A 56,667-nucleotide genomic window follows, 5' to 3' on the forward strand; every position below is an offset into this window, starting at 1 on the left:
AGCCCCCAGGCCGCGAGCGCGGCGTAGGCCTCCGACTGCCGCTGCGGCGTGAACCCCTCGCGGTGGCCGATGCCGTGGCAGACCATCGACAGCGCGCGGGTCGCGGTGACCCGCGGGTCCTTCTGCCGCAACGACCCGGCTGCGGAGTTCCGCGGGTTGGCGAACGGCGCCTTGCCGGCCGCGACGAGCGACTCGTTGAGCGCCACGAACGCCTCGACCGGGAGGAACACCTCGCCCCGGACCTCCATCACCTTGGGCACCGGGAACTCGGTGTCCCGCGCCAGCCGGTGCGGGATGGAGTTGATCGTGCGGACGTTGTTGGTCACGTCCTCACCCGTGCGGCCGTCGCCGCGGGTCAGCGCGCGGACGAGCCGCCCGTCCTCGTAGAGCAGATTGATCGCGAGCCCGTCGACCTTGAGCTCGCAGAGGTACTCCGCGCCCTCCAGCCCGTCGCGGCGGAGCCGCTGCTCCCACGCCGCGAGCTCCTCGAGCGAGAACGCGTTGTCCAGGCTCATCATCCGCTCGAGGTGGTCCACCGCGGTGAACTCCGTCGAGACCGCGCCGCCGATCTTCTGCGTCGGGGAGTCCGGCGTGCGGAGCTCGGCGTGCTGCTCCTCGAGCTCCTCGAGCCGGCGCATCGCCTTGTCGAACTCGGCGTCGGAGATCGTCGGGGAGTCGAGCACGTAGTAGCGCCACCGAGCGTCGTCGACCAGCTCGGACAGCCGCCGGTGCTCCTCGCGCGCCTCGGGAGGCACCGGGCTCTCGAGCGGCTCGACGGGCCCTTCGTCTGCTCGGGGTGGGGTCGCCATGCGCTCATCCTGCCCTGCCCCGCCGACAGTCGGTGACCGTGCCGACCGGGCGTCGGGCAGGATCTCCTGGTGAGCGACCCGCACCTGACCCGCAGCCGGCTCCGTGACCCGCGAGGGCTCGTCCTGATGCTCCACGGCGGTGCGGAGGCGAACCTCGCACCCGTCGGCAACCGAAGCCGGCCGTGGCTCCGGTCGTTGCTGATGATGCGGCAGCTCCGCCGTCCGTTCCACGCCGCCGGCCTCGAGGTCTGGCTGCTCCGCTACCGGATCACCGGCTGGAACCACGGCCAGGCGGAGCTCCCCTCCCCGGTCCCCGACGCGCGGTGGGCACTCGACCGGGTCCGCCGCGAGCACGGGGAGCTGCCCGTCGCGCTCCTCGGCCACTCGATGGGCGCCCGCACGGCGGCGACCGTCGCCGACGACGACCTGGTGCGCGGGGTCGTCGGGCTCGCCCCGTGGTTCCCGCCCGACGAGCCGGTCGAGCCGTTGCGCGGCAAGCACCTGGTGGCGGTGCACGGCCGCGGCGACCGGATCACGTCGTACGCCGCCACCGCCGCGTTCGTACGCCGGGCCGCCACCGTGGCCGCGTCGGCAGAGCTGGTCGACATGGGTCCGCTGGACCACCCGATGCTCCGCGGGATCGGCCGGTGGAACGAGCAGGCCCGGGAGCGGACGCTCGAGCTCATGGACCCGGTGCGCGCCACGAAGGGCGGCTGAACGCGCGCCACGAGGGGCGGTTCAACACTCAGGAGGCGCGCCACGAGGGGCGGTTCGACACTCTGACGGGTTGGCTGGTCCACCGGGAAAAGGGGTGGTCATCCGGCAGGCGCGGGCGTACCTTCTCGATGGAACGAAACCGTTCCGTTCTATCCGAGCCCGCCAGGAGCGCCCATGACCCCGTCCCCCCGCCCCCGCGTCGCCGGGGACCGCGAGGGCGAGATCCTCGAGGCCTGCGTCGAGGAGCTCCTCGAGGTCGGCTACGACCGGCTCACGATGGACGGCGTCGCCCAGCGGGCACGGGCGTCGAAGGCGACCCTCTACCGCCGGTGGAGCTCCAAGCAGGCCCTCGTCGTCGACGCGGTGATCCGCCGCAAGCAGGTGGTCCCCCAGGACCCGCCCGACACCGGCACCCTGCGCGGTGACCTGCTGGCGGTCTTCTGCAGCCCCACCGGGTTGCGCGACCAGCAGGGCATGCGGGTGCTGGGCAGCGTGCTCACCGCCCTCCAGACCGACCCGGAGTTCGCCACGACCTTCCGGGAGAAGCACATCGACCCGCGGCGGGCCGGCGTCGTCGACGTGTTCCGCCGCGCCGAAGCCCGGGGCGAGCTCGCCCCCGGCGTCGACCCCACCCTCCTCGGCCCCGCCCTGGTCGGGATCCTCCTGCACCGCGCGTTCGTGCTCGGGGACCCGGTCACCTCCGACCTCATCGAGCGGGTCGTCGACCAGATCATCCTCCCGGCCGCGACCAGCGGCCCCCGCCAGCCCCAGGAGTCCTCGTGACCGCCACCGACGTCCCCACCGCCGCACCACGCGCCCGCCACGCCGGCTGGGCACTGGCCCTGATCTGCGTGGCGCAGCTGATGGTGATCCTCGACGCGACGATCGCCAACATCGCGCTGCCCTACATCCAGGCCGACCTCGAGGTCTCCGACCATGCCCTGACGTGGGTGATCACGGCGTACGCCCTCACCTTCGGCGGCTTCCTCCTGCTCGGCGGGCGCTGCGGCGACCTGTTCGGGCGGCGCCGCGCCTTCACGTTCGGGCTCGTGCTCTTCGCGGTGGCCTCGCTCGTCGGCGGCTTCGCACAGAACGAGGCGATGCTGCTCGGCTCCCGGGCCGCGCAAGGGCTCGGCGCCGCGTTCGCCTCTCCCAACGCGCTCGCGCTGATCACCACGACGTTCGAGCCGGGACCCAGGCGGAGCAGGGCGTTCGCCGTCTACGGGATGATGTCCGGCCTCGGCGCGGCCGTCGGGCTGCTGCTCGGCGGCTGGCTCACCGGCCTCGACCCCACGTGGTTCGGCATCGACGTCGCCGGCTGGCGGCTGACGTTCCTGATCAACGTGCCCATCGGCATCGCCGGCGCCCTCGCGGCCCCGCGGCTCCTCGCCGAGAGCGACACCCACGCCGGCCGGCTCGACGTCCCCGGCGCACTCACCGCGACCAGCGGCCTGCTCGCCCTCGTCTACGGGATCACCCGGGCCGGTGACGAGTCGCACGGCTGGGGCGAGCGGTGGACGGTCGTCTCGCTGGTCACCGGGGTCGCGCTGCTCGTCGTGTTCGCCCTGGTCGAGCGCGGCGTCCGCGCGCCGATGCTCCCCGGACGGATCCTCGCGAGCCGGGACCGGATGGCCAGCTACGCCGTGATGGCCCTGATCCCGGCCGCCATGTTCACGATGTTCTTCTTCCTCACGCTCGTCCTGCAGAACGTCCTCGGCGAGACGCCGATGCGCACGGGGCTGATGTTCCTGCCGTTCAGCATCGTGATCATCTCCGCCGCGATGGTGGTCTCCCGGCTCGTCCAGCGGGTCGACCCCGGCCGCCTCTCGGCGCTCGGCGCGACGATCGCCGCGGTCGCGGTCTTCGGCTTCAGCCGGCTCCCGTACGACGACCGGGCCGGCCAGGTCGCGGTGGAGATCAGCTACTGGACCGACGTGTTCCCCTACATCGTGCTGATGCCGATCGGGATGTCGCTGGTGTTCATCCCGATGACGATGTCGGTCGTCCACGGGGTCGCGCCCGCCGACTCCGGCATCGCCTCCGGGGTGCTCAACACGATGCAGCAGGTCGGCGGCGCGCTCGGGCTGGCGACCCTCAGCACCATCGCGCTCAACGCGGCGACGTCGAAGGGCGAGGAGCTGTGCCGGGAGGCCGTCACCGCCGGCGGCAGCTGCGCCGACCCCGCCTTCGGGGCGGTCGCGTTCACCCACGGCGCGAACGTCGGGTTCCTGTGGTGCTCGGCGATGCTGCTGGCGGGCGGGGTGATCGCGCTGCTCTTCAACCGGCTCCGCCACCAGGACCTCGCGGTCGGTGGCCCGGGAGCCCCGGCGGCGGCACCCGCCCCGGCGGCGCACTGAGCCGATCTGCGGGATCGTCGTCCCGGCGGGCCGCGGACGACGATCTCGCAGATCGACGCGTCAGCCCGTCAGGTCGGCGGCGGCGGTGCGGCACAGCTCGAGCGCCCTGCGCGCCCACGCCGCGTCGGCGCCGGCCAACCCGCACGCCGGTGTGAGGACGAGCTCCGCGGTGGGCTCGAGCCCCACCAGCTCGAGGAACCGCTCCACCTGGCCGACGACGGCCCCGGCGGGCGGGGTCGACGCGGGCGTGGTGGTCGGCACCACGCCGAGCCAGACGCGCCGGCCGGCCTCGAGCGCCGCGGCCACACCGTCGTGGCCGCTCGCGTCGAGGAGCCCGAGGTCGACGCCCACCCCGGGCGCGCCCACCTTCTCCAGCAGGTCGAAGGGGACGTCGGGCGCGCAGCAGTGCACCAGCGGGTCGGCGCCCGCCTCGCGCACCGCGCCGAGCACCGCCTCGAGCGCCGGGGCCGCACCCTGGGCGTCGACCGAACGGTGCCGGCCGAAGCCGGAGGCGGTCGGGACCTTGCCGGCGAGGACGGCAGGGAGCGCCGGCTCGTCGAGCTGGACGACGAGGGTGGCGCCGGGGACCCGCCGGCGGAGCTCGGCCACGTGGTCGGCCACCCCCTCGGCGAGCGACTCGGCCAGCTCGCGCCGGGCACCGTGGTCGGCGAGGACCCGGTCGCCGCGGGGCCGCTCGACGGTGGCGGCCAGCGTCCACGGGCCGGTGACCTGGACCTTGAGGAGGCCGGCGTAACCCTGGGTCTGCTCCTCGAGCGCGTCGAGGTCCTGGCCCAGCAGCGACGCGGCCCGGCGCTGGTCGAGCCCCGGGGTGCTCGACGACGTCAGCCGCCACCCGGCCGGCTGCAGGTCGACGGTCAACCCGCTGAGCAGCGCCACGGTTCGGCCGGTCATCGTGGCCGCGGCGCCGCGTCCCGGGACCTCGGGGAGGTAGGGGAGGTCGGGCAGCTCGCCGAGCACGGTGCGCAGCGCCTCGTCGAAGGCGTGCTGGTCGTCACCCGGGTGCGACCCGACGCCACTGGCGAGCGTCACGGCGCCGTCGACCCGACGCAGACCCGCGCGGTCGACGCGATCGTGCAGGAGCCGACCACCCGCGTGCCGTCGTAGACCACCGCCGACTGGCCGGGCGCGATGCCTCGCGCGGGGTCGTGGAGCTCGACGGTGACCTGCTCCCCCACCACGCTGACCCGGGCGCGGTGCTCCTCGCCGTGCGCCCGCAGCTGCACCGTCCCCTCGAGCGGCTCCTCCGGCGCGTTGCCGCACCACCGAGGGCGGATCCCCTCGAGCCGGTCGACGGTGAGCTCCTCCCGCGGACCGACGGTGACCGTCTGCGACACCGGCTCGATGGAGAGCACGTAGCGGGGGCGGCCGTCGGGCGCGGGCCGGTCGATCCGCAGCCCCCTGCGCTGGCCGACGGTGAAGGCGAACGAGCCGTCGTGGGTGCCGAGCACCTCACCGCTGGCGTGGTCGACGAACGTGCCGGACCCGGCCCCCAGCTTGTCCTTGAGCCAGCCACCGGTGTCGCCGTCGGCGACGAAGCAGATGTCGTGGCTGTCGGGCTTGTCCGCGACCAGCAGCCCCCGCTCCGCGGCCTCGCGGCGCACCTCCGGCTTCGGGGTGTCACCGAGCGGGAACAGCGCGTGGCGCAGCTGCTCCTGGGTGAGGACCCCGAGGACGTAGGACTGGTCCTTGCCGTGGTCGACCGCCCGGTGCAGCTCGACCGAGCCGTCGGGAGCCTCGCGCAGGGTCGCGTAGTGGCCGGTCGCGAGGGCGTCGAACCCGAGGCCGAGCGCGCGGTCGAGCATCGCGGCGAACTTGATCTTCTCGTTGCAGCGCAGGCACGGGTTGGGGGTGCGGCCGGCGAGGTACTCCCCCTTGAAGTCCTCGACGACGTCGTCGTGGAACCGCGCGCTCAGGTCCCAGACGTAGAAGGGGATCCCGAGCACGTCGGCTGCGCGCCGCGCGTCGTTGGCGTCCTCGATCGTGCAGCAGCCGCGCGAGCCGCTGCGGTAGGTGCCGGGGTTGCGTGAGAGCGCCAGGTGCACCCCGGTGACGTCGTGGCCGGCGTCGACCGCCCGGGCGGCGGCCACGGCGGAGTCCACGCCGCCGGACATCGCGACGACGACCCGCTGCCGGCTCACCGGTTCGCCGCCCTCGCCCGCTCGACGGCCGGGCCGATCGCGGTGACCAGGGCGTCGATGTCGGAGGGGTCCGTGGTGCGCCCCAAGGTGAACCGGAGGCTGCTGCGTGCCTCGGCCTCGTCGCGCCCCATCGCGAGCAGGACGTGGCTCGGCTGGGGCACGCCGGCCGAGCACGCCGACCCGGTCGAGCACTCGATGCCCTGGTGGTCGAGCAGCATCAGCAACGAGTCGCCCTCGCAGCCGGGGAAGCTCAGGTGGGCGTAGCCCGGCAGCCTGCGTTCAGGGTCGCCGTTGACCCGGGCGTCGGGGACCAGCTCGAGGACCCGGGTCACGAGGTCGTCCCGGAGCTCCGAGAGCCGGGCGGCGTGGTCCGCCTGCTCCTTCACCGCGTGCTCGACCGCGGCCGCGAACGCCGCGACCGCCGGGACGTCGAGGGTGCCGGACCGGACCTGCCGCTCCTGACCGCCCCCGTGGAGCAGCGGGACGAGGGCGAGGTCGCGGCGGACGACGAGCGCGCCGACGCCGTACGGCCCGCCGAGCTTGTGGGCGGTCAGGCTGAGGGCGTCGAGCCCGCTGGCCCCGAAGTCGACGGGCACCGCGCCGACCGCCTGCACGGCGTCGGAGTGCACCGGGATGCCGTGGGCGGAGGCGATCGCAACGACCTCGTCGACCGGCTGCACCGTGCCGACCTCGTTGTTGGCCCACATCACCGAGACGAGCGCGACCGACCCGGGGTCGGCCTCGATGCGGGCGCGCAGCTCGTCGACGTCGAGCCGGCCGCGGGCGTCCACCCCGATGAGCTCGACCTTCGCGCCCTCCCGCTCGGCGAGCCACTCGAGCGCGTCGAGCACCGCGTGGTGCTCGACGGCGGACGCGAGGATCCGGACCCGGCCGGGGTCCTGGTCGCGGCGGCACCAGAAGAGCCCCTTGACCGCGAGGTTGTCGGCCTCGGTCCCGCCGGAGGTGAGCACCACCTCGCCGGGGCGGGCGCCGAGCGCCCGGGCGATGCGCTCGCGCGACTCCTCGACCACCCGCCGGGCGTCACGCCCGGAGCCGTGCAGGGAGCTCGCGTTGCCGACCACCCGCAGCCTCGCGGTGAGCGCCTCGAACGCGACGTCGACCATCGGCGTGGTCGCGGCGTGGTCGAGGTAGACGGTCGGGTGGTCGCTCATCCCCTCAAGCGTACGGCGTGGCGGTGGGCGGCTACTCCCGGATGCCGAGCTCCTGGGACCGGACCATCACCAGGTCGAACTCGATGACCCGGAGCGTCTTGCCGTCACGGGCCACCGGGTAGATCCCGATCGTCTCGAAGCCGGCCTCCTCGTAGACCCGCAGCTGGTCGGTGAGGAGCGGCGCCCCGTCGTACAACGGGAGGCTGGAGAGCTCGCTCTGCAACGCGACGACGCGGTCGAGGATCTTGCCCGCACCGGCGAAGACGTGGTGGTCGAACCCCTGGGTGTCCATCTTCAGGAAGGCGCGGACCGGGTCCAGCCCGTCGGCCAGCTCGTCGAGCATCGAGCCGAGGGTGCGCACCTGCACGGTCTCGGTGGTGGCGGCGGCGATCTTGCTCGACCACTGCTTGCCGAACTCGCTCGCCTCCTGCAGGGAGCTGAGCGGGCCGTCGGTGAGGTGGAGCTCGGCCTCGCCCTCCTCGGCGCCGAGCGCGCAGTGGTGGACGCTCCACAGCGGGTCGCCCTCGGCGGCCTCGGCGAGCCTCGCGAAGTGGCGGGAGCCCGGCTCGAAGGAGGCGATCCGACCGCGGTACCCCGCGTTCCGCAGCCGGCGGGCGAACTGCCCGTGGTTCGCACCCACGTCGAGCACGAGGTTGATCCCGGAGCTCTGCAGCAGCCACGTCACCTGCTCGGCGGAGAAGAACTCCCACAGCTGCTTCTGCACCGGCGCCCAGCCGCGTCGGGTCGCCTTGGGGTGCACCAGCAGGTTGACGGTCCGTCGGCCGTCACCGACGGTCACTCTCCTGAGTCGGTCACGGCCGCGCTGGACGACGTAGCTCCCCGGCTGGATGCGGTCGACGGTGAACCCGAGCCGCCTCGCGACGTCGGCCCACCCGGACTTCCTCGGGCTGCGCACCCGGGGAGCGTAACCCGAGCCCCCGGAGCGTGCCGGGGGCTGACACTCCGCCGCACAAAACGGGTTGAGCGCGAGATCCGCGTCCCGCACACTGGGTGCGCCATGGAGATGTGACCGCGTCCGACCTGCGCCCGAGGCCTCGTGCCCGGCAGGTCCGCCTCCCCCACCGGGGCCCACCCGCGGAGCACCACCATGTCTTCCTCCCTCCCCGTCCTGCCCGTCTTCCGGACCGGGCCGCGGTCGCTGGTCGCCACCGGACTGACCCGTTCGTACGCCGGCCGCACCGTGCTCGACTGCGTCGACGTCACCGCCTCGCCGGGGACGGTGCTCGCCGTCGTCGGGGAGAACGGCACGGGCAAGTCGACGCTGCTCCGGCTCCTCGCCGGGCTCGAGCAGCCCGACGGCGGGACGGTCAGCCGCCCCGCTGACGTCGGCCACCTCGGTCAGGAGCTCGTCGTCCCGCCCGGCACCACGGTGGGCGACGTGCTCGACGACGCGCTCGCCGCGCAGCACGCCGCCGTGGCCCGGCTCGAGGAGCTCGCCGACCGGCTCGGTGACGCAGGGGCCGACCACGAGTACGCCGGGCTCCTCGACTGGGCGGTGCTCCACGACGCTTGGGACGCCGACCGGCGGGCGGAGGAGGCGGCCTCGCGGCTCGGCCTGGCCCGGGTCGACCGGGGCCGGCCGGTGGCCGCGCTCTCCGGCGGGGAGCGGGCCCGGCTCGCCCTCGCCGCCCTGCTGACCCGCCGCCCCGACTGCCTGCTGCTCGACGAGCCGACGAACCACCTCGACGACGCCGCGGTGGAGTACGTCGAGGAGGTGGTCCGGCAGCTGCCGGGCGTGGTCGTGGTCGCCAGCCACGACCGGGTGCTCCTCGACCGGGTCGCCGACGCGGTGCTCGACCTCGACCCGACGCACTTCGGTGCCGACGGGCGTGGCGGCCGGCTCCGCGGCGGCGGGTGGAGCGCGTTCCTCGCCGAACGCGAGCGCGAGCGGCGCCGGTGGGAGCAGAGCTACGCCGAGCAGCAGGAGGAGATCGAGCGGGTGCGGGAGGCCGCCGCGACGACCGCCCGCCGGGTCGCACCGGGGCGCGGGCCGCGCGACAACGACAAGTTCATCCACCACTTCAAGGGCGCCAACGTGCAGCGCACGGTGGCGCGGCGGGTCCGTGACGCAGAGCGCCGGCTCGCGGTCCTCCAGCGTGACCAGGTGCCCAAGCCCCCGGCCCCGTTGACCTTCACCGGCACGTTGGCCACCGGCTCCGGCGCGGCGGTGCAGGTGCGTGACCTCGACGTGCCCGGGCGGCTCCACCTCGACCGGCTCGACGTGGCCGCGGGCGAGCGGCTGCTGGTCACGGGCGCGAACGGCTCTGGCAAGTCGACGTTGCTCAGGGTGCTCGCCGGGCGGCTCGCCCCGGCGGCCGGCGAGGTGCACGTCACCGCCCGGCGCACCGGCTACCTCCCGCAGGACGTCCGGTTCTCACGCCCCGAACGGAGCGCCGCCGTCGTCTACTCCGCGGCGGTCGGCGACGGCAGCGAGGACCCGGCCGTCCCGCGGTTGGAGTCGCTCGGGCTGGTGCACCCGCGGGACGTGGGGCGTCCCGTGGGCGAGCTCAGCACCGGGCAGCAGCGGCGGCTCGCGCTCGCCGTGCTGGTCGCACGCCGTCCCGACCTGGTGCTCCTCGACGAACCGACCAACCACCTGTCGCTGGCGCTCGCCGAGGAGCTCGAGGAGGCGCTGGGGCGCTCACCGGGCACCGTCGTCGTCGCCAGCCACGACAGGTGGCTGCGGCGTCGCTGGGAGGGGTCGAGCCTGGGGCTCAGCCCTTGCGCTGGTTGACCTGCTCGGTGACGGCGGGCAGGACGGTGTGCAGGTCGCCGACGACGCCGAAGTCGACGAGCTCGAAGATCGGCGCCTCCTCGTCCTTGTTGACCGCGACGATCGTCTTGGAGGTCTGCATGCCGGCCCGGTGCTGGATCGCGCCGGAGATGCCGTTGGCCATGTAGAGCTGCGGCGAGACGACCTTGCCGGTCTGGCCGACCTGGAACGAGTGCGGGTACCACCCCGAGTCCACCGCAGCGCGCGAGGCACCCACCGCAGCACCGAGGGCGTCGGCGAGCTGCTCGACCGGCTCGAAGTTCCCGCCGGTGCCACGACCACCGGAGACCACGATCGCGGCCTCGGTCAGCTCGGGGCGACCCGAGGCCTTCTTCGGCTCCACCCCGGTCAGCTTCGCACCCTTGCCCGCCTCGGAGGTCGCGACCTCCACCGCCTGCACCGCACCGGCGCCGTCGACCTGCTCGGGCTGGGCGGAGTTCGGCTTGACCGCGATGATCGGGGTGCCCTTGGTGACCTTCGAGGTCACCGTGAAGTTGCCCGCGAACACCGACTGGGTCGCCACCGGACCCCCGTCACCAGCAGCGACGTCCACGGCGTCGGTGATCACCCCGGAGTCGGTCTTGATCGCCAGCCGCGCCGCGATCTCCTTGCCCTCCGCGGAGGAGGACAGCAGCACCGCCGCCGGCGAAGCCTGCTCGACCAGGGTGGCCAGCACCTCGGCCTTCGGGGTCACCAGGTAGGGGCCCAGCGGACGCGGGTCGATCGTGTAGATCTTCTCCGCACCGAACCTGCTCAGCGCCGCCTTGGCGTCCTCGGACAGGTCGCCGATGAACACCGCCGACGGCTCACCGAGGCGGCGCGCCAGGGTCAGCATCTCGTTGGTGGTCTTGCGCACGGTGCCGCCGACGTGGTCGACGAGGACCAGGACCTCGCTCATGATCAGTTTCCTCTGCTGTTGAAGATGGCCGGGTCGGCGGGCTCAGACGAACTTCTTCGAGACCAGGAAGTCCACCAGCGCCTTGGCGCCCGAACCGTCCTCGTCCTTCACGATCTCCCCCGCGGTACGCGGCGGCCGGGCCTGGGTCTCCTCCACCGCGGTGTACGACGCCTCCAGCCCCACCTGCCCCGCGTCCACGCCGAGGTCGGCCAGCGACCAGGTCTCCACCGGCTTCTTCTTCGCCGCCATGATCCCCTTGAACGAGGGGTACCGGGCCTCACCGGACTGGTCGGTCACCGACAGCACCGCCGGCAACGTGGCCTCGACCGTGACCGTCGCGGTGTCGCCGTCACGGCGGATCTTCAGCGTCTGCCCGTCCAGCTCGATCGAGGAGCCCAGCGTCGCACCGGGCAGCCCGAGCCGCTCCGAGAGCATCGCCGGCACCACACCCATCCCGCCGTCGGTCGAGGCCATCCCGCACACGACCAGGTCGTGGGGAAGCTTCTTGACCGCCTCGGCCAGCACCAGCGAGGTCGCGAACGCGTCCGAACCCGCGATCGCGTCGTCCTGCACGTGCACACCCTTGTCGGCACCCATCTGCAGCGCCTTGCGGATCGCGTCCACCGCACCGGCCGGGCCGATCGTCAGCACCGTGACCTCGGAGTCCCCGCCGTCACTGCCCAGCTTCTCCTTCAGCTGCAGCGACTGCTCCACCGCGTACTCGTCCAGCTCCGACAACAGCCCGTCCACACCCTCACGGTCCACCGTGTTGTCCGACTCGAACTTGCGGTCACCGGTCGCGTCCGGCACGTACTTCACACACACGACAATGTTCATGGCAGTGTCGGCCCGCAGAGGGGCCCCTCCTGTGCACTCGGGTTGACCGGAAGGTTACCTGCGAGTCCCGGACCGGACACCCGGTCCCGAGGTTGCGTTCGTCACGGCAGGGAGGGGTTGTCGCGGCTCCGCGGAGCCCCTCGTCAGGGGCGGATCAGCTTGTCGAGGATCTTGCCGCCGACCAGGTAGGCGACCGCGCAGATCCCCCAGTTGACCAGCACTTCCTTGGTGCGCGCGTCCTGCACGGCGTCGCGCGAGCGACCCTCGGGCTCGAAGGTCTTCAGCTCGCCGAGCAGGTTGATCCGGTCGGCGGTCTCGGTGAGGAACTCCACCACGCCGTTGCGGGCGTTGAAGTCCAGCGCCACGACGAGGGCACCGGCCGCGAGCACCAGGGCCGCCAGGACGGCGACGACCCAGACGACGGTCGCGACAGCGCTGCGGACGGTGTCGAACGACTGCTTCGCCGACCTCGCCGGCTTCCCCTGCTTCGCGGACCTCTCCTGCTTCGCCGCCTGCTTCGCGGGCTTCTCCGGCGGCCTCCCCGACGCCCCGCTGCCGGGGTCAGGCTCGGTCGCCCCCTGGGCGGAGCCCGTGGCTCCGTGGTCGTCCGGTTTCGCCTCCGCCATCGTCTCGCCCCTCGTCCGGTGACTCTCGGTTACACCCGGTGGGCCACCGTAGCCGAACCGAGGCGAACGAGGCAGCGGGCGAGCGACGGTTGCCGGTCAGCGCCCCTCGAAGACCGCCTTGCCGGGGCCGTTCTCGACGAACGAGCGCATCCCGGTCGTGCGGTCCGCGGTGGCGAAGAGCCCGGCGAACTGGAGCCGCTCGATCTCGAGCCCGGTCTCGAGGTCGACCTCGAGTCCGCGGTCGACGCTCTCCTTGGCGGCGCGCAGCGCGAGCGCGGCGGCGGAGGAGAACTGGCGCGCCCAGGCGACGGCCTCCTCGTAGACCCGCCCGGGCTCCACGAGCCGGTCGACGAGCCCGATCTCGAGCGCCTCGGCCGCCTTGACGAAACGGCCGGTGAAGATCAGGTCCTTGGCCTTGCTCGGGCCGACGAGCCGGGTGAGCCGCTGGGTGCCCCCGGCCCCCGGGATGATGCCGAGCAGGATCTCGGGCTGGCCGAGCGTGGCGTCCTCGGCGGCGAACCGGACGTCGGCGCAGAGCGCGAGCTCGCAGCCGCCGCCGAGGGCGTAGCCGGTGACCGCGGCGACGACCGGCTTCGGGATCCGGGCGACGGCGTTGAACGCGGACTGCAGGTCGCCGGAGCGGCGGACCATGTCCTGGTAGGACATGTCAGCCATCTCCTTGACGTCGGCGCCGGCGGCGAACACCCGCTCGCCGCCGTACAGCACGACGGCGCGCACGTCGTCGCGCTCGGTCGCCTCCTGGGCGGCGACCCGGAGCTCCTCCTGCACCTGCACGCTCAGCGCGTTCATCTTCGGCCGGTCGAGCCGGATGGTGCCGACACCGTCCTCGACCTCGAGCCTGACGAACTCGTTCCGACCGGTCCCTGCACTGCTCACGGCTACTCCTCCGGATTGCTCCTGACGACCGGGCGGCACAATACCCACCGTGAGCCACCACGCATGGCGCTGGCAGCGCCTCGGCGAGACCACGCCCGTCTGGCCCGGGGAGCACTCACCGCTCGGCGCGACGTGGGGGCCGGACGCGACGAACTTCGCGGTCTTCTCCCCCGAGGCGACCGTGATGTGGGTCTGCCTCTTCGACGAGGACGGGCACGAGACGCGCCACCAGCTGACCGAGCACACCCTCGGCGTCTGGCACGGCGCCGTCCCGGGAGTCCCGGTCGGCCAGCTCTACGGGTTCCGGGCCGACGGTCCGTGGGAACCGGCCCGGGGGCTGAGGTTCAACCCCGGCAAGCTCCTGCTCGACCCGTACGCCAAGGCGATCGCCGGAAGCGCGGACCCGACGAGCCCCGCGGTGCTCGGCCACGACCCGGCCGACCCGGCGCACCGCAACGAGCTGGACTCGGCGCCGGTGGTCCCGCGGTGCGTGGTGACCCGCGACGACTTCGACTGGGGCGACGACCGGCGCCCGGGGTGGCGGTGGCACGAGACGGTCGTCTACGAGCTGCACGTCAAGGGGTTCACCCACCTCCACGACCGGGTCCCCGAGGAGCTCCGCGGCACCTACGCCGGGCTCGCGTCTCCCCCGGTGATCGACTACCTGCGGGACCTCGGGGTCACCGCGGTCGAGCTGCTGCCGGTGCACCACTTCCTCAGCGAGCCCGAGGTGACCGCACGGGGGCTCTGCAACTACTGGGGCTACAACTCGATCGGTTTCTTCGCCCCGCACGGTCCCTACAGCGCGAGCGGCGACCGGGGCCAGCAGGTGACCGAGTTCAAGCAGATGGTCCGGCAGTTCCACGAGGCCGGTATCGAGGTGCTGCTCGACGTCGTCTACAACCACACCGCCGAGGGCGGGCCGACCGGTCCGACGTACTCCTTCCGCGGGCTCGACGACGTCGGCTTCTACAAGCGGTCCAGCGGCGCGCGCGACGCCTACTGGGACGTGACCGGCTGCGGCAACACGGTCAGCTCGTCGAACCTCGGGGCGCTCCGGCTGATCCTCGACTCGCTGCGCTACTGGGTCACCGAGATGCACGTCGACGGGTTCCGCTTCGACCTCGCGTCCGCGCTCGCGCGCGACGACTTCGAGTTCACCCAGCGCAGCTCGTTCCTCTCGGCGGTCAGCCAGGACCCCGTGCTGCGCCACGTGAAGCTGATCGCCGAGCCTTGGGACGCGAGCATGGACGGCTACCGGGTGGGGTCGTTCCCGCCGCCGTGGGTGGAGTGGAACGACCGCTACCGCGACGCGGTCCGCGACTTCTGGCGCGCGGGCTCGGGCGGGAGCCGCGAGATGGCCTCGCGGCTCGCCGGCTCCTCCGACATGTACGCCGACGACGCCCGCTCGCCCTACGCCTCCCTCAACTTCGTCACCGCCCATGACGGGTTCACCCTGCGCGACCTGGTCTCCTACAACCACAAGCACAACGAGGCCAACGGCGAGGACAACCGCGACGGGACCGACAACAACCGGTCGTGGAACCACGGCGTCGAGGGCGAGACCGACGACGAGGCGGTGGTCGCGGTCCGTCGGCGGCAGGCGGCCAACCTGATGGCCACGCTGTGCCTCTCGAGCGGCGTCCCGATGATCACCGCCGGCGACGAGCGGGGGCGGACGCAACGCGGCAACAACAACGCCTACTGCCAGGACAACGAGGTCTCCTGGGTCGACTGGCGTCCCGACGACGCGTGGCTCGACCTCCACGCAGTCACCAAGCAGGCCCTGCGGCTCCGCCGCGAGCACCCGACGCTGCGCCAGCGGCACCACTTCGTGGGCAGCCCCACGATCCCGGGCGGGCCGAAGGACCTCGCGTGGATCCACCCCGAGGGCCGAGAGATGACCGAGTCCGACTGGTACGACGAGTCGCTGCACCTGATCGGGATGTTCCTCTCGGGCAACCCGCTCCGCTCCCCGGGGCCACGGGGCGAGCAGCTCAGCGACGCGTCGTTCCTGCTCTGGCTCAACGCCCAGGACGGCGACTGCGAGGTGCAGCTCCCCGCGAACGACTGGGTCGCCGAGGGCGAGGTGGTGCTGTCCACCGACCCGGGCCACTGCGTCGGCGACCGCGTGGCGGCGGGGAGCAGGTTCCTGCTCCGCGCGCAGTCGCTGGTCCTCCTGCGGGGCGCGTGACGATCGTCCCTGGCCCGGGAGACCGGTGCTCCCTAGCGTGCGGGCCATGACCCGGTCGCCGCGTCGGTCCCGTGCCCTGCCGGCCGTGGCCGCGCTCGCGCTGGCGCTGCTGCCCTGGGCGGGCAGCGCCAGGGCGGCGGAGGCTTCCTGGAGCCGGGTGGGGACCGGCATCCTCCAAGGGGTGAGCGGGCTCGCCCCGCACTCGGCCGGCGGCTGGGTGATGGTCCGCGACAACAAGTCGTCCGGGCAGAACCGGGTCGCGCTCCTCGGCACCAACGGCTCGGTCCGCGAGCTCAGCTGGCCGGGGTCGGCGCCGCAGGATCTGGAGGCCATCGACGACGTCCCCGGGCAGCCGGGCCGCTACGCCGTGGTGACCAGCTCGGGTGCCGGCCGGATCATCGCCATCGAGGGCACGACGCTGCGGGTCGTCCGCTCCTTCACCCTGCCGGCCGGCCGCACCGAGAACGAGGCGTTCGTCCTGGTGCGGTTCGGGACCACGAACGTCGCCCTCTGGGGCAACCGGGGCTCCTCCAGCACCCCGGGCCGGCTCTTCGCGTCGGTGTTCAACGTCGGCAAGGGCACCTTCGGGACGGTGGTCAACGCCAACGTCCGGGTCCCCTACCCGACGGCGAGCGTCCGGCACGTCTCCGACGCCGAGGTGGTCGGCGGGCGGATCATCGTGTCGTCGGCCTCCGACCGCGGGAACAACGGCCCGTTCGAGTCCGCGCTGTACGACGTCGGCGGGCTCACCTTCTCCTCCGGCCGGCCCAGGCTGGCGATGCGCACGCCGCTCTCCCTCGCGACCTACGCCGGCCACAAGATCGAAGGCATCACCTGCTCCGGCTCGACCGGGCTGATGGGCACCGACGACGAGAACCTCGGCGGGTTCACGGCGCCGGCGCCCTTCTGCTGAGCCGCGCCCGAGCGCGTCAGGCAGGGGGCAGCGCCACCAGCCCGAGCTCGGCGACCGACGCGAGGTGCGCGTTGCGGGGCACCACGCGGACGGTGTAGCCGAACGGGCCCGTGGTGGCCAGCGTGACGCTCCCGTCGAACCGGTGCCGGTTCGACTCATAGCTCTCGACCGGCTTCAGCGACGTCGTCTGCACCTCGCCGAGCGTGTCCTCGTCACGGACCCGCCCGTGCAGCACCTGCACGTCGACGTCGTCGGGCGACAGCTCGCCGAGCGTGACGAAAGCGTGCACCGACATCGTCGCGCCGACCTCGGGCATGTCGCCGACGCCGGCCGACTCGACGTGGTCGATGCGGACGTCGCGCCAGCCGGACACGATCCGCTTCTTCCAGGAGGCGAGCTCCTTGGCGCCGACGTACGAGCCGTTGAGGGTCCGCGAAGCCTCGGCCGCCGGGCAGTAGAGCTGGTCGACGTAGTCGCCCACCATCCGGTCGGCGAGCACCTTGGGGCCGAGCGACTTCAGCGTGTGGCGGACCATCTCGAGCCAGCGGCCCGGGAGCCCGTCGTCGCCGCGGTCGTAGAACCGCGCGGCGACCTCGTTCTCGATCAGGTCGTAGAGCGCCTCGGACTCGAGGTCGTCACGACGGTCCGGGTCCTCGACGCCGTCGGCCGAAGGGATCGCCCAGCCGTTGTCGCCGTCGAACCACTCGTCCCACCAGCCGTCGAGGATCGACAGGTTGAGCCCGCCGTTCAGCGCGGCCTTCATGCCGGAGGTGCCGCACGCCTCGTAGGGGCGCAGCGGGTTGTTCAGCCAGACGTCGCAGCCGGGGTAGAGCGGCTGCGCCATCTCGATGTCGTAGTTCGGCAGGAAGACGATGCGGTGGCGCACGGCCGGGTCGTCGGAGAACCGGACGATCTCCTGGATCAGCCGCTTGCCGCCCTCGTCGGCGGGGTGCGACTTGCCGGCGATGATCAGCTGGATCGGCCGCTCCGGGTGGAGCAGGAGCGACTTCAGCCGCTCGGGGTCGCGCAGCATCAGCGTCAACCGCTTGTACGACGGGACGCGGCGGGCGAACCCGATGGTGAGCACGTCGGGGTCGAGCGCCTTGTCGATCCACTTCAGCTCCGCCGGGCTGGCGCCGCGCGCGATCCAGGAGTCGCGGAGCCGGCGGCGGGCGTCGAGCACGAGCCGCTCGCGGAGCTGCCGCTTGACCGACCAGATCTTGTCGCCGGGCACCTCGTCGACGACGTCGAAGACGGCGGGCGACGGCGAGGTGCTGGCGCCGGGCTCGGTGTTCATCCCCTGCTCGCGGGCGAGCTCGAAGACCTCGCGGGCGACCCAGGTGGGCGCGTGCACGCCATTGGTGATCGAGCTGATCGGCCGCTCGTCGGCGTCGAAGGCCGGCCAGAGCCCGCCGAACATGCCGCGGCTGACCTGGCCGTGGAGCTGGGAGACGCCGTTGGCGCGCTGCGCGAGCCGGAGCCCCATCACCGCCATGTTGAAGACGCCGGGGTCACCGCCGTCGAAGCTCTCGGCACCGAGCGCGAGCACCTTCTCGACCGGGACGCCGGCGCTCTCGTTGTCGCCGCCGAAGTACTGCTCGACGAGGTCCCTGGGGAACCGGTCGATGCCGGCCGGGACGGGCGTGTGCGTGGTGAAGACGGTGCCCGCGCGGGACACCTCGACGGCGGCGTCGAACTCGAGCCCGCGGTCCTCGACGAGCTCGCGGATCCGCTCGAGGCCGAGGAAGCCGGCGTGGCCCTCGTTGGTGTGGAAGACCTCCGGCGCCGGGGCGCCGGTGATCTCGCAGTAGGCGCGGATCGCCCGGACGCCGCCGATGCCGAGCATCATCTCCTGGCGGAGCCGGTGCTCGGTGTTGCCGCCGTAGAGCCGGTCGGTGATGTCGCGGAGCACCCCGGTGTTCTCCTCCACGTCGGTGTCGAGGAGGAGGAGCGGGACGCGGCCGACCTGGGCGACCCAGATGCGGGCGACCGCCGTGCCGCCGTCGGGCATCCCGATGCTGATCTTCGCCGCGGCGCCGTCCGCGCCCCGGAGGAGCGAGATCGGCAGCTCGTCGGGGTCGAGCACCGGGTAGCGCTCCTGCTGCCACCCGTCACGCGAGAGCGACTGGCGGAAGTAGCCGTGGCGGTAGAGCAGCCCGACGCCGACGATCGGGACGCCGAGGTCGCTTGCCGACTTCAGGTGGTCGCCGGCGAGGATGCCGAGTCCGCCGGAGTACTGCGGGAGGACGGCGGTGATGCCGAACTCCGGGGAGAAGTAGGCGATCGAGCGGGGCGCACCGCCGCCGAGCGACTGGTACCACCGGTCGCCGGTCATGTAGGTCCGGAGGTCGGAGTGGACCGACTCGAGCCGGGTCAGGAACGCCCGGTCGGCCGCGAGCTCCTCGTACCGGGAGGCGGGCACGGTGCCGAGCATCGTCACCGGGTCGTGGCCGCTGCGGTCCCACAGCTCGGCGTCGACCGAGGCGAAGAGGTCCTGCGTCGGCGGGTGCCACGACCAACGGAGGTTGCCCGCCAGCTCGCCGAGGGCGCTCAGGGTCTCCGGAAGGACGGGGCGGACGGTGAATCGTCGGATGGCTCGCACCCGCGAACCGTAACGCAGGTGGATCGTTCCAATCCACGCAAGGGACCGGAAATGGCACAGGACACAGGTCCTGTCTGGGGCCCTCACAGGGGATGGTTCAGACGAAGGTCCCTGGGTAGTTTCGGGCCATGGTTGGACGGATCCCGATCCTGGACGTCACCCCACAGCTCGAAGGAGGCAGCCACCCCGCCAAGGCAGCCGTCGGCGAGCCCTTCGAGGTCTCGGCCCTGGTGATCCGCGAAGGCCACGACGCGCACGCCGCAGAGGTCGTCCTCATCGACCCCGACGGCACCAGGCGCCCCCCTCAGCTCATGCGCCGCGACCCCACCGAGGCCGACCGCTACCGCGCGACGGTCGTCGGCGACACCGTGGGGCCGTGGGGGTTCGAGATCCACGGCTGGAGCGACCCCTTCGGGACCTGGCGCCACCACGCGGAGATCAAGATCCCCGCCGAGATCGACGTCGAGCTCGTCTTCACCGAGGGTGCGCTCCTCCTCGAGCGCGCCGCCGAGGACGTGCCCTCCTCCCAGGCGACGGTGCTCCGCGACGCCGCCACGGCGCTGCGCGACACGGGCCGGCCCAACCAGGTGCGGCTCGCCGCCGGGCTCGCCCCCGAGGTCGCCGAGGTCCTCGCCGTCCACCCGGTCCGTGAGCTGGTGACCGTCGCCGGCCCCTTCCCCTTCTACGTCGACCGTGAGCGGGCGCTCTACGGCGCGTGGTACGAGTTCTTCCCGCGCTCCGAGGGCGCCACCGTCGCCGACGACGGCAAGGTCGTCAGCGGCACCTTCCGCACCGCGGCCGAGCGGCTCCCCGCCGTCCGCGAGATGGGGTTCGACGTCATCTACCTGCCGCCGATCCACCCGATCGGCAAGGTCAACCGCAAGGGGCGCAACAACACCCTCAACCCCGGGCCCGACGACGTCGGCTCTCCGTGGGCCATCGGCTCCGACGAGGGCGGCCACGACGCCGTCCACCCCGACCTCGGCACGATCGACGACTTCGACGCGTTCGTCGCCCGGGCCCGCGAGCTCGGCCTCGAGGTCGCGCTCGACCTCGCGCTCCAGGCGGCGCCCGACCACCCCTGGGTCACGGAGCACCCGGAGTTCTTCACCACCCGCGCCGACGGGACGATCGCCTACGCCGAGAACCCGCCGAAGAAGTACCAGGACATCTACCCGATCAACTTCGACAACGACGCCGAGGGGATCTACGCCGAGGTGCTGCGGGTCGTGCGCCACTGGATGGACCACGGCGTCCGGATCTTCCGGGTCGACAACCCGCACACCAAGCCGGTGGCGTTCTGGGAGCGGCTGCTCGGCGAGATCCGGCGCACCGATCCGGACGTGGTGTTCCTCTCCGAGGCGTTCACCCGGCCGTCGATGCTCCAGGCGCTCGGGATGATCGGCTTCCACCAGAGCTACACCTACTTCACCTGGCGCACGACGAAGGAGGAGATCGAGTCCTACTTCCAGGAGGTCTCCCGCGAGACCGCCCACCGGGTGCGGCCGAACTTCTTCGTCAACACCCCCGACATCCTCCACGAGTACCTCCAGTACGGCGGGCCGCCGGCGTTCAAGATCCGCGCCGCCCTCGCCGCGCTCGGCTCCCCCAGCTGGGGGATGTACGCCGGCTACGAGCTGTTCGAGCACGTGGCCGTGCGTCCCGGGTCGGAGGAGTACCTCGACTCGGAGAAGTACCAGATCCGGATCAGGGACTGGAAGGACGCCGAGGCGTCGGGACGGTCGCTGGCGCCGTACATCACGATGCTGAACCACACGCGCGAGCGGCACCCGGCGCTGCACCAGCTGCGCAACCTCCACGTCCACTCCTCGGAGGACGACGCGATCGTCGTCTTCTCCAAGGCGACCTTCCACGCCGACGGCCGGCCCGACGACGTCGTCATCGCCGTCGTCAACGTCGACCCGCACACCACCCGTGAGACCACCGTCCACCTCGACCTCGAGGCGCTCGGCATGGGGTGGGACGACCGCTTCGTCGTCCGCGACGAGGTGACGGGGCAGGACTGGACGTGGGGCGCGCACAACTACGTCCGGCTCGACCCCTTCTACGAACCCGCCCACATCCTGAGCGTGAGGAGCGCGACCGCCTGATGACGACCGAGATGGAGACGCAGCCAGACTGGTTCAAGACCGCCGTCTTCTACGAGGTCCTCGTCCGCTCCTTCCGCGACAGCGACGGTGACGGCGTGGGTGACTTCAAGGGGCTGACGGAGAAGCTCGACTACCTGCAGTGGCTCGGCGTCGACTGCCTGTGGGTGCCGCCGTTCTTCACTTCCCCCCTGCGGGACGGCGGCTACGACGTCGCCGACTACACCGGCGTGCTGCCGGAGGTCGGCACGATCGACGACTTCCACGAGTTCCTCGACGAGGCCCACAAGCGCGACATCCGCGTGATCATCGACTTCGTCATGAACCACACCAGCGACCAGCACCCGTGGTTCCAGGAGTCCCGGCAGAATCCGGACGGGCCGTACGGCGACTTCTACGTCTGGTCCGACACCGACGAGCTCTACCAGGAAGCCCGCATCATCTTCGTCGACACCGAGAGCTCCAACTGGACCTGGGACCCGGTGCGCCAGCAGTACTTCTGGCACCGCTTCTACAGCCACCAGCCGGACCTCAACTTCGACAACCCCCGGGTCCACGAGGCGATGCTCGAGGCGCTGTCCTTCTGGCTCGACATGGGCATCGACGGGTTCCGGCTGGACGCCGTGCCCTACCTCTACGAACGGCCGGGCACCAACGGCGAGAACCTCCCGGAGACCCACGACTTCCTCAAGAAGGTCCGCAAGTACGTCGACGACAACTACCCCGGCCGCGTGCTGCTCGCCGAGGCCAACCAGTGGCCTGCCGACGTGGTCGACTACTTCGGCGACTTCGAGTCCGGTGGCGACGAGTGCCACATGTGCTTCCACTTCCCGGTGATGCCCCGCATCTTCATGTCGGTCCGACGAGAAAGCCGGTTCCCGATCTCCGAGATCATGGAGCAGACGCCGGAGATCCCGTCCGGCTGCCAGTGGGGCATCTTCCTCCGCAACCACGACGAGCTGACGCTCGAGATGGTGACCGACGAGGACCGCGACTACATGTGGGGCGAGTACGCCAAGGACCCACGGATGAAGGCGAACATCGGCATCCGGCGCCGGCTCGCCCCGCTGCTCGACAACGACACCAACCAGATGGAGCTGTTCACCGCGCTCCTCCTCTCGCTGCCCGGCTCGCCGGTCCTCTACTACGGCGACGAGATCGGGATGGGCGACAACATCTGGCTCGGTGACCGCGACGGCGTCCGCACCCCCATGCAGTGGACCGCCGACCGCAACGCCGGCTTCTCCTCGGTGACTCCCGGCAAGCTGCACCTGCCGGTCATCCAGGACCCGGTCTTCGGCTACCAGCGCGTGAACGTCGAGACCGAGCTGGAGAACACCTCCTCGCTGCTGCACTGGACCCGGCGGATGATCCACGTCCGCAAGAACCACCCCGCCTTCGGGCTCGGCAGCTTCACCGACCTCGGCGGCTCGAACCCGTCGGTGCTCTCCTACACCCGCGAGCACGACGGCGACACCGTGCTGTGCGTCAACAACCTCTCGCGGTTCCCGCAGCCGGTCGAGCTCGACCTGCGCCGGTGGGAGGGCGTGACCCCGGTCGAGCTGCTCGGCGGCACGCGGTTCCCGCAGATCGGCGAGCTGCCCTACCTGCTGACCCTCAGCGGTTACGGCTTCTACTGGTTCCGGATGCCCGCGACCGCCCAGCTCGAGACGGTGATGGCCCCGTGACCACGCACCCCCTGGCGGAGCGCGACGACCAGCTCCGGACCTTCATCGAGAACGCCCGCTGGTTCGGCGGCAAGGGCCGCCGCTTCCGGGTCGCCGGCGTCCGGCGCCTCGCCGTGCCCGGCCGCTCCGACGCCGCGACGACCGCCCCCCTCGGGCTGGTCGCCGTGGAGCTGGTCACCCTCGAGTACGACGACGGCGGGACCGACGTCTACCAGGTCCCGACCTCGTACTACCTCGGTGAGCGGCAGCCGCTCGCGCACGCCCTGATCGGCACCTGGGAGGACGAGCAGTTCGGCCAGGTCTGGGCCTACGACGCGCTGCACGACCACGCGGCCACTCCCCTGTGGCTGCACGCGTTCGCCGACGGCACCACGACCGACGAGCTGGAGTTCCACCGGGTGGGCGACGAGCCGCTCGACCGTGATGCGCGATCGACGCTGCTCAGCGGCGAGCAGAGCAACTCCTCGGTGATGTTCGGCGAGACCGCGCTGATGAAGCTCTTCCGGCGGATCACTCCGGGGACCAACCCCGACATCGAGATCCTCGCTGCGCTCACGGAAGCCGGCAACGAGCACGTCGCCTCGCTCTTCGGGTGGGTCGACGCCCGCACCGAGGACGGCGAGCTGCTCCAGCTCGGCATCCTCCAGCAGTTCCTCCGCACCGCGAGCGACGGCTGGGAGCTGGCGCTGGCGAGCCTGCGCAACCTCTACACGACGGGCGACATCCCGGCCCGCGAGTCGGGCGGCGACCTCGCCTCCGAGGCCTACCGGCTCGGCGAGGCGGTCGCGCACATGCACCTCTCGCTGGCCGGGGCATTCCCCGTCGAGCAGTGGGACCGCGACGACCTCGCCCGGCTCGCCGAGACGATGTCGGGCCGGCTCGAACGGGCCGTCCGGGTGGTGCCGGAGCTGGAGGAGCACGCGGCTGCCCTCCACGCGATCTTCGACTCGGTGCGCCACGTCCCGGCGCCGGTGACCGTCCAACGCGTGCACGGCGACCTGCACCTGGGTCAGACGCTGCGGACGGTGAAGAACTGGAAGATCATCGACTTCGAGGGCGAGCCGGCGAAGCCGCTCGACGAGCGCCGGCGGCCCGACTCCCCGTGGCGGGACGTCGCCGGGATGCTCCGCTCCTTCGACTACGCCGCGGAGGTGTCCCGCCGCGACCACGAGCAGGCGACCGGTGACACCGACTCCCACGCGCAGGAACGCGCCCGCGAGTGGGCGGCCCGCAACACCACCGCGTTCCTCGCCGGGTACCGCGACGCCACGAGCGCCGACGTCGACCAGGTGCTGCTCACGGCGTACGCCACCGACAAGGCGGTCTACGAGGCCGTCTACGAGGCACGCAACCGACCCGGCTGGCTGAGCATCCCGCTCGCCGCCCTCGCCCGGCTCTCGAGCCAGGCCTGACCCCCACGACAGCAGGAGGCTCACGTGGCCCGATCGAAGCCCCGCACGACCAAGCTGCCGGATCCCCGGCCCGTCTCCCACGACCAGCTCGCGCAGCTCGCCGAGGGACGGCACGGTGACCCACACTCCATCCTCGGCGCGCACCCCCACGAGGGCGCCACGACCGTGCGCACCCTCAAGCCGCTCGCCGAGTCGGTCGTCGTGGTCGCGGGCGACAGCCGCACCGAGCTGAGCCACGAGGCGCACGGCGTCTGGGTCGGCGTCCTGCCGACCGAGCAGCCGCCGGACTACCGGCTCGAGGTGACCTACGGCGACGGGGTCCCGCACACCGTCGACGACGCCTACCGCTACCTCCCCACGCTCGGCGAGATGGACCTGCACCTGATCAACGAGGGGCGCCACGAGAACCTCTGGAAGGTGCTCGGCGCCCACGTGCAGCGTTACGAGGGCGCGTTCTCCACGGTCACCGGCACCGCGTTCGCGGTCTGGGCGCCGCACGCGAAGGCGGTCCGGGTGAAGGGCGACTTCAACAGCTGGGACGGCCGGGAGCACCCGATGCGGCAGATGGGCGTCTCCGGGGTCTGGGAGCTCTTCGTCCCCGACGTCGGCGACGGCACCCGCTACAAGTACGACGTGCTCGGCGCCGACGACGTGTGGCGCGACAAGGCCGACCCGATGGCCACCCGCACCGAGGAGCCTCCCGCGACGAGCAGCGTCGTCCACGAGTCCGACTACGCCTGGGGCGACGAACAGTGGCTGGCCCAGCGCGCGGAGAAGCACGCGGCCGACGGCCCGATGTCGATCTACGAGGTGCACCTCGGGTCCTGGCGGCGCGGCCGCTCCTACCGCGACCTGGCGACCGAGCTGGTCGACTACGTCCGCGACAACGGCTTCACCCACGTCGAGCTGCTCCCGGTGATGGAGCATCCGTTCGGCGGCTCCTGGGGCTACCAGGTGACGTCGTACTTCGCCCCCACGGCGCGGTTCGGCGACCCCGACGACCTCCGCTTCCTCATCGACTCGCTCCACCAGGCCGGCATCGGCGTGATCCTCGACTGGGTCCCGGCGCACTTCCCGAAGGACACCTTCGCGCTCGCCAACTTCGACGGGACCCCGCTCTACGAGGACCCGAACCCGCTCCGCGGCGAGCACCCCGAGTGGGGCACGCTGATCTTCAACTTCGGCCGCAAGGAGGTCCGCAACTTCCTGGTCGCGAGCGCGTTGTACTGGCTCGAGGAGTTCCACGCCGACGGGCTCCGCGTCGACGCGGTGGCGAGCATGCTCTACCTCGACTACGGCCGCGGCGAGGGGCAGTGGCAGCCCAACGTGTACGGCGGTCGGGAGAACCTCGAGGCCGTGCAGTTCCTCCAGGAGATGAACGCGACCTGCCAGAAGCGGGTCCCCGGCGTCGTGACGATCGCCGAGGAGTCCACCTCCTGGCCGGGGGTCACCCGCGCCACGCACCTCGGCGGGCTCGGGTTCGACCTGAAGTGGAACATGGGTTGGATGCACGACACGCTCAACTACCTGGCCAACGAGCCCGTGCACCGCAGCTACCACCACGGCGAGATGACCTTCTCGATGGTCTACGCCTACTCCGAGCGCTACGTGCTCCCGCTCAGCCACGACGAGGTCGTGCACGGCAAGGGGTCGCTGCTGCGCAAGATGCCGGGCGACCGCTGGCAGCAGCTGGCGAACCTGCGGGCGTACTTCGCCTTCCAGTGGGCGCACCCTGGCAAGCAGCTGCTCTTCATGGGGTGCGAGTTCGCCCAGGACGCCGAGTGGGCCGAGGCGCGCGAGCTCGACTGGTGGCTGCTCGACTCGCCCTGGCACGACGGGCTGCGGCGGCTGGTCCGCGACCTCAACGCGATCTACACCTCGACACCGGCGCTGCACGCGAAGGACGACGACCCCGAGGGGTTCCGCTGGATCGACGCCAACGACGCGAGCGGCAACGTGCTCTCGTTCGTCCGCAGCGACGGCCAGGGGTCGCTGGTGGCCTGCGTCGTGAACTTCGCCGGCGTCCCCCACCACGACTACCGCATCGGGCTGCCGGAGGCCGGCACCTGGACCGAGGTCGTCAACACCGACGCGGAGACCTACGCGGGCTCCGGCGTCGGGAACATGGGCACCGTGACCGCGGTCGAGCAGGAGTCCCACGGGATGCCGGCGTCGGCGTCGATCTCCGTGCCGCCGCTCGGCGCGATCTGGCTGCGGTACGACGGCGTGGGGTGACCCGGCTAGGGTCGACGGCGTGAACGCCGAGGACGCCCGGGACACCTCGCTGGAGGGGCGGCTGAGCCGTCCCGGCGTGCGGCTGGAGTCGGTCGGCAACGGCATCGCCCGGGTCAGCTGGTCCGCGGAGCTGCAGGCCCAGGGGTTCGAGGCCGCGAGCGCCGCGGTGCGCGACGAGGTGGCGGCCGCCCTCGACGAGCTCAAGCAGGCCCGGGTCGAGGCGCTCGTCGACCCCGACGACCTCCTCGGCACCCGCATCGCCACCTGGGCCGGCCTGCAGCGCGAGGGGGTCATGCGCGGCGCCCTCGAGCAGGACGGCGAGCTGCGTGACCGGGTCGTCTTCGCGCGGCTCCGCACCGACGCGCCGATCCACAAGTCACGCGGGTTCCGGGCGCTCCTCAACAGCTTCCTGCCCCGCAAGCGGGCCATCGCGCAGATGCTCGTCCGCGACGCCGAGGGGCGGGTGCTGCTCTGCAACCTGACCTACAAGCAGGACTGGGACCTCCCTGGCGGGGTCGTCGAGGTCAACGAGGCCCCTCACGTCGCGGTCGCCCGCGAGGTCGAGGAGGAGCTCGGGCTCGACCTCACGCCCGGCGGGCTCGTCCTCACCGACTGGCTCCCCCCGTGGAGCGGCTGGGACGACGCGGTCTGCCTCGTCTTCGACGGCGGCGTGCACGAGGCCTCGCTCGCCGAGCGGATCGTCCCGCAGGCCCGGGAGATCAGGACCGCGCGGTTCTGCACCCTCCAGGAGGTCCACTCGCTCTGCGCGGACTTCACCGCCCGGCGGATCGACTCCGCGCTCGCCAACCTCGACAGCGGCGGCTCGTCGTACAGCGAGTCCGGCCGTCCCCGCTGACCCCGCCGACCCGGCTCGCTCAGAAGAGCGCGGAGGCGAGGTTCTGGCGGCCCTTGAGGACGCGAGGGTCGTCGTTGCCGACGACCGAGAACAGCTCGATGAGGTGCAGCCGGGCCTTGTCGCGCTCGTCCCCGGAGGTACGCCGGACCAGGCCGACGAGCCGGTCGAACGCGTCGGAGACGTGGCCCCCGAGCAGGTCGAGGTCGGCGACCATGATCTGGGCGTCGACGTCGTCGGGAGCCTCCGCGGCCCGCTTCCGGGCGGTGTTGAGGTCGACCCCCTGGGTGCGCTGCATCAGCTTCGCGCGCGCGAGCCCGAGCGCGGCCTCGGTGTCGGCGGGGTTGGCGTCGACGAGCTTCTGGTACTCCTCCACCGCCCGCTGCACGTCGCCTGAGACCAGCGCCTCCTCGGCGGGGGCGTAGCGCGGGTCGGTCTGCTCCTCGTCCGCCCCGGCCTCGGCCGCGGGTCCCCCGCCGAACGGCTGGTGCCGCCCGGTCATCCCCTGGCTGGTGAGCTGCTGGAGGAGCTGTTGCATCAGGGTCCGCAGCTCGTCGATCGGGGGCGCGTCCTGGAAGAGCGGCGCGAGCCGGCCCTGCAGCACCATCGCCACGAACGGCACCGACTGCACCTGCATCGCCTGCACGATCCCGGGCTGGGTGTCCGCGTCCACGCGCCCGATCGCGATGCGCCCTTCGAGCTCCCCGGCCACCGTGGCCAGGTCGTCGGCGAGCTGGGCGCTGGCCGGCATCCGGCTGGGCGAGTACACGACCAGCGCGACGGGAGCCGTCATCGACGCCTCGAGCAGCGCCTGGAAGTTCTGCTCGTCCACCTCCACGGCGTACGACGAGCCGCCACCGGAGGAGCCGGCAGGAACCGCCCCACCGGGACCCGTCGCGGGGCCCGCGGGGCCGGCCGCGGGGGCGGGACGCTTGAGGGCGGACAGGTCGATCGCACCGGGACGCGAGAACGGCATGTTCATGCCGCCCATCTTCCCAGGTTCAGCCACCCCGCTGTCGCGGGCCCCGGAGCCCGGCCCGCTGCACGACGCCCTGGATGGTGAGGTCGCGCTCGTCCACCCGGGGCACGGAGCGGATCTCCCGCAGCCCCTGCTCCTGCGCGGCCGACTCGAAGGTGAAGTGGCCGTACCCCAGCAGCCGGCCGAGCAGCGGCTTGTGCACGGTGATGTCGAGGATCCGGCTGAGCGGCATGGTGGCCTGGGTCTGGGAGAGCACCCCGGTCATCCGGAACACCCGCATGTTGGTGACCACGAAGACGTCCATCCGCACCTCTGCGGCCTTGTAGGCGCCCCAGGCCGCGAGCAGCGCCCCGGGCAGCAGCAGGAACAGCGTGGCCTGGGGGTGGACGAAGAGGCTGGCGACCATGAGCGCGAGCCCGGCGAGCACCACCAGCACCGGCTTCAGGTAGCAGATCCAGTGGTGGGTGACCTCGTCGATGATCACCTCGTCCTCGGACCGCAGCAGGTGGCTGCCGATCTCGGGGGTCGGGAGCAGCCACATCCGGGTGGCGGCGGAGCGCCGCCGACGAGGCGTCCTCGTCCCGCTCACTCGAAGAGGGCGCCGACGAAGTCGATGACCGACGACATGACGGTCTGGGTGCCCTCCCACAGCCAGGCGGCGCTGTCCTGGGTGACGTCCGCGAGCTGCTGCGGCGACTGCACCATCCAGTAGCCCACGAAGAGGACCACCAGGGCGGCGACAGCTACCTTCATGGGTCGAGCTCCGTCCGGTGAGGGGAAGTTCCGGGCCGCGTGCCTGCGGGGGCGTGCACAGTCATTGCCCTTGCTACCAGAACAGTGCTCCCCGGGACAGGAGGCGCGCGGCTCGGTCCCGCGGTCAGCGGTTCTCCTCCGGTGGTCAGCCCGCGGCGAGCACGTAGCCCCGCTTCACCACCGTGCGGACCAGCCGCGAGTCGCCCACCGCCTCGCGGAGCGACTCGCGGAGCCGCGCGACCGCGACCTCGGCGGCGTGCGGGTCGGAGGAGACCCCGGGGAGGGCCTCGAGGAGCTCCTCCCGGGTCACGACGTGGCCGGGCGTCGCCGCCAGCCGGCGGAGGACGGCGGTGCCGCTCGGGGAGACCGCGATGGGGCGGTGGTCGAGCGTGACGGCCCCGGCCCGGATGCGCAGCCGGCCATGGACGGTGCGGATCGCCTGACGGTCCCCGCCGAGCTCGGTGATGACCAGCCGGGCGAGCGCCCCCCACCACGGCCGGCACGGCAGCTGCGCCAGCATCCCGGCGAAGGCGAGCGGGGCGGCGGTGACCGGGCCCACGGCCGCCAGCAGCAGCCGCCCGTCGGAGACGCGGTCGCGCACCTGGTCGGTCGCGCCGGCCCGGTCCAGCGCCTCGAGCCACGCGGCCGCGCCCGGCGCGCTGGTGAGCACCACGCCGTCGAACCGCCCCGCGCCGCAGCCGGCCGCGGCGCGGTCCACGGACGCCCGGTCGGCGGGCGGGCCCCACCGGTACACGTCCAGAGGTACGACGGACGCGCCCGCGCGCTCGAGGGCGTCGTCGCTCCCGGTGGTTCCCGCGCCGCCGTGGAGCACCGCGACCCGGAGCCCGCGCACGCCCTCCCCCACCAGGAAGTCGACCAGCTCCTGCGAGGTCTCGCACTCCGCCACCCGGTCGGCGACCAGCCCCGCCGCACGCAGGGACCGGCTCGCCCCCGGTCCGCGTGCGGCGAGCCGCGCGCCTCCCAACGCGCGCACCAGCCCCTCGGCGAGCCCGGCCCGCCCGGCGACGTCGAGCCACCTCTCGAACGCTGTTCCTGTCGTGACGACAAGAACGTCCGGTGGGCGGGCGACGAGGGTCCGCGTCCGGCGTACGAGCTGCTGCTGGTCCTCCGGCACGAACCCCAGCAACGGCACGAGCTCCACCTCCGCGCCGCGCTCCTCCAGCGCCGCACGGAGCTCCGCCCCGCGCCGCTGCGCGGTGACGAGGACGCGACACCCGGTGAGCACGGGCGCGGGAGCCGGACACATGCGGTCCACCTTCGACCGCGGATGTTGACGCGAGGAGTTCGCGTTGTTACGCCCGTGCTACGAGGCCGGCCCCTCGAGCAGCCGGTCGGCCGCAGCATAGGGGTCCAGCTCCCCCGCGATGACCTGCGCCGCGAGCCCGTCGAGCCGGCCGCGGTCGGAGACCCCGCCCCAGCGCTTGCGCAGCTCGGTCACGGCGATCGTCTCCACCTCGTCGCGGGCGCGGGTCAGCCGGCGCCGGCGCAACGTCCCCTCGGCCTCCGCCCAGGCCAGGTGCTCCTCGAGCGCGTCCGCCACTGTCGGGACGCCCTCGCCGTCGTTCGCCGTGGTCATCAGCACCGGTGGCCGCCACGCGCCCTCGGGACGCTCGGCGAGCGAGAGCATGCCGCGCAGGTCCCTGCGGACGGTGCGCGCACCCTCGCGGTCGGCCTTGTTGACGACGTAGACGTCGCCGATCTCGAGGATCCCCGCCTTGGCCGCCTGGATCCCGTCGCCCATCCCGGGCGCGAGGAGCACGACGGTGGTGTCCGCGGTCCCGGCGACCTCGACCTCCGACTGCCCCACGCCGACCGTCTCGACGAGCACGACGTCGAACCCGGCCGCGTCCAGGACGCGCAGGGCCTGCGGCGCCGACCAGGCGAGGCCGCCGAGGTGGCCGCGGGCCGCCATCGACCGGATGAAGACGTCGGGGTCGGTGGCGTGCTCCGACATCCGCACACGGTCGCCGAGCAGCGCGCCTCCGGAGAACGGGGAGGAGGGGTCCACCGCGAGGACCCCGACCCGTTTGCCCCGCCTCCGCAGCTCGGTGACGAGCGCCGAGGTCGAGGTCGACTTCCCGACCCCGGGGGCACCGGTGATCCCGACGACGTGCGCGTGGCCGGTGTGCGGCGCCAGCGCCGCCATCACCTCGCGCAGCGCCGGCGACTCGTCCTCGACGAGCGAGATCAGCCGGCCGACCGCTCGCTGCCGGCCGGCGCGGGCCTGCTCGACCAGCTCGGCAGGGTTCACCTCAGGCGGAGGGGACCTTGACGATGAGCGCGTCACCCTGGCCACCGCCACCGCAGAGGGCCGCGGCGCCGACGCCACCGCCGCGCCGCTTCAGCTCGAGGGCGAGGTGGAGGACGATGCGGGCGCCGGACATCCCGACGGGGTGGCCGAGCGCGATGGCGCCGCCGTTGACGTTGACCTTGGCGTTGTCGAGGCCGAGCTCGCGGGCCGAGGAGATGCCGACCGCGGCGAACGCCTCGTTGAACTCCACGAGGTCGAGGTCGGTGGGGGCGATCCCTTCCTTCTCGCACGCCTTCGCGGTCGCCGCGGAGGGCTGCAGCTGCAGGGTCGAGTCCGGGCCGGCGACCTGGCCGTGCGCGCCGATCTCGGCGAGCCAGGTGAGCCCGAGCTCCTCGGCCTTCGCCTTGCTCATCACCACGACGGCTGCGGCGCCGTCGGAGATCTGCGAGGAGGAGCCGGCGGTGATCGTGCCCTCCTTGCTGAAGGCGGGGCGCAGCTTCGCCAGGCTCTCCGCGGTGGTGTCGCCCCGGACGCCCTCGTCCGTGGACACCACGATCGGGTCGCCCTTGCGCTGCGGGATCGAGACCGGCACGACCTCCTCGTCGAAGACGCCGTTCTTCCAGGCCACCGCGGCCTTCTGGTGCGACTGGGCCGCGAACTCGTCCTGCTCCTCGCGGGTCAGGTTGGCGCTCGCCGCGTTGCACTCCTCGGTGAGCAGCCCCATCGCCTGGGAGGTGAACTGGTCGAACAGCGCGTCGTAGGCCATCGAGTCGACGAGCGTCGCGTCGCCGAACTTCGTGCCCTCGCGCGACTTCGGCAGGAAGTGCGGGGCGTTGGTCATCGACTCCATGCCGCCGGCGACGACGATGTCGTGCTCACCGGCGCGGATCAGCTGGTCGGCGAGGGCGATCGCGTTGATGCCCGAGAGGCAGACCTTGTTGATGGTGATCGAGGGGACCGACATCGGGACGCCCGCGTTGACCGCCGCCATCCGAGCCGGGTTCTGGCCCGCCCCGGCGAGGATGACCTGGCCCATGATCACGTAGTCGACCTGGTCGCCGGAGACACCGGCCTTCTCCAGGGCGCCCTTGATGGCGAACCCACCGAGGTCGGCTGCGGAGAAGCTTTTGAGCCCGCCGAGCAGGCGGCCGATCGGGGTGCGCGCCCCCGCGACGATGACGGATCCGGTGCTGTCGGACATGCGACGCCTCCTGGTCGGTTTTGCTGGTCGGAACGGCCGGCCGAGCGGTACCTACGACCTTGGGGACGATACCGGGGTCCCGCCCACCGTGGAGGTGTCGGACCGGTCACAGTCCCTCGCCGCCCGCTGCGGCGTCGTACACCATGTGGCGCATGACTGGAGCGCCTCTCACGGACCTGCCCGAGCCGCTGTTCCTCGCCATCGACCACGTGGGGATAGCCGTGCGCGACCTCGACGAGGCGATCGCGTTCTACCGCGACACCTTCGGCATGCAGGTTCTCCACGAGGAGACGAACGAGGAGCAGAAGGTGCGCGAGGCGATGGTCGGCGTCGGCGACCCGGCCGCCCCGCACTCCTGCCTCCAGCTGCTCGCGCCGCTCGACGAGAGCTCGACGATCGCGAGGTTCCTGGACCGCAACGGCCCCGGCATGCAGCAGCTCGCCTACCGGGTCGCCGACGTGGAGAAGGCCTCGCAGGTGCTCCGGGACCGCGGCGTCCGCACGCTGTACGACGAGCCGAGGCGCGGGACCGCCGGGAGCCGGATCAACTTCCTCCACCCGAAGGACGCGGGCGGGGTGCTCGTCGAGCTGGTCCAGCCCGCCGAGGACCACTAGGCCACCGGGCGTCGTACCCCTTCCGCGCTTCCCCCACGCCTGGGTATGACGTCCTCCACATCCACCTTCCCACGCTGGTTACCCGCCGGTAGATTCCGCGCCACGCCGCCCGGCGACCACGACCACCACGACTTCCACCACCGACCCAGGAGCTGACGTGCAGCACATCCTCGACGCGATCATGGCCGGCGACACCTCCCCCGAGGAGTTCGCCGGCCTCGAGCTGCCGGAGTCCTACCGGGCGGTGACCGTGCACAAGGACGAGGTCGACATGTTCGAGGGGGTCCCGAGCAAGGAGAAGGACCCGCGCAAGTCGCTCCACGTCGACGACGTTCCGGTCCCCGAGCTCGGTCCGGGCGAGGCGCTCGTGGCGGTGATGGCGAGCGCGATCAATTACAACACCGTCTGGACCTCGATCTTCGAGCCGGTCTCCACCTTCGGCTTCCTGGAGCGCTACGGCCGGATCTCCCCGCTCGCGAAGCGCCACGACCTGCCCTACCACGTCGTCGGCTCCGACCTGGCCGGTGTGGTGCTCAAGACCGGCGTCGGCGTGCACAACTGGAAGCCGGGCGACCGGGTCGTCGCCCACTGCCTCAGCGTCGAGCTGGAGCACCCCGACGGCCACAACGACACGATGCTCGACCCCGAGCAGCGGATCTGGGGGTTCGAGACCAACTTCGGCGGGCTCGCCGAGGTCGCCCTGGTCAAGGCCAACCAGCTGATGCCGAAGCCCGAGCACCTCACCTGGGAGGAGGCCGCCTCCCCCGGGCTGGTGAACTCCACCGCCTATCGGCAGCTGGTCAGCGCCAACGGCGGCAACATGAAGCAGGGCGACAACGTCCTGATCTGGGGCGCCTCCGGCGGGCTCGGCGGCTTCGCCACCCAGTATGCCCTCAACGGCGGCGCCACCCCGATCTGCGTGGTCTCCAACGAGGAGAAGGCGCAGATCTGCCGGGCGATGGGCGCGGAGCTGATCATCAACCGCTCCGAGGAGGGCTACAAGTTCTGGAACGACGAGGGCACCGAGCAGGACCCGAAGGAGTGGCGCCGCTTCGGCAAGCGGATCCGTGAGCTCACCGGCGGCGAGGACATCGACATCGTCTTCGAGCACCCGGGCCGGGAGACCTTCGGCGCCAGCGTCTTCGTGACCCGCAAGGGCGGGGTGATCACCACCTGCGCCTCGACCAGCGGCTACATGCACGAGTACGACAACCGCTACCTGTGGATGAACCTCAAGCGGATCATCAGCTCGCACTTCGCCAACTACCGCGAGTCGTGGGAGGCCAACCGTCTGATCGCCAAGGGGATGATCCACCCCACGGTCTCGCGCACCTACCGGCTCGAGGAGACCGGCCAGGCCGCGCTCGACGTCCACCACAACAAGCACCAGGGCAAGGTGGGCGTCCTCGCCCTCGCCCCCGAGGAGGGGCTCGGCGTCCTCGACGACGAGCTGCGCGCCCGGCACCTCGACAAGATCAACCTCTTCCGGGGCCAGTGAGACCCCTGTGACCAGGGCCGGCGGAGCCGGCCACGCGGCGGTGGACCAATCGTGAGACACGACGGGTCCACCGCCTGCTTTTCCCCGTGCATCGGTGACACTAGGAGCCACTAGGAGCACAGCACGCCCGCTCCACCGAGGACACTGAGCAGATTCGAGGGACCCGCCGATGACCGAGCGCTCCGGCCTTTCCATCTTCGACGACACCACCGCCACCGAGAGCACTCCGGTCGCCGCCCCGCCCAAGTCGGGCGGCCCGGCCTTCCCCGTCGCCCGCCGCGGCTACGACACCGCGAGCGTGGACCGCAAGCTCGCCGCGATGACCGCCGAGCGCAGCAAGCTGGCCACCAGCCTCGAGCAGGCGATGCAGCGCACCTCCGAGCTCGAGGCGGAGGTCGAGCGGCTCCGCGAGCTCACCGACGAGAACTACACCCCCAGCTACGCCCAGCTCGGCGGCCGGGCCAGCGAGCTGCTCCGCCTCGCCGAGGAGCAGGCCGACGAGGTCATCGCCTCCGCGCGCACCCGCGCGGACGAGATCGTCCGCGCCGCGAACGCCGAGGCCAGCGCCCTCAAGTCGCACGCGGCACGGGACGCCGAGGACATGCGGATGGTCCAGCTCAAGGAGCTCGACGAGGCCCGCGCCACCGCGATGAGCGAGGTCGAGCGGATCCGCACCCTCGCCCGCTCGGAGGCCGACGACCTGCTCGGGTCGGCCCAGCGCGAGGCGTCGCAGCGCCGGCTGGTCGCGGAGCAGGAGGCCAACGCGCTGCTCACCTCCGCGCGCCGTGAGGCCGAGCAGACCCTCGCGGCCGCCGAGCGGCAGGTCCAGGAGATGCAGCGGACGCTGGCCGTCGAGAAGGAGCGGCTGACCCGCGAGGCCGCCGAGCACCACAGCAACGCCGTCGCCGAGACCAACGCCCTGGTCCAGGAGGCCGAGGCCCGTGCCGACGCCGCCGAGGAGCGGGCGCGCGAGGCGATCGCCCTGGCCACCAGCCACCGGCAGCAGGCCGAGCAGGAGGCCGAGCGGGTCCTCACCCGGGCCCGTCGCGAGGCCGAGCAGGTCGTGGCGACCGCGCAGACCCAGGCGGAGAACTTCGTGGCGGCCGGCCACGCGGAGGCCGAGCGGCAGCTCGCCGAGCTGATGGCCGAGGTCGACCGCTACACCAAGCGGCGCGACGCCGTCGTCGCCCAGCTCGGCGCCCTCCGCGACGTCGTGGCCGGGTTCGCCGACGCCCCGGAGCCGCAGGCCCAGAAGGGTCAGGAGGACGACGCCTCCTGACCTCCGGTCAGCGCGGCTGGTCCTTGAAGACCGCCGTGGTGCGGTCGGCGTAGGCGCTCGGGTCGGCGGTCTCCATCGGTCCCTCCCACTCGGTCGGGAGCGGAACGGAGGCCGCCGGGTTGAGCGCCGCGACCACCTCGTCGAGCACCCGCTCGGCGTCGCCGACCCAGAGGTGCTTCGCACCGTCCACCGCGACCAGCTCGGCCTGCGGCACCACCGAGAACCGCTCCTTCGCCTCCGGCGGCTGCAGGTAGTCGTCGTGCTCCGGCACGACCACCTTCAGCGGCTTGCCGGACTCCGCCCACTGCTCCAGGTGGCGCTCCTCGCTGAACCGCAGCGGCGGGCTGAGCAGCACCGCGCCGACCACCGCGGGGTCGTTGCCGTACATCAGCGCGAGGTCGGTGCCGAACGACCAGCCGACCAGCCAGATCGACGGCAGGTCGTGGAACTCCGCGTACTCCACGGCCGCCGCGACGTCGTACCGCTCTCCCACGGCGCGGTCGAACGACCCCTGGCTGGTCCCCTGGACGCTGCTGGTCCCGCGGGTGTTGAACCGCAGGACGGCGAGGTCGGCGAGCGCCGGGAGCCGGTAGGACGCCTTCCGGAAGACCTGGCTGTCCATCATCCCGCCGTGGGTCGGCAGCGGGTGCAGGCAGACCATCGTCGCCACCGGGTCCGACTCGGGCGGCAGCGCGAGCTCGCCGACGAGCTCGAGCCCGTCGGCGGTGTGCAGCGTGATCGGCTCACGCCGGGCGGGCAGGATCGAGTTGCCGCGGATCTTCGACATGCGTCCATCCTCCCCCGACGGGTCAGCACCAGTCGCGGACGCCCTTCGGGGACAGCGCCCGGTCCCGGCGTACGACGGACAACGACCCCCACTCCGCGCAGGCCACCCGGAAGTCACGCCGGCGGTACTCGACGACCAGCACCTGGTCGCCGTACACCCGGGTGTAGCCGCCGCACTCCCGGTAGCGGGCGCACTCCTCGGCGAGCGCGAAGTCGAAGCCGATCCGGCGCCCGGCCTTCCCGAGCTCGACCCAGTTCTTCTGGCCGACCGCGAGCCCGGCCTCGTGGGCGCGGGCGACGAGCAGCCGGGCGTAGGCCTTGGCGTGCGCCGGGCGCAGGAGCCCGCGGCTGCGGCCGAACGAGTCGAGGTTGTCCAGGTCGACACCCTGGAAGCCGGCGGCTGCGCAGCCGTCGAGCCACCGGCCGACGATGCGGGTGAGCCGCTTGCGCTTCGCGGCGGTGCGGATGTCGAGCAGCCACTCGCCCCAGTCGGTGTCGACCACCGGCTTCCCGGCCTTCTTCAGCACCAGCCGCCACCGGGCGGCCGACTGCTTCCAGAAGCGACGCTCGTCCGGCTGGGTCTGGAACCCGTTGACGTAGCAGATGTTGTACTTCCCGGGCAGCGGCGCGGCCTCGCGGTCCCGGGCCACGACGCCGACGTGGTCGGCCACCGCGGCCGGGCCGCCGAGCTGGTAGTCCCAGTCGGCGTCAGCCGGGGGTGGGGCCGGCGCGGCCGACGCCGCGGGCGCCAGGATCAGCGCAAGGGTCGTGGCGAGCAGCAGGGTGGCCAGCGGGGTCCCGAGACGGTGCAGCACCCCCGGATTGTCTCGCGGACCGGGCGAGCCTGTCCGCGAGTTCGGCGACCGCGGTGGCCAGCGCCGGCGGCTCGAGGACCTCGAACGTCGCACCGACCCAGCCCAGCTGCACGGCCAGGGCGTCGGCCCGTTCGGCCCCGGTCTCGAGCAGGCAGCTGTCGTCGTCGACCGGCGTGACCGTCGCGGCGGCGGCCGGCACCACCGCGCGCACCCGCTCCGCCGGCGCGTGCACCCGCACCCGCGCCCGGACCGGGTAGGCGGAGGTCGAGACCGCGCGCTGCACGTGGCCCGCGGGGTCCGGGTGGTGCCGTGCGCGGAACCGCCACGTCGTCGTCGCGACGTCGGCCATCCGGTCCAGGCGGAAGACCCGCCAGTCGTTGCGGTCCACGTCCCAGGCGAGGAGGTACCACCGCCGCCCGGTGGCCACCAGCCGCTCCGGCTCGACCGTGCGGCTGGTCGGGGCGGCGCCGGGAGCGGCGTACTCGAAGCGCACCCGGACCGAGTCGCGGCAGGCTCGGGCGAGCCGCTGGAGCACCTCGCCGTCGATCTCGACCGCCGCCCCGGGCAGCAGCTCGGTCGCGTCCTGGATCGCCCGGACCTCCGCCCGCAACCGTGGCGGCATCACCTGGTCGAGCTTGGCGAGGGTCCGGAGGGCGGCCTCGCTCGCGCCCGCGACCGTGCCGCCGGCGGCGAGGCGGAGCGACACCGCGACGGCCACCGCCTCCTCGTCGTCCAGGAGGAGCGGCGGCAGGGCACGGCCCGCGCCGAGCTGGTAGCCGCCGCCCGCTCCCTGGGTCGCGTTCACCGGGTAGCCGAGCGCCCGGAGCCGCTCGACGTCGCGGCGCACCGATCGGGTGGTGACCCCGAGCCGCTCGGCGAGCTCAGGGCCGGTCCACACCGCGCGGGCCTGCAACAGGGTCAGCAGCCGGAGCACCCGCTCCGTCGTCGACTCGGTCATGGGGAGATCATCGCCGACCTAGCGGACCGATCCTGTCCTCTTCCACCACCAGCATGGTCGTCATGCAGACGACATGGAACGACCGGCTCCTCGAGCAGGTCGAGTGGCACTGGACCCACCAGCTGCGCCCCCGGTTCGAGGGGCTCGACGACGAGGAGTACTTCTGGGAGCCCGTGCCGGGGTGGAACGTCCGCCCCCGCGGCACCGGGACCGCCCCCGTGCAGGCCGGTTCGGGCGAGTTCACCATCGACTTCGCCTTCCCGCCGCCCGAGCCGGAGCCGTTCACCACGATCGCGTGGCGGCTGGGCCACGTGATCGTGGGCGTGCTCGGCGTGCGGAACGCCGCGCACTTCGGCGGACCGCCGGTCGACTACCCCAGCCACGCCTACGCGGGGACCGCGGCGGAGGCGCTCGCCCAGCTCGACGACCAGTACTCCGCCTGGACGGCCGGCGTGCGGTCGCTCGGCGACGAGGGGCTCGCGCGGCCCTGCGGCCCGAGCGAGGGTGACTACGCGGAGTGGCCGATGGCCGCGCTCGTGCTGCACATCAACCGCGAGCTGCTCCACCACGGCGCCGAGATCGCGCTGCTCCGCGACCTCTACCTCCACACCCGCGGCAGGACCCTCTGACCCCGGCCCGGCTCAGCTGGCGGAGAGCGTCCCCTCGTCGGTGAGGTAGACGAGGCCGTCGGCGACGGCGAGGGCCAGCGCCCGGTCGAACCGGTTCGCCTCCCAGTACGCCGCGCCCAGGACCTCGGCGAGGCGCTCCTTGGTGAGCGGACCGTTGGCCTCGAGGGCCCGCACGATCTGGCCCATCTCGTGGAACACCTGGCGGTCGCGGGGCCCTTCGGTGCTGGCCTTGGGCGGGGGCATCGGCATGGTCGTGACCCTCCTGGTCAGACGGGTTCCGGGGTGCGCTGGTGGTCCTGGCCGGGGCCTCCGGCCGGCGGCGCGTCGTCCTCGGCGGTCAGCGGCTGGGCGATCGACTCCAGCGACTTGCCCTCCGCCTTCACGCCGAGGAAGGCCTCGACGATCCCACCGGCCACCATCAGCGCGGCACCGATGAAGTAGCCGATCGCGATGCCGGTGATGTCGCCGCTGCCCGACGCGTCGTCGATCAGCTTGCCGAAGAGCAGCGGCCCGGAGATACCGCCCGCTGCGGTGCCGATCGCGTAGAAGAACGCGATGCAGAGCGCGCGGGTCTCCATCGGGAAGACCTCGCTCGCGGTGAGGTACGCCGCGCTCGCGCCCGCGGAGGCGAAGAAGAAGATGATCGCGCCCATCAGCGTCAGGGTCGTCGCGTTCACGTCGCCGAGGAAGAGCCCCGTCCCGGCGAGCAGCAGCCCCGAGAAGATGTAGGTGAACGAGATCATCCGGACCCGGCCGATCGTGTCGAACAGGTGGCTCAGGGTCAGCGCGCCGGCGAAGTTGCTGGCGGCGAAGATCGCGAGGTACCACCCGGTCTGCTCGACGTCGAGGAAGGTCGTGAGGGTGTCGCCGTACGTGAAGAAGAAGGCGTTGTAGAGGAACGCCTGGCCGACGAAGAGCGAGAAGCAGAGGATCGTCCGCTTCGGGTACATCGTGAAGACGGTCTTCGCGATCAGGGTCAGCGGGATCGTCTTGCGCTGCCGGATGGTGATCTTGTCGCTGACCGGGCGCAGCTCCTTGCCGCTCTCCTCTCGGACCGTGCGCTCGATGTCGCGCACGATCGCCTCGCCCTCGTCCTCGCGGCCGTGGATGAAGAGCCAGCGCGGGCTCTCCGGCACGTTCTTGCGGACGATGAGGATGCCGACGGCCAGGATTGCGCCGAGGCCGAAGGCGATCCGCCAGCCCCAGGCCTGGTCGACGACGGTGGGGTCGAGCAGCGGGATGGTGAGCAGCGAGCCGAGCGCGGCGCCGACCCAGAACGAGCCGTTGATCGCGACGTCGACGCGGCCGCGGTACTTCGCGGGGATCAGCTCGTCGATCGCGGAGTTGATCGCGGCGTACTCACCGCCGATGCCGGTGCCGGTCAGGAAGCGGCAGACGAAGTACCACGTCGGGTTCATCGAGAACGCGGTGAGCACGGTGGCGACGGTGTAGACCGCGAGCGTGAGGAGGAACAGCTTCTTGCGGCCGAAGCGGTCGGTGAGCTGGCCGAAGAACAGCGCACCGAGGCACGCCCCTGCGACGTACGCGGCGCCGGCGAAGCCCACGTCGAAGCTGCTCAGCGCGAGGCCGGTCTCCTCCTCCTGGAGCGCCGCCGACATCGAGCCGACGATGGTGACCTCGAGCCCGTCGAGGATCCACACCGTGCCCAGCCCGATGACCACCAGCCAGTGCCAGCGTGCCCAGGGCAACCGGTCCATCCGCGCCGGGATGTCAGTCGTGATCCGGCCCGTCTCCACGGACATGACGTCGTCCTTCCGCGTCGGACGCCGCCCCTGCCCGGTGCAGTGGGCGCTACGGCCGACAGGATTCCGTCAACCGTTATGCCCGCCGGACAAGAAATCCAACCGCCGGTCAGGTCAGCGGGAGGAGTAGTCGCGGAAGCCGCGCCCCGTCTTGCGGCCCAGGTAGCCCGCGGTGACCAGGTGCTCGAGCAGCGGCGCAGGTGCGAAGCCGGGCTCGCGGAACTCGAGGTAGAGCTCGCGCTGGATCGCCAGCGAGACGTCGTTGCCGACGACGTCGAGCAGCTCGAAGGGACCCATCGGGAGGGCGCAGCCGTACTTCATCGCGGTGTCGATGTCGTCGGCCGTGGCGTAGTGGGCCTGCAGCATCTTGACCGCGTCGTTGAGGTAGGGGAACAGCAGCGCGTTGACGATGAACCCGGCCCGGTCGCCGCAGGAGACCGCGACCTTGCCGACGTCGGCGCAGAGCGCTCGGGTGGTCTCCGCGACCTTGTCGTCGGTGGCGACGGTCGAGACCACCTCGACGAGCTTCATGATCGGTGCGGGGTTGAAGAAGTGCATCCCCACGACGTCCTGCGGCCGGTTCGTCGCCTTCGCCAGCGCGATGATCGGCAGGCTGGAGGTCGTGGTCGCGAGGATCGCGCCGGGCTTGCAGATCTCGTCGAGGTTCTCGAAGAGGACCGACTTGATCTGGAGGTCCTCCGCGATCGCCTCGACGACGACGTCCACGTCGGCGAGGTCGTCGAGCGAGGTGGTGCCGGTCAGTCGACCGAGCACCTGCTCCTTGGCGGACTCCTCGAGCTTCCCGCGCTGGATCGCCTTGTCGAGCGACTTCTCGATCCCGGCCCGCACGCCGGCCACCTTCGCGGCGGAGCGGCCGACGTACTTCACGTCGTAGCCGGCCTTCGCGAAGACCTCGACGATGCCGCTCGCCATCGTGCCGGTCCCGACGACACCCACGAGCTTGACGTCGTGGTGCATCCGGGGCTTGTCGTCGGCGGACGGGGTCTGGTCGTCGGGAACGATCTTCGGGCTGTCGGGCGCCTCGTAGGTGTAGAAGCCCCGGCCGGTCTTCCGGCCGAGGAGCCCGGCGGTCACCATCTGCTTGAGGATCGGGCTGGGCGCGTGGAGCCGGTCGCGCCCCTGCTTGTACATCGTGTCGAGGATCTCGTACGCCGTGTCGAGGCCGATGAGGTCGAGCAGCGCCAGCGGGCCCATCGGGTAGCCGCAGCCGTAGCGCATCGCCGCGTCGATGTCCTCGCGGGAGGCGTAGCGCCCTTCGTACATCGACACCGCGTGGTTGAGGTAGCCGAAGAGCAGCGAGTTCGCGATGAACCCGGCCTTGTCGCCGCAGACGACCGGGGTCTTCCCGAGCCGCTCGAGCAGGGCGGTCACGTCGTCGAGCACGTCCGGCTCGGTGACGACCGTGCGGACGACCTCGACGAGCTTCTGGACCGGCGCCGGGTTGAAGAAGTGGATGCCGACCACGCGCCCCGGCTTGGCGGTCGCGGTGGAGATCTCGGTGACCGACAGCGACGAGGTGTTGGTGGCCAGCACCGCGTCGGGGGCCACGACCCCGTCGAGCCGCTGGAAGACCTCACGCTTCACCGGGAGCTGCTCGATGACCGCCTCGACGACGAGCTGGCACTCCTTGATGTCGGCGAGGTCGGTGGTGAAGGTGATCCGGTCGAGCAGCTCGCTCTGCTCCTGCTCGCTCAGCTTGCCGCGCTGCACCGCGCGGTTGGTCGAGTTGAGGAGGTGCTGCCGGCCGCGCTCGAGGGAGTCGTCGGTCAGCTCGATGCCGACCACGGAGAAGCCGTTCCGGGCGAACACCTCGGCGATGCCGGCACCCATCGTGCCGAGTCCGACCACGCCGACGGAGGTGAAGTCACGAGCCATGGTCGGCATCCTGCCACCCGTCCCCGGCAGCCGTCCGTGAGCAAGTTCACCCGCCGGTAACTTCTGGTGCTGGTGGTGTGTCGAACCGCCCCTCGTGGCGTGTTGAACCGCCCCTCGTGGCGTGAGGTAGCGTCCGGGCCGTGCGTCTCGTGATCGCCCGCTGCCAGGTGGACTACGCCGGCCGGCTGACCGCCCACCTCCCGATGGCGACCCGGCTGATCATGGTGAAGAACGACGGCTCGGTGCTGGTGCACTCCGACGGCGGCTCCTACAAGCCGCTGAACTGGATGTCCCCGCCGGCCAAGCTCCGCGAGGGCGTGGCGGAGGACGGCCGCGTCGAGTGGACGGTCCACGGCAAGGACGGCCCGGACGGCGACACGCTCCGCATCCTCATCGACGAGGTGCTCAGCGACACCACCCACGACCTCGGGGTCGACCCGGGGCTCCAGAAGGACGGCGTGGAGAAGCACCTCCAGGAGCTGCTCGCCGAGCACCCGTCGACGATCGCCGAGGGGCTCACGCTCGTACGCCGGGAGTACCCGACCGCCATCGGCCCGGTGGACCTCATGTGCCGCGACTCGGTGAGCGCCTCGGTGGCCGTCGAGATCAAGCGGAAGGCCACGATCGAGTCGGTCGAGCAGCTGACCCGCTACCTCGAGCTCCTCAACCGGGATCCCCGGCTCAAGCCCGTGCGAGGCATCCTGGCCGCCCAGTCGATCGTCCCGCAGGCCAGGACCCTCGCCGAGGACCGCGGGATCGCCTGCGCGGTGGTCGACTACGACGCGCTGCGGGGGCTCGACAGCCCGGAGGACCGGCTCTTCTGAGCTGGCCGACCAGCCAGCGACTCGATGCCGGTCGGCCTCAGCGCGGGCCGAGTCGGAAGACCGGCCAGCCGATCTCGGTCCGCCACTCCTCGGGGTCCGGCGTGTCCCGCGGACCGACCAGGTAGGTCTCCCGCACTGGCCCGGCCACGGCCAGCTCGTTGGCCACGACCCAGGCACCGAGCTCGCCGTACGTGACGTCGATGTCGTCGTGCGCGCCGGCATGCGTGGCGACCGCGAGCTCGACCGCCGGCAGCGTCACCGGGTGCACCCGTCCGCTGCGCGGCGGCACCCGCATCGGCACGTGGACGAGCGCGTGGCCGTGGCCGTCCTCGAAGAGCTCGTTGTCGTAGAGGCCACCGGGAGCACCGGTCGGCTCGGTGGTGGCCGCGGTCAGCTCGGCCATGGCGCCGGCGTACCAGGCGAGGAGCTCACCGTGGTCCACGTCGCCCTCGACCGCAGCCACGGTGGTGGCAGCCACGGCGCGCAGCTCGACCGCGATCGGGGGCGGCGCAGGCTGCAGCAGCCGGCGCAGCGTGGCCACCGCGGAGCGCGTCCGGTCCAGCTCGGACTCCAGCCGCTGGAGGTGTTCGGAGACAAGGGCCGCGCGTACGTCCGGGTCGGGCGACCTCAAGATGCGTTGCACGTCGGACAGCGGCACGTCGAGCTCGCGGAGCCGCTGGATGACCTGGGCGGTCGGGATCTGGTCGACGCTGTAGTAGCGGTAACCGCTCGCCGGGTCGACCGCGGCCGGCTCGAGGAGGGCGGCGTCGTGGTAGCGGCGCAACGTGCGCACGCTGAGGTGGCTCAGCCGTGAGAACTCGCCGATCGTCAGCACCGCTGCAGTCTCCACCCTCCCCCGGGGGGAGGGTCCACCGCTTGACCCTCCCGCACGGGAAGAGCGCACCGTGGTGGCATGACCTCACCGACCGCCATCGATCCCGCCCAGCTCCCCGCCTCGGTCCGCGGCTACCTCGACGCACGCGCCGCGAGCGACGTCGACGCCGCGCTCCGGGCCTTCACCCCCGAGGCCACGATCACCGACGAGGGTCGGACCTACCGCGGCCCCGAGGAGCTCCTCAAGTTCCTGCAGCACGCCGGAGCCCAGTACCAATTCACGATCGAGCTGGTCGGCGCGCAGCGGGTCGACGACCGGCGGTGGGTGGCCAGCCACCGCCTCGAGGGCAACTTCCCCGGTGGGGTCGCCGAGCTGGACTTCACGTTCGTGCTCGACGGCGACCTCGTCGCCGAGCTGGTCATCGCGCCTCGCTGAGCAGAGGCGGCCGCTCATGCCGGCGGACCCACCAGGGCGGCGACCTCGTCGGCGCACCCCCACGAGAGCGTGACGCCCGCGCCGCCGTGGCCGTAGCAGTGCACGACTCGGTTCCCCGCGGCGCCGGCCACCTCCTCGAGCCGGACCAGGGGGCGGGCGGGGCGCAGCCCGACCCGGTGGCCGAGCACCTTCGCCCGCCGTACCCCGGGCACCAGCCGGCTGGCGCGCTCGAGCAGCTCCTTCGCGGCCGCGTCGTCCGGCGTGCGGTCCCACCGGCCCTCCTCGTCCGTGCCTCCGACGACGACGTCATGGCTGCGGGGCACGACGTACGTCGGGCCGGAGGCGTCCAGGGCCCACCGGTCGAGGCCGAACTGCTCGACGAGCACCACCTGACCGCGCACCGGCACGATCGAGCCGTCGTCGGCGAAGAGTCGCGCTCCGAGCCCTGCGGCGTTCACCACCACGTCGGCGCCGTCGGGCAGCCCGGACAGCGCCATCCGGGTGACGGTGCCGCCGAGCTCCTCGATCCGTGCGGTCAGCCAGCGGAGGTAGACCGGCATCTCGGCGACCGGGCTGTCGAAGGCCCACCCGGCGGCGTACCCGTCCGGGACGTGGTCGGCCCGCGTCAGCCGCGGCACCGCGGAGGCCCACCACGGCTGCGGGGTGGGCGCCCGGAACACCTCGACCCCCGGCACCACCCGGACGCCGGTGCGCTCGTCGGCGGCGAGTCGGACCAGCTCGTCGTACGTCGTGGCCGCCCAGCCGGTGACGCGCTCGAACGGGTAGGCGCGGTAGGGGTACCAGAGCGCGGCCGCCGTGGCCGAGGTGGTCTCCAGCGGGAGGTCCCGCGCGACGACGGAGGCCTGGTGGCCGGCCTCGAGCAGCCGCACCGCGCAGCTGAGCCCGACCACGCCTGCACCGATCACCACCACGCGCGCCATGCCGAGAGTCTGCCCCAGCCGTGCGAGCCGCGCGCCGGTTCACCCCACGTCGGCGACCTCGCCACCCACTCGCTTCTCGGCCCGCCTCGACCTGCGGGCCGGTCGGGGCACAGCCCCGTGGGCTGCGCCGAGCCCCAGCGCCGGCAGGTTGGCGTAGAGGGTCTCGACCCCCTCGCGCGGCACGACGTAGGTCTCGTGGAAGATCCCGACGTCGCCGGTGGCGGCCGGTCCCCGGTTGAACGCGGCCCAGGCCGGGGCGTGCGCACGTTCGGCGTTGCGGGCGTACCGGCCGAGCTTCTCCACGCTCTCCCAGTACTGCACCACCATGAACGTGCGGCCCGACCACAACGTCCGGGCGTGCAGCAGCCCGTCCTCGGGGTGCTTGGCCAGCTCGGCGAGCATCCGAGGCATCCCGACGAAGGCGCCCCACCACGAGCGGACCTTGCGGAGCCGGTTGATCCGCATCCCGATGAGGAAGACCACGACCTCCTCCCCCGGGACCTCCGCGACCTGCTGTGCGGGAAGCACGCCCCGCGGGGCGCGGTCAGCCACTCCGGCGTACGGACGGGGCAGGTGGCCGACACTCATGGCGACTCCTTGGATAGCGCGACTCTCTTATCAAGAGAGTGGCACTATCTTGAGAGACCGTCAAGGAGGTTCGATGAGGCTCTCGGAGCTGGAGCAGACCAGCGGCGTCCCGGCGGCGACGATCAAGTACTACCTGCGCGAGGGGCTGCTCCACCCCGGACGGGCGGTGAGCGCGAGGCTCGCGGAGTACGACGAGTCGCACGTCCGCCGGCTCCGGCTGCTGCGCGTCCTCCGCGAGGTCGGCGACGTCCCGGTCAGCCGGCTGCAGCTCCTGGTCCGGGCGGTGGAGGACGAACGGCCGGTGCAGGCGCTGCTCGGTGTCACCGCCGACGCCCTCGCCCCCGCTCCCCCGCCGGACGACGGCGACCGCGGGCCGAGCCGGGAGCTCGCCGTCCGCGTGCTCGCCGGCCTGGGCTGGGTGCTCCGCCCCGACACCCCCGACCTCGAGAACCTCGCAGCCACCCTCGAGAGCTACGAGCGGCTCAACGGCCGGCCGCTCGCGCCCGAGGTCATCACCGAGTACGGCGAGGTGGCCGACCGGCTCGCCCGGCACGAGATCGCCGCACTGGACCCGACGGCCGGCCGTGCCGAGCTGCTCACGCAGATGGTGGTCGGCCAGGTGCTCTTCGGCCACCTGCTGACCGTCCTGCGCCGGCTCGCCGAGGAGCACCACAGCGGCGAGCGGTTCGGCCGCCCCGAGGAGCAGACCCCCTAGCCGCGCGCCACGAGGGGCGGCTCAACACACCACGAAGGGCGGTTCAGTCCAGGCCGTTGGCCCTGCGGATCTCCCGGACGATGCCCGCCATGATCTCGGTCAGCCCGAAGTCCTTCGGGGTGAAGACCGCCGCGACGCCGAGCTCCTTGAGCTTCGCGGCGTCGGAGCCCGGGATGATCCCGCCGACCACGACGGGCACGTCGCCCATTCCCTCGCCCCGCAGTCCGTCGAGCACCGACGGGACGAGCTCCATGTGCGAGCCCGACAGGATCGAGAGCCCCACGCAGTGGACGTCCTCGGCCACCGCGGCCGCGACGATCTGCTCGGGGGTGAGCCGGATCCCCTGGTAGACGACCTCGAACCCGGCGTCCCGCGCCCGCACGGCGACCTGCTCGGCGCCGTTGGAGTGGCCGTCGAGCCCGGGCTTGCCGACGAGCAGCCGCAGCCGGCCGCCGAGCTCCTCGCCCGTGCGGCGGACCTCGTCACGCACCCGGGCGAGCTCGCTGCCGGCCTCGGCGACACCGACCGCGCCGGAGACGCCGGTGGGGGCGCGGTACTCGCCGAACACCTCGCGCAGCTTGCCGGCCCACTCGCCGGTGGTCACCCCGGCGCGGGCGGCCACCAGCGTGGCCTCCATGAGGTTCGCGCCGGACTTGGCGTCGTCGGCCAGCCGCTGCAGCGCGGCGTCGACCTCCCCGGGGTCGCGCTGCGCCTTCCACTCCTCCAGGCCGCGCAGCGCCGCGCGCTCGGCCTCGGGGTCGGCCACCTGGATGGCGGCGTCGAGGTCGGCGGTCAGCGGCGAGGGCTCGGTGGACTCGAACTTGTTGACGCCGACGACGATCTCCTCACCGGCCTCGATCCGGCCCCGGCGGGCTGCGTGCGAGGAGACCAGCGCCTGCTTCATGTAGCCGGACTCGACCGCGGCGATCGCCCCGCCCATCGCCTGCACCCGGTCCATCTCCTCCCGGGCACCAGCCACGAGCTCCTCGACCTTCGCCTGGACGACGTGCGAGCCGTCGAAGATGTCGCCGTACTCGAGCAGGTCGGACTCGAAGGCGAGCACCTGCTGCAGCCGCAGCGACCACTGCTGGTCCCACGGCCGCGGCAGCCCGAGCGCCTCGTTCCAGGCGGGCAGCTGCACGGCGCGGGCGCGGGCGTTCTTCGACAGCGTCACGCCGAGCATCTCGAGCACGATCCGCTGCACGTTGTTCTCCGGCTGCGCCTCGGTCAGCCCGAGCGAGTTGACCTGCACGCCGTAGCGGAACCGCCGCATCTTCTCGTCGGTGACGCCGTAGCGCTCGCGGGTGATCTCGTCCCACAGCTGCACGAAGGCGCGCATCTTGCACATCTCCTCGACGAACCGCACGCCCGCGTTGACGAAGAACGAGATGCGGCCGACGACCTTCCCCATGTCGGCGGGGTCCACCTGGCCGGAGTCACGCACCGCGTCGAGGACCGCGACCGCGGTGCTCAGCGCGTAGGCCAGCTCCTGCACCGGCGTCGCGCCGGCCTCCTGCAGGTGGTAGCTGCAGATGTTGATCGGGTTCCACTTCGGGATGTGGTTGACCGTGTAGGCGATCGTGTCGGTGGTCAGCCGGAGCGAGTGCTCGGGCGGGAAGACGTAGGTCCCGCGGGAGAGGTACTCCTTGATGATGTCGTTCTGCGTGGTGCCCGCCAGCGCGTTGTGGACCCGCTCCTTGTCCTCGTCGCTGGTCGCTCCCGCCTGCTCCTCGGCGACGACCTGGTAGAGCGCCAGCAGCCACATGGCGGTGGCGTTGATCGTCATCGAGGTGTTCATCTCGGTGAGCGGGATGCCCTCGAAGAGCCGGCGCATCTCCCCGAGGTGCGGGATCGGGACGCCGACCTTGCCGACCTCGCCGCGCGACAGCGGCGAGTCCGGGTCGTAGCCGGTCTGCGTGGGGAGGTCGAAGGCGACCGAGAGCCCGGTCTGCCCCTTCTCGAGGTTCCGCCGGTAGAGCGCGTTCGACTCCGACGCCGAGCTGTGGCCGGCATAGGTACGCATCACCCAGGGGCGGTCCTTGGCGGGAGTCTCGCTCATAGCCGGAACCATAGAACGGCCCCGAACCCCCCAGTAACGACTTGTTACCTGTTCAACACGCGCGGGGTGGCGTCAGCCACGCTCCCAGGCGAAGAGCCGGCGCCAGCCGGTGAAGGCGAACAGCCGGCGGAGCGAGGGAGACCCGCCGCGCAGGACGACGCGGCGACCTTCGCGGTCGAGCCGGAGGGCGCAAGCGGCGAGCACCTTGAGGGCGGTGGCGTCGATGGACTCCACTCCGGAGAGGTCGACGACGAGGTCGCGGTCCGGGTGCTGGGCCACGTGGTCGTAGAGGGCCTCGCGCACCTCGGCCGAGCAGCGGCCGTCCAGGTTGCCGGCGAGGCGCACGGCCGTTGTCTCCATCGTGTCGACGTCCACGGACATCTCCCTCCGGGTCCCCCGTCAGGTGGGGCTCCACCTACTATGACGCAGCACACAGGGGGAAGGTTGCGTGTTCGCAGGACTTTCATGAGCAAGTCGGCCGTTCGGGACTTTGGTCCCGACTCGCGGGAGCCTCAGCCCGGCGTGTCAGCGCTCGAGGTCGGGGAGCTGAACCCGCTCGACGTCCACACCGAGCGACCGCAGCGACTCGACGAAGCCGGGGTACCCCCGGTCGACGTGGTAGGAGTCGGCCACCGTCGTCCGCCCCTCCGCCGCCAGCCCGGCGAGCACCAGCGCGGCCCCGGCGCGGATGTCGTGGGCGACCACGTCGGCCCCTGAGAGCACCGGCTTGCCCCGCACCACCGCGTGGTGGCCGTCGATGCGGACCTCCGCGCCGAGCCGGGCGAGCTCCTGGACGAACATGAACCGCGCCTCGAAGACGTTCTCGGTGATCATCGCGGTCCCCTCGCTCACCGCGGCGAGTGTCAGCGCGAACGGCTGGAGGTCGGTCGGGAAGCCCGGGTAGGGCAGGGTCACCACGTCGAACGCCTCGAGCCGGCCGTCCGCGGCGACGGTGAACCCCGCGTCGTCGGTGGAGACGCGCGCCCCGGCGGCGGCCAGCTTGTCGAGCACGATCTCGAGGTGGTGCGCCCGGCCCCGGTCGACGCGCAGCTCGCCGCCCGCGATCGCCGCTGCGAAGGCCCAGGTCCCGGCCACGATCCGGTCGGTCACGGTCTCGTGGGTCACCGGCTCCAGCCGGTCGACGCCCTCGACCACGAGCGTCCCGGTGCCGACCCCGTCGACCCGGGCGCCCATCCGCTGCAGCATCCGGCAGAGGTCGGCGATCTCCGGCTCCCGCGCGGCGTTGTCGATGACCGTGGTGCCCTCGGCCAGGGTGGCGGCCATCAGCAGGTTCTCGGTGGCCCCCACGCTCGGGAAGTCCAGCCAGACGGTCGCGCCGCGGAGCCGGGCGACCTCGGCGACGACGTACCCGTGCTCGATCGCGACCGACGCACCGAGTGCCTCCAGCCCGCGCAGGTGCATGTCGAGGCCGCGCGAGCCGATGTTGTCGCCGCCGGGCAGCGCGACGCGCGCCCGGCCGCACCGTGCGACGAGCGGGCCGAGCACGCTGATGCTCGCCCGCAGCCGCCGCACCAGGTGGTACGGCGCGTGGTGCCCGAGCTCCTCCGGCGCGCGGACCGTCGCCCGCTCCGCGTCGTGGTCGAGCTCGACCTCGCACCCCAGCTCGCCGAGGAGCCGCCCCATCACGTCGACGTCGAGGATGTCCGGCAGGTTGGTGATCGTGGTCGTGCCCGGAGCGAGCAGCGAGGCCGCCATCAGCTTCAGGGCGCTGTTCTTCGCCCCTCCCACGGTCACGGAGCCGTGCAGCGGCTGACGACCGTCGGGGGGCGAAGTGAGCCGGAACGCCTCCATGCGTCGGTCCTATCACGGGGCTCTACGCTGACCCGATGGTCAACCTCACCCGGATCTACACCCGCACCGGCGACGCCGGCACCACCCGTCTCGGCGACAACAGCGAGACCACCAAGACCGACCTCCGGCTCGCCGCCTACGCCGACGTGGACGAGCTGAACAGCCAGCTCGGCTACGCCCTCGCGGTGGGCGGGCTCGACGACGAGGTCACCGCGGTGCTGCTGACGGTGCAGAACGACCTGTTCGACGTCGGGGCGGACTTCTGCACGCCGGTGGTGGAGAACCCGGAGTACCCCCCGCTGCGCGTGGAGCCGGAGTACGTCGCACGGCTCGAGCAGTGGTGCGACCGGTTCAACGAGCCGCTGCAGCCGCTGCGCTCGTTCATCCTCCCGGGTGGCACGGTCGGGGCCGCGGCTCTCCACGTCTGCCGGACGGTCGCGCGCCGTGCGGAACGGGCGGCGTGGGCGGCGTACGCCGAGCACGGGGAGACGATGAACGCGGAGGCGATCAAGTACCTCAACCGGCTCAGCGACCTGCTCTTCATCCTCGCCCGCCACGCGAACCTGGCGCAGGGCGACGTGCTGTGGAAGCCGGGCGGCGAGCGCTGACCGCGCCCGCCGGGCTCAGGAAGGGGTGTCGAGGGCGGAGCTGACCGCCTCGACGAGCTCGCGCAGCGGAGCGCCCTTCACGACCATCCCGACCGCTCCCGCCGTCCGGGCCTCCGCGGCCAGCTCCGGCGAGGCCGACCCCGAGTGCACCAGCACCCGGAGCCCGGGCGCCTGCTCGTGGAGGCGGCGCAACGACTCCACGCCGTCGAACCGGGGCATCAGCAGGTCGAGCACGACCAGGTCGGGCCGGAGCTCGTCGACCAGCCGGCGCGTCTGGTCACCGTCGGCCGCCTCCCCCACGACCTCGCCGAGCCCGGCGCTCTCGATCGCGAGGCGCACGAGCAGCCGGATCTCCTCGGAGTCGTCCGACACGAGGATGCGGCGACCGTCGTTCCCGGGTGCGTCCACTGGCCTCCCCTCACACAGCGGGTGGTCGGCGCCCCGGCGGCGCCGCCTCGAGCCAGGCCAGCAGCCCGGTCAGCGCCCCCGGTGTCATCGCAAGCTCGAGCCGGCCGTCACGGGTCGTGAACTCCGCGACCACGTGGCCGGCGTACAGCGAGTGTGCCTCCTCCGGCGCCGGACTGCGCTGACCGACGTAGGAGAGGTCGGCGCGGCCGAGCACGACGCTCGGCCGCGGAGCGACGGAGAAGATCCGGAAGAACTCGAGCCGGTCGGCGGAGTACCGCCCCATGCCCAGCACCCAGCCCCGGCCGCTGGGCGGCTGCGCAGCCCCGGCCGGCCCCGCGGCTGGCCGGTAGCTCAGCTCGAAGGTGCCGCCGTTGCGGCCGACCAGCCGCCGTCGGACGACCAGCACGACGCCGTAGAGCAGCAGCAGGAGGAGGACGGCGCCGACACCGTCGACGACCCACTGCCACAGCGGCAAGGCCGCTCCTCCCTCACCGCCACGTAGGGCCGCACCGGTGGGTCATCCCACCGGCGCGGTCACGACCTGCTCTCCGCCGCCCTGATCCGTGCCTCGGCCCAGGCGCGGGCCGCGGCCTCCGCCGCCTCGTCGCCGTCCTCGCCCGCGGCCTGGGCGCGCTCGAGGTCGTGCCGGGCCCGCTCGAGGTCGATCTCGTGCGACATCTCGGCGTGCTCGGACAGGATCGAGATCCGGTTGCCCGCCACCGAGAGGAACCCGGCGTCGACCGCGGCCACCCAGGTCTCGTCGTCCGCGGTGCGGACGTCGACGATCCCGTCGACCATCACCGAGAGCACCGGCGCGTGGTTCGGCAGGATCCCGACGTCACCCTCGGTGGTACGGGCGATGACCATCGTCGCCTCGCCCGACCACACGAGCCGGTCAGCGGCGACCAGCTCCACCTGCATCGTCGAGTCAGCCATGGCTCAGAGGTTCTTCTGGATGTCGGCCCACTTGCGCTCGACGTCCTCGAGACCGCCGCACATGAAGAAGGCCTGCTCCGCGACGTGGTCGTACTCGCCGTCGGAGATCTTGTTGAACGCCTCGATCGTGTCCTCGACGGAGACCGTCGAGCCCTCGATGCCGGTGAACTGCTTCGCGACGTAGGTGTTCTGCGACAGGAACCGCTGGATGCGGCGCGCGCGGTGGACGATGATCTTGTCCTCCTCGGACAGCTCGTCCACACCGAGGATCGCGATGATGTCCTGGAGCTCCTTGTTGCGCTGCAGGATCTGCTTCACCCGGATCGCGGCGTCGTAGTGCGCCTGGCCGATGTACTGCGGGTCGAGGATCCGCGACGTCGAGGTCAGCGGGTCCACCGCCGGGTAGATGCCCAGCGACGCGATCTCGCGGGACAGCTCGGTGGTCGCGTCGAGGTGGGCGAAGGTGGTCGCCGGTGCCGGGTCGGTGTAGTCGTCGGCGGGGACGTAGATCGCCTGCATCGAGGTGATCGAGTGACCGCGCGTCGAGGTGATCCGCTCCTGCAGCACGCCCATCTCGTCGGCCAGGTTGGGCTGGTAGCCCACCGCCGAAGGCATCCGGCCGAGCAGCGTGGAGACCTCGGAGCCGGCCTGGGTGAACCGGAAGATGTTGTCGATGAAGAGCAGCACGTCCTGGTTCTGCACGTCGCGGAAGTACTCCGCCATCGTCAGCGCGGACAGCGCGACCCGGAGCCGGGTGCCCGGCGGCTCGTCCATCTGGCCGAAGACCAGCGCGGTCTGCCCGATGACGCCGGCCTCGGTCATCTCGGCGATGAGGTCGTTGCCCTCACGGGTGCGCTCGCCGACGCCGGCGAACACCGACACACCACCGTGGTCCTTCGCGACGCGCGCGATCATCTCCTGGATGAGCACGGTCTTGCCGACGCCCGCACCGCCGAACAGGCCGATCTTGCCGCCCTGGACGTAGGGGGTCAGCAGGTCGATGACCTTGATGCCCGTCTGGAACATCTGGGTCTTCGACTCGAGCTGGTCGAAGGCCGGCGCCTTGCGGTGGATGCCCCAGCGCTCGTTGACCTCGAGCCGCTCGCCCTCCTCGAGGTTGAGGCAGTCGCCGGTGGCGTTGAAGACGTGGCCGAGGGTCACGTCGCCGACCGGGACCGAGATCGGGTTGCCGGTGTCGGTCACCTGCGCGCCGCGGACCATGCCGTCGGTCGGCTTCATCGAGATCGCGCGGACCATGCCGTCGCCGATGTGCTGGGCGACCTCGAGGACGATCGTGGTGGTCTCGTCGCCGAGGGTGACGTCGACCGTCAGCGCGTTGTAGATCTCGGGCATCGCGTCCACGGGGAACTCGACGTCCACGACCGGGCCGATCACCCGGGCAATGCGGCCGACGGAGCCCTGGGCGCCGGTCTGAGTGGCGCTCTCGTCAATGGTGGCGGTCATCTCTCTCACATTCCTCGTGTCACTCGTGACCGGCGTTGGCGTCGGCGAGCGCGTTCACGCCGCCCACGATCTCGCTGATCTCTTGGGTGATGCCGGCCTGGCGGGCCTGGTTGGCGATCCGGGTGTACTTCTTGATGAGCTCGGTGGCGTTGTCCGTCGCGGACTTCATCGCCCGCTGGCGGGCGGCGAGCTCGGAGGCCGCGGCCTGGAGCAGCGCGAAGTAGATCCGCGAGGTGACGTACTTCGGCAGCAGCGCGTCGAGCACCTCCGCCGGGCTCGGCTCGAACTCGTAGAGCGGGAGCAGCTCCTCCTCGGAGGGCCGCTCCTCCCCCTCGACGATCTCGAGGGGCAGCAGCCGCACGGCGGTGGGCTCCTGGACGAGCATCGACTTGAACCGGGAGTAGACGACGTGCACCTCGTCGACGCCGGTCTCCTCGGTGAGGAACTGCTCGATGAGGGTGTCGCTCATCTCGCGGGCCACGTCGTACGTCGGCTGGTCGGAGTGGCCCGTCCAGGACTGCACGATCTCGCGCTTGCGGAAGGAGAAGTAGGCGACGCCCTTGCGTCCGGAGATGTAGACCGCCACCTCCTTGCCCTCACCGCGGAGCTTCTCCATGAGCCGCTCCGCCTCCTTGATCACCGAGGAGGAGTACGCACCCGCGAGCCCGCGGTCGCTGGTCACGATGAGGACCGCGGCGCGGTTCGACTCGGTGGTCTCCTCGGTGAGGGGGTGGTCGACGTTGGAGAACGTCGCCACCGCCGACACCGCGCGGGTCAGCTCGCGGGCGTACGGCGCCGCGGCCTGCGCCCGCTGCTGGGCCTTGATGATGCGGGAGGCGGCGATGAGCTCCATGGCCCGGGTGATCTTCTTGGTCGACTCGACCGACCTGATCCGGGCGCGGTACTCACGCAGCGACACGGCCATGGCTCAGCCCCGCTTCTGCTTGACGATCTGCTCCTGCTCGACGTCCTCGTCCTCCAGCGCCTCGTGCTCCTCGTGGCCGGCCTTGATGGAGCCGCCCTCCGAGGTCTCGAACTGGTCGGTGAAGGACTCGAAGGCGCTCTCGAGCGCGGAGGCGGTGTCGTCCTCGAACTTCTGGGTCTCCCGGATGGTCTCCAGGATGTTGGCGTGCGAGCGCCGCAGGTAGTCGAGGAACTCGCGCTCGAAGCGGAGCACGTCGTCGGTCGGCACCCGGTCGAGCTTGCCGGTGGTGCCGGTCCACAGCGAGACCACCATCTCCTCGAGCGGGTACGGCGAGTAGGCCGGCTGCTTGAGCAGCGCCATCAGCCGCTGACCGCGGTCGAGCTGCTGGCGGGAGGCGGCGTCGAGGTCGGAGGCGAACATCGCGAACGCCTCCATGGCGCGGAACTGCGCGAGGTCGACCTTGAGCGAGCCGGTGACGGCCTTCATCGCCTTGGTCATCGCCGAACCACCCACGCGGGACACCGAGATGCCGACGTCGATCGCCGGGCGCTGGTTGGCGTTGAACAGGTCGGACTGCAGGAAGATCTGGCCGTCGGTGATCGAGATGACGTTGGTCGGGATGTACGCCGACACGTCGTTCGCCTTGGTCTCGATCACGGGGAGCCCGGTCATCGAGCCGGCGCCCATCTCGTCGGAGAGCTTCGCGCAGCGCTCGAGGAGCCGGCTGTGCAGGTAGAAGACGTCACCCGGGTAGGCCTCACGACCCGGCGGGCGGCGGAGCAGCAGCGACACCGCACGGTAGGCCTCGGCCTGCTTGGTGAGGTCGTCGAAGATGATCAGGACGTGCTTGCCGGCGTACATCCAGTGCTGGCCGATGGCCGAGCCGGTGTACGGCGCGAGGTACTTGAACCCGGCGCTGTCGGACGCGGGCGACGCCACGATCGTGGTGTACTCCAGCGCGCCGGCCTCCTCGAGGGCGCCACGCACCGAGGCGATCGTGGAGCCCTTCTGGCCGATGGCGACGTAGATGCAGCGGACCTGCTTGTCCGGGTCGCCGGACTCCCAGTTCTGCTTCTGGTTGATGATCGTGTCGATGAGGATCGTGGTCTTGCCGGTCTGGCGGTCGCCGATCACCAGCTGGCGCTGGCCGCGGCCGATCGGCGTCATCGAGTCGATCGCCTTGATGCCGGTCGCGAGGGGCTCGTGGACCGACTTGCGCTGCACCACGCTGGGCGCCTGGAGCTCGAGGGCGCGACGCCCCTCGGCCTCGATCTCGCCGAGCCCGTCGATCGGGTTGCCCAGCGGGTCGACGACGCGGCCGAGGTACTTGTCGCCCACCGGAACCGAGAGGATCTCGCCGGTGCGACGGACCGTCTGGCCCTCCTCGATCCCCTGGAAGTCAC

At 72.1% G+C, this 56,667-nt stretch carries 53 protein-coding genes (2 of these 53 only partly in view); 19 read left to right on the forward strand and 34 right to left on the reverse strand.

Going from position 1 to position 56,667, the window contains the following annotated elements; translation table 11 throughout:
- Positions 1–809: the 5' end (the start) of an NAD-dependent DNA ligase LigA gene (ligA, locus tag FIP57_RS16440; protein ID WP_148574593.1), read on the reverse strand. It extends 1,345 nt beyond the left edge of the window; 809 of the gene's 2,154 nt are visible here — the first part of the coding sequence; its start codon is at positions 807–809; the stop codon falls past the left edge of the window.
- Positions 810–878: 69 nt separating this feature from the next.
- On the opposite strand from ligA, the gene FIP57_RS16445 reads away from it, so the two are divergent.
- From FIP57_RS16445 to FIP57_RS16455, 3 genes are all read left to right on the forward strand, one after another.
- Positions 879–1,526, forward strand: a complete 648-nt coding sequence (locus FIP57_RS16445) for an alpha/beta hydrolase (protein WP_238993523.1) — start codon at positions 879–881, stop codon at positions 1,524–1,526.
- Positions 1,527–1,700: 174 nt separating this feature from the next.
- Positions 1,701–2,309 carry a TetR/AcrR family transcriptional regulator gene (locus tag FIP57_RS16450; RefSeq protein ID WP_148574594.1) on the forward strand — a complete coding sequence of 203 codons (609 nt, stop codon included), beginning with the start codon at positions 1,701–1,703 and terminating at the stop codon, positions 2,307–2,309.
- Positions 2,306–3,883, forward strand: coding sequence for an MFS transporter (locus FIP57_RS16455; protein ID WP_238993524.1), 1,578 nt, complete (start codon positions 2,306–2,308; stop codon positions 3,881–3,883). Before FIP57_RS16450 ends, FIP57_RS16455 begins: the two co-directional genes overlap by 4 nt.
- Before the next feature lie 60 nt (positions 3,884–3,943).
- Here the strand turns inward: FIP57_RS16455 and FIP57_RS16460 are convergent, their stop codons facing one another.
- Genes FIP57_RS16460 through FIP57_RS16475 form a run of 4 tightly spaced genes read right to left on the reverse strand, consistent with a single transcriptional unit; the run spans position 3,944 to position 8,130 of the window.
- A complete protein-coding gene (locus tag FIP57_RS16460) occupies positions 3,944–4,933 on the reverse strand; it encodes a methionine synthase (RefSeq protein ID WP_148574595.1) in 990 nt (329 codons plus the stop codon).
- The gene (gene mnmA, locus FIP57_RS16465) at positions 4,930–6,042 is read right to left on the reverse strand and encodes a tRNA 2-thiouridine(34) synthase MnmA (RefSeq protein ID WP_275266170.1); all 1,113 of its coding nucleotides are present in this window, start codon (positions 6,040–6,042) and stop codon (positions 4,930–4,932) included. Before mnmA ends, FIP57_RS16460 begins: the two co-directional genes overlap by 4 nt.
- Entirely contained in the window at positions 6,039–7,214 is a 1,176-nt protein-coding gene (locus FIP57_RS16470; RefSeq protein ID WP_148574596.1) for a cysteine desulfurase family protein, read from the reverse strand. Before FIP57_RS16470 ends, mnmA begins: the two co-directional genes overlap by 4 nt.
- Before the next feature lie 31 nt (positions 7,215–7,245).
- Positions 7,246–8,130 (reverse strand): FkbM family methyltransferase, encoded by an 885-nt coding sequence (locus tag FIP57_RS16475; RefSeq protein ID WP_162529836.1) that lies wholly within the window; start codon positions 8,128–8,130, stop codon positions 7,246–7,248.
- Between the two features lie 192 nt (positions 8,131–8,322).
- Between FIP57_RS16475 and FIP57_RS16480 the strand changes: the two genes are divergently transcribed.
- Positions 8,323–9,969, forward strand: coding sequence for an ABC-F family ATP-binding cassette domain-containing protein (locus FIP57_RS16480; RefSeq protein ID WP_148574598.1), 1,647 nt, complete (start codon positions 8,323–8,325; stop codon positions 9,967–9,969).
- Here the strand turns inward: FIP57_RS16480 and FIP57_RS16485 are convergent.
- From FIP57_RS16485 to FIP57_RS16500, 4 genes are all read right to left on the reverse strand, one after another.
- The gene (locus FIP57_RS16485; protein WP_148574599.1) at positions 9,950–10,906 is read right to left on the reverse strand and encodes an electron transfer flavoprotein subunit alpha/FixB family protein; all 957 of its coding nucleotides are present in this window, start codon (positions 10,904–10,906) and stop codon (positions 9,950–9,952) included. The two genes, FIP57_RS16480 and FIP57_RS16485, sit on opposite strands and share 20 nt — an antisense overlap.
- Positions 10,907–10,948: 42 nt before the next feature.
- A complete protein-coding gene (locus FIP57_RS16490; RefSeq protein ID WP_148574600.1) occupies positions 10,949–11,743 on the reverse strand; it encodes an electron transfer flavoprotein subunit beta/FixA family protein in 795 nt (264 codons plus the stop codon).
- A gap of 143 nt (positions 11,744–11,886) precedes the next feature.
- Positions 11,887–12,369: a hypothetical protein gene (locus FIP57_RS16495; protein ID WP_148574601.1), complete on the reverse strand. Its 483-nt coding sequence runs from the start codon at positions 12,367–12,369 to the stop codon at positions 11,887–11,889.
- A 96-nt stretch (positions 12,370–12,465) separates the two neighbouring features.
- A complete protein-coding gene (locus tag FIP57_RS16500; protein ID WP_238993525.1) occupies positions 12,466–13,266 on the reverse strand; it encodes an enoyl-CoA hydratase/isomerase family protein in 801 nt (266 codons plus the stop codon).
- 49 nt (positions 13,267–13,315) lie between these two features.
- Between FIP57_RS16500 and glgX the strand changes: the two genes are divergently transcribed.
- Positions 13,316–15,460, forward strand: a complete 2,145-nt coding sequence (gene glgX / locus FIP57_RS16505; protein WP_148574602.1) for a glycogen debranching protein GlgX — start codon at positions 13,316–13,318, stop codon at positions 15,458–15,460.
- 46 nt (positions 15,461–15,506) lie between these two features.
- The gene (locus FIP57_RS16510) at positions 15,507–16,373 is read left to right on the forward strand and encodes a hypothetical protein (RefSeq protein ID WP_148574603.1); all 867 of its coding nucleotides are present in this window, start codon (positions 15,507–15,509) and stop codon (positions 16,371–16,373) included.
- Positions 16,374–16,389: 16 nt separating this feature from the next.
- Here FIP57_RS16510 and glgP read toward each other — a convergent pair whose 3' ends face one another.
- Positions 16,390–18,975, reverse strand: a complete 2,586-nt coding sequence (glgP, locus tag FIP57_RS16515; protein ID WP_148574604.1) for an alpha-glucan family phosphorylase — start codon at positions 18,973–18,975, stop codon at positions 16,390–16,392.
- A gap of 128 nt (positions 18,976–19,103) precedes the next feature.
- On the opposite strand from glgP, the gene FIP57_RS16520 reads away from it, so the two are divergent.
- The 5 genes from FIP57_RS16520 to FIP57_RS16540 are packed head-to-tail and all read left to right on the forward strand — an operon-like array spanning position 19,104 to position 27,274.
- Positions 19,104–21,086 (forward strand): alpha-1,4-glucan--maltose-1-phosphate maltosyltransferase, encoded by a 1,983-nt coding sequence (locus FIP57_RS16520; protein WP_148574605.1) that lies wholly within the window; start codon positions 19,104–19,106, stop codon positions 21,084–21,086.
- Positions 21,086–22,771 (forward strand): maltose alpha-D-glucosyltransferase, encoded by a 1,686-nt coding sequence (gene treS, locus FIP57_RS16525; RefSeq protein ID WP_148574606.1) that lies wholly within the window; start codon positions 21,086–21,088, stop codon positions 22,769–22,771. Before FIP57_RS16520 ends, treS begins: the two co-directional genes overlap by 1 nt.
- Positions 22,768–24,183: a maltokinase N-terminal cap-like domain-containing protein gene (locus FIP57_RS16530; protein WP_148574607.1), complete on the forward strand. Its 1,416-nt coding sequence runs from the start codon at positions 22,768–22,770 to the stop codon at positions 24,181–24,183. The genes treS and FIP57_RS16530 overlap by 4 nt, the downstream gene beginning before the upstream one ends.
- Before the next feature lie 24 nt (positions 24,184–24,207).
- Positions 24,208–26,418 (forward strand): 1,4-alpha-glucan branching protein GlgB, encoded by a 2,211-nt coding sequence (gene glgB, locus FIP57_RS16535; protein ID WP_148574608.1) that lies wholly within the window; start codon positions 24,208–24,210, stop codon positions 26,416–26,418.
- Between the two features lie 19 nt (positions 26,419–26,437).
- Positions 26,438–27,274: an NUDIX hydrolase gene (locus tag FIP57_RS16540; RefSeq protein WP_238993526.1), complete on the forward strand. Its 837-nt coding sequence runs from the start codon at positions 26,438–26,440 to the stop codon at positions 27,272–27,274.
- A gap of 19 nt (positions 27,275–27,293) precedes the next feature.
- Here the strand turns inward: FIP57_RS16540 and FIP57_RS16545 are convergent, their stop codons facing one another.
- The 6 genes from FIP57_RS16545 to FIP57_RS16565 form a co-directional block, all read right to left on the reverse strand.
- A complete protein-coding gene (locus FIP57_RS16545; protein ID WP_148574609.1) occupies positions 27,294–28,253 on the reverse strand; it encodes a co-chaperone YbbN in 960 nt (319 codons plus the stop codon).
- 19 nt (positions 28,254–28,272) lie between these two features.
- A complete protein-coding gene (locus FIP57_RS16550; RefSeq protein WP_238993527.1) occupies positions 28,273–28,839 on the reverse strand; it encodes a PH domain-containing protein in 567 nt (188 codons plus the stop codon).
- Complete coding sequence (locus FIP57_RS23320) at positions 28,836–29,003, reverse strand: hypothetical protein (protein ID WP_162529837.1); 168 nt, start codon at positions 29,001–29,003, stop codon at positions 28,836–28,838. The genes FIP57_RS16550 and FIP57_RS23320 overlap by 4 nt, the downstream gene beginning before the upstream one ends.
- A gap of 145 nt (positions 29,004–29,148) precedes the next feature.
- Positions 29,149–30,270, reverse strand: a complete 1,122-nt coding sequence (locus tag FIP57_RS16555; protein ID WP_148574610.1) for a uroporphyrinogen-III synthase — start codon at positions 30,268–30,270, stop codon at positions 29,149–29,151.
- Between the two features lie 57 nt (positions 30,271–30,327).
- Entirely contained in the window at positions 30,328–31,275 is a 948-nt protein-coding gene (gene meaB, locus FIP57_RS16560) for a methylmalonyl Co-A mutase-associated GTPase MeaB (protein WP_148574611.1), read from the reverse strand.
- 1 nt (position 31,276) lies between these two features.
- Positions 31,277–32,476 carry an acetyl-CoA C-acetyltransferase gene (locus FIP57_RS16565; RefSeq protein WP_148574612.1) on the reverse strand — a complete coding sequence of 400 codons (1,200 nt, stop codon included), beginning with the start codon at positions 32,474–32,476 and terminating at the stop codon, positions 31,277–31,279.
- Between the two features lie 152 nt (positions 32,477–32,628).
- Here FIP57_RS16565 and mce point away from each other — a divergent pair, with 152 nt between their 5' ends.
- The 3 genes from mce to FIP57_RS16580 all read left to right on the forward strand — a co-directional run bounded on the left by mce (position 32,629) and on the right by FIP57_RS16580 (position 35,867).
- A complete protein-coding gene (mce, locus tag FIP57_RS16570) occupies positions 32,629–33,090 on the forward strand; it encodes a methylmalonyl-CoA epimerase (protein WP_148574613.1) in 462 nt (153 codons plus the stop codon).
- Positions 33,091–33,247: 157 nt separating this feature from the next.
- Positions 33,248–34,588 (forward strand): crotonyl-CoA carboxylase/reductase, encoded by a 1,341-nt coding sequence (ccrA, locus tag FIP57_RS16575; protein WP_148574614.1) that lies wholly within the window; start codon positions 33,248–33,250, stop codon positions 34,586–34,588.
- A 169-nt stretch (positions 34,589–34,757) separates the two neighbouring features.
- Positions 34,758–35,867, forward strand: a complete 1,110-nt coding sequence (locus FIP57_RS16580; RefSeq protein WP_148574615.1) for a coiled-coil domain-containing protein — start codon at positions 34,758–34,760, stop codon at positions 35,865–35,867.
- A gap of 7 nt (positions 35,868–35,874) precedes the next feature.
- Here the strand turns inward: FIP57_RS16580 and FIP57_RS16585 are convergent, their stop codons facing one another.
- From FIP57_RS16585 to FIP57_RS16595, 3 genes are read right to left on the reverse strand one after another with little or no spacing between them, the layout of a single operon-like run.
- Entirely contained in the window at positions 35,875–36,654 is a 780-nt protein-coding gene (locus tag FIP57_RS16585) for an alpha/beta hydrolase (RefSeq protein WP_148574616.1), read from the reverse strand.
- Positions 36,655–36,676: 22 nt separating this feature from the next.
- A complete protein-coding gene (locus tag FIP57_RS16590; protein WP_148574617.1) occupies positions 36,677–37,468 on the reverse strand; it encodes an endo alpha-1,4 polygalactosaminidase in 792 nt (263 codons plus the stop codon).
- The gene (locus FIP57_RS16595; protein WP_148574618.1) at positions 37,362–38,426 is read right to left on the reverse strand and encodes a helix-turn-helix transcriptional regulator; all 1,065 of its coding nucleotides are present in this window, start codon (positions 38,424–38,426) and stop codon (positions 37,362–37,364) included. Before FIP57_RS16595 ends, FIP57_RS16590 begins: the two co-directional genes overlap by 107 nt.
- 62 nt (positions 38,427–38,488) lie before the next feature.
- Between FIP57_RS16595 and FIP57_RS16600 the strand changes: the two genes are divergently transcribed.
- Positions 38,489–39,055 carry a DinB family protein gene (locus tag FIP57_RS16600; RefSeq protein WP_148574619.1) on the forward strand — a complete coding sequence of 189 codons (567 nt, stop codon included), beginning with the start codon at positions 38,489–38,491 and terminating at the stop codon, positions 39,053–39,055.
- Positions 39,056–39,067: 12 nt separating this feature from the next.
- Here FIP57_RS16600 and FIP57_RS16605 read toward each other — a convergent pair whose 3' ends face one another.
- From FIP57_RS16605 to FIP57_RS16615, 3 genes are all read right to left on the reverse strand, one after another.
- Positions 39,068–39,304, reverse strand: a complete 237-nt coding sequence (locus tag FIP57_RS16605; protein ID WP_148574620.1) for a hypothetical protein — start codon at positions 39,302–39,304, stop codon at positions 39,068–39,070.
- 17 nt (positions 39,305–39,321) lie between these two features.
- The gene (locus FIP57_RS16610; protein WP_148574621.1) at positions 39,322–40,818 is read right to left on the reverse strand and encodes an MFS transporter; all 1,497 of its coding nucleotides are present in this window, start codon (positions 40,816–40,818) and stop codon (positions 39,322–39,324) included.
- A 114-nt stretch (positions 40,819–40,932) separates the two neighbouring features.
- Positions 40,933–42,714, reverse strand: coding sequence for a 3-hydroxyacyl-CoA dehydrogenase family protein (locus FIP57_RS16615; protein WP_148574622.1), 1,782 nt, complete (start codon positions 42,712–42,714; stop codon positions 40,933–40,935).
- Between the two features lie 140 nt (positions 42,715–42,854).
- Here FIP57_RS16615 and nucS point away from each other — a divergent pair, with 140 nt between their 5' ends.
- Entirely contained in the window at positions 42,855–43,538 is a 684-nt protein-coding gene (gene nucS, locus FIP57_RS16620) for an endonuclease NucS (protein ID WP_148574623.1), read from the forward strand.
- A 37-nt stretch (positions 43,539–43,575) separates the two neighbouring features.
- On the opposite strand, the gene FIP57_RS16625 is transcribed toward nucS, so the two are convergent.
- Positions 43,576–44,373 carry a MerR family transcriptional regulator gene (locus FIP57_RS16625; protein WP_148574624.1) on the reverse strand — a complete coding sequence of 266 codons (798 nt, stop codon included), beginning with the start codon at positions 44,371–44,373 and terminating at the stop codon, positions 43,576–43,578.
- A 78-nt stretch (positions 44,374–44,451) separates the two neighbouring features.
- Here FIP57_RS16625 and FIP57_RS16630 point away from each other — a divergent pair, with 78 nt between their 5' ends.
- Positions 44,452–44,808 carry a nuclear transport factor 2 family protein gene (locus FIP57_RS16630; protein ID WP_148574625.1) on the forward strand — a complete coding sequence of 119 codons (357 nt, stop codon included), beginning with the start codon at positions 44,452–44,454 and terminating at the stop codon, positions 44,806–44,808.
- Between the two features lie 14 nt (positions 44,809–44,822).
- Here FIP57_RS16630 and FIP57_RS16635 read toward each other — a convergent pair whose 3' ends face one another.
- Together FIP57_RS16635 and FIP57_RS16640 are read right to left on the reverse strand one after the other, a co-directional pair.
- Entirely contained in the window at positions 44,823–45,749 is a 927-nt protein-coding gene (locus tag FIP57_RS16635; protein WP_148574626.1) for an FAD-dependent oxidoreductase, read from the reverse strand.
- A gap of 39 nt (positions 45,750–45,788) precedes the next feature.
- Complete coding sequence (locus FIP57_RS16640) at positions 45,789–46,337, reverse strand: DUF4188 domain-containing protein (RefSeq protein ID WP_148574627.1); 549 nt, start codon at positions 46,335–46,337, stop codon at positions 45,789–45,791.
- Positions 46,338–46,410: 73 nt separating this feature from the next.
- Between FIP57_RS16640 and FIP57_RS16645 the strand changes: the two genes are divergently transcribed.
- Positions 46,411–47,052 carry a MerR family transcriptional regulator gene (locus FIP57_RS16645; protein WP_162529838.1) on the forward strand — a complete coding sequence of 214 codons (642 nt, stop codon included), beginning with the start codon at positions 46,411–46,413 and terminating at the stop codon, positions 47,050–47,052.
- A gap of 43 nt (positions 47,053–47,095) precedes the next feature.
- Here the strand turns inward: FIP57_RS16645 and FIP57_RS16650 are convergent, their stop codons facing one another.
- The 3 genes from FIP57_RS16650 to murA form a co-directional block, all read right to left on the reverse strand.
- A complete protein-coding gene (locus FIP57_RS16650) occupies positions 47,096–49,111 on the reverse strand; it encodes a protein meaA (protein ID WP_148574629.1) in 2,016 nt (671 codons plus the stop codon).
- Positions 49,112–49,183: 72 nt separating this feature from the next.
- Positions 49,184–49,486: an STAS domain-containing protein gene (locus FIP57_RS16655; protein ID WP_238993528.1), complete on the reverse strand. Its 303-nt coding sequence runs from the start codon at positions 49,484–49,486 to the stop codon at positions 49,184–49,186.
- A gap of 150 nt (positions 49,487–49,636) precedes the next feature.
- Positions 49,637–50,923, reverse strand: a complete 1,287-nt coding sequence (gene murA / locus FIP57_RS16660; RefSeq protein WP_148574631.1) for a UDP-N-acetylglucosamine 1-carboxyvinyltransferase — start codon at positions 50,921–50,923, stop codon at positions 49,637–49,639.
- Between the two features lie 35 nt (positions 50,924–50,958).
- Between murA and FIP57_RS16665 the strand changes: the two genes are divergently transcribed.
- A complete protein-coding gene (locus FIP57_RS16665) occupies positions 50,959–51,531 on the forward strand; it encodes a cob(I)yrinic acid a,c-diamide adenosyltransferase (RefSeq protein ID WP_148574632.1) in 573 nt (190 codons plus the stop codon).
- 15 nt (positions 51,532–51,546) lie between these two features.
- Here the strand turns inward: FIP57_RS16665 and FIP57_RS16670 are convergent, their stop codons facing one another.
- The 6 genes in view from FIP57_RS16670 to atpA are tightly spaced (at most 59 nt apart) and all read right to left on the reverse strand, a layout consistent with a single transcriptional unit that may run on beyond the window.
- On the reverse strand, positions 51,547–51,939 hold the full coding sequence (locus FIP57_RS16670; protein WP_162529839.1) for a response regulator: 393 nt from the start codon (positions 51,937–51,939) through the stop codon (positions 51,547–51,549).
- Positions 51,940–51,949: 10 nt separating this feature from the next.
- Entirely contained in the window at positions 51,950–52,414 is a 465-nt protein-coding gene (locus FIP57_RS16675) for a DUF2550 domain-containing protein (protein ID WP_148574634.1), read from the reverse strand.
- 59 nt (positions 52,415–52,473) lie between these two features.
- On the reverse strand, positions 52,474–52,875 hold the full coding sequence (locus FIP57_RS16680; protein WP_148574635.1) for a F0F1 ATP synthase subunit epsilon: 402 nt from the start codon (positions 52,873–52,875) through the stop codon (positions 52,474–52,476).
- A 3-nt stretch (positions 52,876–52,878) separates the two neighbouring features.
- Positions 52,879–54,339 carry a F0F1 ATP synthase subunit beta gene (gene atpD / locus FIP57_RS16685; protein ID WP_148574636.1) on the reverse strand — a complete coding sequence of 487 codons (1,461 nt, stop codon included), beginning with the start codon at positions 54,337–54,339 and terminating at the stop codon, positions 52,879–52,881.
- 19 nt (positions 54,340–54,358) lie between these two features.
- Positions 54,359–55,264: a F0F1 ATP synthase subunit gamma gene (locus tag FIP57_RS16690; protein ID WP_148574637.1), complete on the reverse strand. Its 906-nt coding sequence runs from the start codon at positions 55,262–55,264 to the stop codon at positions 54,359–54,361.
- Between the two features lie 3 nt (positions 55,265–55,267).
- Positions 55,268–56,667: the 3' portion of a F0F1 ATP synthase subunit alpha gene (gene atpA, locus FIP57_RS16695; protein WP_148574638.1), read on the reverse strand. 241 nt of this gene lie beyond the right edge of the window; the window shows 1,400 of its 1,641 coding nt (coding positions 242–1,641); its start codon lies beyond the right edge, outside the window; the stop codon is at positions 55,268–55,270.

This window comes from Nocardioides caldifontis, from assembly GCF_008087345.1.
In the GTDB taxonomy this organism is placed as follows: Bacteria; Actinomycetota; Actinomycetes; order Propionibacteriales; family Nocardioidaceae; genus Marmoricola_A; species Marmoricola_A caldifontis.

Excerpts from the sequence above, each read along its gene's own strand:
- FIP57_RS16470 (WP_148574596.1), bottom strand. The coding sequence starts at position 7,214 with ATGAGCGACCACCCGACCGTCTACCTCGACCACGCCGCGACCACGCCG.
- FIP57_RS16630 (WP_148574625.1), top strand. The coding sequence starts at position 44,452 with ATGACCTCACCGACCGCCATCGATCCCGCCCAGCTCCCCGCCTCGGTC.
- FIP57_RS16635 (WP_148574626.1), bottom strand. The coding sequence starts at position 45,749 with ATGGCGCGCGTGGTGGTGATCGGTGCAGGCGTGGTCGGGCTCAGCTGC.
- FIP57_RS16545 (WP_148574609.1), bottom strand. The coding sequence starts at position 28,253 with ATGAACATGCCGTTCTCGCGTCCCGGTGCGATCGACCTGTCCGCCCTC.
- FIP57_RS16585 (WP_148574616.1), bottom strand. The coding sequence starts at position 36,654 with ATGTCGAAGATCCGCGGCAACTCGATCCTGCCCGCCCGGCGTGAGCCG.
- FIP57_RS23320 (WP_162529837.1), bottom strand. The coding sequence starts at position 29,003 with ATGAAGGTAGCTGTCGCCGCCCTGGTGGTCCTCTTCGTGGGCTACTGG.
- treS (WP_148574606.1), top strand. The coding sequence starts at position 21,086 with ATGACGACCGAGATGGAGACGCAGCCAGACTGGTTCAAGACCGCCGTC.
- FIP57_RS16555 (WP_148574610.1), bottom strand. The coding sequence starts at position 30,270 with ATGTGTCCGGCTCCCGCGCCCGTGCTCACCGGGTGTCGCGTCCTCGTC.
- FIP57_RS16645 (WP_162529838.1), top strand. The coding sequence starts at position 46,411 with ATGAGGCTCTCGGAGCTGGAGCAGACCAGCGGCGTCCCGGCGGCGACG.
- murA (WP_148574631.1), bottom strand. The coding sequence starts at position 50,923 with ATGGAGGCGTTCCGGCTCACTTCGCCCCCCGACGGTCGTCAGCCGCTG.
- FIP57_RS16485 (WP_148574599.1), bottom strand. The coding sequence starts at position 10,906 with ATGAGCGAGGTCCTGGTCCTCGTCGACCACGTCGGCGGCACCGTGCGC.
- mce (WP_148574613.1), top strand. The coding sequence starts at position 32,629 with ATGACTGGAGCGCCTCTCACGGACCTGCCCGAGCCGCTGTTCCTCGCC.
- FIP57_RS16480 (WP_148574598.1), top strand. The coding sequence starts at position 8,323 with ATGTCTTCCTCCCTCCCCGTCCTGCCCGTCTTCCGGACCGGGCCGCGG.
- FIP57_RS16450 (WP_148574594.1), top strand. The coding sequence starts at position 1,701 with ATGACCCCGTCCCCCCGCCCCCGCGTCGCCGGGGACCGCGAGGGCGAG.
- FIP57_RS16605 (WP_148574620.1), bottom strand. The coding sequence starts at position 39,304 with ATGCCGATGCCCCCGCCCAAGGCCAGCACCGAAGGGCCCCGCGACCGC.
- atpD (WP_148574636.1), bottom strand. The coding sequence starts at position 54,339 with ATGACCGCCACCATTGACGAGAGCGCCACTCAGACCGGCGCCCAGGGC.
- FIP57_RS16595 (WP_148574618.1), bottom strand. The coding sequence starts at position 38,426 with ATGACCGAGTCGACGACGGAGCGGGTGCTCCGGCTGCTGACCCTGTTG.
- FIP57_RS16580 (WP_148574615.1), top strand. The coding sequence starts at position 34,758 with ATGACCGAGCGCTCCGGCCTTTCCATCTTCGACGACACCACCGCCACC.
- FIP57_RS16610 (WP_148574621.1), bottom strand. The coding sequence starts at position 40,818 with ATGTCCGTGGAGACGGGCCGGATCACGACTGACATCCCGGCGCGGATG.
- FIP57_RS16680 (WP_148574635.1), bottom strand. The coding sequence starts at position 52,875 with ATGGCTGACTCGACGATGCAGGTGGAGCTGGTCGCCGCTGACCGGCTC.
- FIP57_RS16490 (WP_148574600.1), bottom strand. The coding sequence starts at position 11,743 with ATGAACATTGTCGTGTGTGTGAAGTACGTGCCGGACGCGACCGGTGAC.
- FIP57_RS16615 (WP_148574622.1), bottom strand. The coding sequence starts at position 42,714 with ATGGCTCGTGACTTCACCTCCGTCGGCGTGGTCGGACTCGGCACGATG.
- FIP57_RS16640 (WP_148574627.1), bottom strand. The coding sequence starts at position 46,337 with ATGAGTGTCGGCCACCTGCCCCGTCCGTACGCCGGAGTGGCTGACCGC.
- FIP57_RS16690 (WP_148574637.1), bottom strand. The coding sequence starts at position 55,264 with ATGGCCGTGTCGCTGCGTGAGTACCGCGCCCGGATCAGGTCGGTCGAG.
- FIP57_RS16495 (WP_148574601.1), bottom strand. The coding sequence starts at position 12,369 with ATGGCGGAGGCGAAACCGGACGACCACGGAGCCACGGGCTCCGCCCAG.
- FIP57_RS16665 (WP_148574632.1), top strand. The coding sequence starts at position 50,959 with ATGGTCAACCTCACCCGGATCTACACCCGCACCGGCGACGCCGGCACC.
- FIP57_RS16600 (WP_148574619.1), top strand. The coding sequence starts at position 38,489 with ATGCAGACGACATGGAACGACCGGCTCCTCGAGCAGGTCGAGTGGCAC.
- FIP57_RS16565 (WP_148574612.1), bottom strand. The coding sequence starts at position 32,476 with ATGTCCGACAGCACCGGATCCGTCATCGTCGCGGGGGCGCGCACCCCG.
- FIP57_RS16520 (WP_148574605.1), top strand. The coding sequence starts at position 19,104 with ATGGTTGGACGGATCCCGATCCTGGACGTCACCCCACAGCTCGAAGGA.
- FIP57_RS16650 (WP_148574629.1), bottom strand. The coding sequence starts at position 49,111 with ATGAGCGAGACTCCCGCCAAGGACCGCCCCTGGGTGATGCGTACCTAT.
- FIP57_RS16510 (WP_148574603.1), top strand. The coding sequence starts at position 15,507 with ATGACCCGGTCGCCGCGTCGGTCCCGTGCCCTGCCGGCCGTGGCCGCG.